This is a genomic window from Ralstonia sp. OTU4908, from assembly GCF_038440115.1.
Classification (GTDB): domain Bacteria; phylum Pseudomonadota; class Gammaproteobacteria; order Burkholderiales; family Burkholderiaceae; genus Ralstonia; species Ralstonia pickettii.
The window spans coordinates 1-55642 of sequence record NZ_JASATD010000025.1; the positions used below are offsets into that span (position 1 = coordinate 1).

Consider the following 55642-nt stretch of genomic DNA (forward strand, 5'->3'; position numbering starts at 1 on the left):
AAGCGGCACATAGTAGCCGCCTAGCACGCGTGTGGGGTATGTTCTCACGTCAGCGAGGCTATCGTCCAGGCGTTGCTTGGCTTGGCGCAACAGCTGTATCCGAATGCCGATTTGGGCGACGACATTGGTGGTAAAAAGATTCTGTGCGGTGGGTTCGCGGGTGCTTGAGTTCAGCGCTGCATAGGCGCGCTGATAGTCCCGTTCTGCTTCAGAGAGATTGGCTGACAATTCTGCTGATTCCGCTTTCATGCGGTTCACTGCAGGAGCGTATACCTTGTCGTGCTGTGTCGCGAGCGCATTGAAAGCGGTCTCCAGTGCTTTGAATGCTTGCTCTCGCGAAGATCCTGATACTTGAATGTTGATCAGGTCAGGGCCTTTGGCCGGTGTAGCGCGCAGCGAATCGAAGATCAATGCAGAGTCTTCGTTCTCTGACTCCGGTGCAGGCAAACCCAGATTCTTGAGTATCTCTGAGCGGAACGTTGGCGTGTTGCAGCGATCGGTCAACGTTGACTGCGACTCAATCAGCTTGCCATCGGCGGCGCCGCTCGGGTTCGCCACTTGGCCGATCTGAACGGTCATCCTGCCAGTCCACTTAGGGTGCTGAAAAGAGAACAGTGCCACCGCAATGACTGCACCCACCGCAGTGGTCAGCAGGATCACCTTGGCAGATTTCGCAACGAATGACTGGAGCGCCATCGATGATAGGCTTGTGGGTGCACTTTCGCGAGGATTCGACATCAGGGAAACTAAGGGGCTAAATGTGTTTCGAGCTGTCAATTGTAACTTGAATTGCAGCCGGTTCCTGGCTTGTGCGTAAAGGACTGGCGAGGGCCGCCAGGATGGTTTTTCGCTGTATCCAGGGGGTGTGGTTGTGTAGGAGCGGGGGCGCTGTGTGGAACTGCCCCCATGATGCGGTCCTTCAACGTTTACAATTTAGGACTGTTCTTTTTTCGTATGGACCGACGCATGCGCAGCATCAACCCCACCATCTTCAAAGCCTACGACATCCGCGGCATCGTCGGAAAAACCGTCGATGCGGAAACCGCACGCCTCATCGGCCGCGCTTTTGGCTCCGCAGCACGCGCCAAGGGCGAATCCGCCGTCGTCATCGGTCGCGATGGCCGCTTGTCTGGCCCGGAACTGCTCGCAGCGCTGGCAGACGGCCTGCGCGCGAGCGGCGTCGATGTGATCGATTTGGGTCTTGTGGCCACGCCGATGGTCTACTTTGGCACAAACATCGAGCTGGCTGGCCGTCGCGCCACGTCGGGCGTGATGGTCACGGGCAGCCACAATCCGCCCGACTACAACGGCTTCAAGATGGTGCTGGCGGGCCAGGCCATCTATGGCGATCAAATCCAGGCGCTGCGCACGCGCATCGAGCAAAGCGATTTCACTGAGGGCTCAGGCGATTACGTCCAGGTGGACATCCGCCAACAGTACATCGACCGAATCGTCTCGGACGTCAAGCTGAGCCGCCCGATGAAGATTGCCGTGGACTGCGGCAACGGTGTGGCAGGCGCCTTTGCGCCGGAGCTGTTCCGCGCGATGGGCTGCGAGGTGACGGAGTTGTTCTGCGAGGTGGATGGCCACTTCCCGAACCACCATCCGGACCCGGCCCACGTCGAGAACCTGCAGGACCTGGTGCGCACGCTGCAGACCACGGATTGCGAACTCGGCCTCGCGTTCGACGGCGACGGCGACCGCCTGGGCGTGGTGACCAAGGACGGCCAGGTCATCTTCCCCGACCGCCAGTTGATGCTGTTCGCGCAGGAAGTTCTGTCGCGCAACCCGGGCGGCGAAATCATCTTCGATGTGAAGTGCACAGGCAAGTTGGCCCCGTTCATTCGTGAGCACGGCGGCAAGGCCACGATGTGGAAGACGGGCCATTCGCTCGTCAAGGCCAAGCTGAAGGAAACGGGCGCTCCGCTGGCCGGCGAGATGAGCGGCCACATTTTCTTCAAGGATCGCTGGTACGGTTTCGATGACGGTCTTTATACGGGCGCCCGCCTGCTGGAGATCGTCTCGCGCCTGACAGATCCGAGCGCCACGCTGAATGCGCTGCCGAACTCGCACTGCACGCCCGAGCTGCAACTGAAGTGTGCGGAGGGCGAATCGTTCCAACTGCTCGACAAGATCAAGGCCAATGCCACGTTTGCCGGCGCGAAGGAAGTGAACCGCATCGACGGCGTACGCGTGGAATACGAAGATGGCTTTGGCCTGGCGCGTCCGTCCAATACCACGCCGGTGGTCGTCATGCGCTTCGAGGCTGACAACGATGCCGCGATGGCGCGCATTCAAGGCGAATTCCGCCGCGTGATCCTGGCCGAGAAGCCGGACGCGCAACTGCCGTTCTGATCGCACGGTCCGCACTCATGAAGTTGGGGGAAGGGGTGGCGGCATGCGCGTGCTGATCGTCAAAGTGTCGTCGCTTGGCGATGTGGTGCATTGCACGCCGGTGGTGGCCGATATCCTGCGTGCGCATCCGGATGCCGAGATTGACTGGGTGGTCGAGGAGGGTTTCGCCGGCATCGTCCGCATCGTGCGTGGCGTGCAGGGCGTGATTCCGTTCGCGCTGCGGCGGTGGCGCAAGTCGCTCGGCTCCGGCAGGACTTGGGGCGAGGTGGCGGCGTTCCGTCGCGCGTTGCGATCCAAGTCGTACGACGCGGTGCTCGATACGCAAGGCCTGATCAAAACGGCGCTCGTGGCTGCGCAGGCCAAGCTGGCGCCGGGTGGTTTCGTGGCGGGCTTCGGCAATCGGACGGAAGGCGCAGGCTATGAGCCGCTTGCGAAGCTGTTCTACCAACGCAAGGTCGAAATGGAACCGCACATCCACGTAGTCGAGCGCTCGCGCCGCATGGTGGCGGAGGCGCTCGGTTATGCGCTGCCTGACGCCATCGACTTCGGTTTGCAGCCGCCCGCCGACTTGCCGTTCAATCTGCCACGTCCGTACGTGGCACTGGTGCACGCGACTTCGCGCGCCGACAAAGGTTGGCCGCTCGAGGCGTGGGTGGATGTTGCACGCGCGCTGCTTGCACGCGACTACGCCATCGCCTTGCCGTGGGGCAGCGAGACCGAGCGACGCACGAGTGAATCCATCCGCGAAGCCATCGTCGCGGCGGTGCCGGGTACGGTCGGACGCGTGGTGATTCCGCCGCGCATGTCGCTTCCCGATGTGACGGCGTTTCTCGATCAAGCGACGGCAGTGGTGGGCGTGGACACGGGACTCGTGCACATTGCCGCCGCGCTGTGCAAGCCGACCGTCGCGCTTTACAACTTCACCACGTCGTGGCGTACCGGCGGCTATTGGACGCCCAATGTGCACGACATCGGCAGCGCCGAAGCGCATCCCACCAGCGCGCAGGCGCTCGATGCGCTGCGTGCGCTGGGTGTGCTCTGATGCTGCGCCTTCTGTATCGCTGGTTGTGGCGCATCGCGCTGCCGTTTGCGTTGGTGCGCCTCTGGTGGCGCGGTCGCAAGGAGCCCGGTTATCGCCAGCACGTCGGCGAGCGGCTGGGTTTCTACCCGCCGCGCCCGAATCCGGATCGTCCATTGCTGTGGGTGCATGCGGTGTCCGTTGGCGAGACACGCGCCGCGCAGCCGCTCATCGATGCGCTGCTTGCGCGCTTTCCGCACCACGCTGTCCTGCTGACGCACATGACGCCGACGGGCCGCCGCACCGGCGCTGAATTCGCGGCGCAGCGCAACGGCCGCGTCATCCAGGCCTATCTTCCGTACGATTTGCCCAGCGCAGTCGATCGGTTTCTGCGCCATTTCCAACCGCGCCTTGGGCTGCTGATGGAGACCGAGATTTGGCCGGTGCTGATTGAGCGCGCCTATGCGGCTGGTGTGCCGATGGTGCTCGTCAACGGGCGCCTGTCTGCGCGCAGTCACCGGCGCACCGCACGCCTCGGTGACGCCGCGCGCCAGACGTACGGGCAACTCGCCGCGGTGCTGGCACAGACGCCCGACGATGCTGATCGCTACCGCTCGCTCGGCGTGCCGCGCGTGCGGGTGACCGGCAACCTGAAGTTCGACATCACGCCGCATGTGGACCAGATCATGGCTGGCCGCGTGCTGCACGATGCATTGCACGGTCGCTCAGCATGGGTGGCGGCCAGCACGCGTGAGGGCGAAGAGGCGTTGCTGCTCGACGCATGGCTGGCACATCGCGCGCAGCATGTCGGGCGCCGGCATGCGTTGCTGATCCTTGTGCCGCGTCATCCTCAGCGCTTTGATGAAGCGGGCCAGGCCGCCGAGCGCGCGGGCCTACGCGTCGTGCGTCGCAGTGCGTTGTCGGTGTCGGCAGCAGGGTTGACGGATTCCGATCGACTTGCTGAGGCCGATGTCTTGCTTGGTGATTCGATGGGCGAGATGGCGCTGTATTACGCAGCTGGCGAAGTGGCCTTCATTGGCGGTAGTCTGCTTCCGCTCGGTGGACAGAACTTGATCGAGGCCTGCGCAGTTGGCACGCCCGTGGTCATCGGCCCGCATACATTCAACTTCGCGCAGGCAACGCGCGATGCAGTGGCCGCAGGCGCGTGCGCGCAGGTGGCCGATGCCGCCGCGGCCGTACGTGTGATCGACGCGTGGCTGTCCGATGCCGATGCGCGCGAAGCCGCATCACGTGCCGCGCTGGCGTTTGCCGCCACACACGGCGGTGCGACGGCCCGTACGGTGGAGGCGGTGGCGTCTCTCGTCTTGCCGACGCTGTAACCAACGCTGTGATGCGGTGCATGTCCGGCACGAAACGTGCGAACTCATTACGAGTCGGGCAGACTAATGGCTCTCGTGTAGTTTGCATTCCGTCATCGTTCACGATCCGCTCATGTCCCAACCGAATCGACCCAAGCCGAGCCTGCTGCAAACGCCGCGCCGCGTGGTGCTGACCGCCGCGGCGCTGGCCGCAATGACCGCCGCCACCATCATCGGTGCCGGCTGCATGACGCCAACGCCTTCGTCCTCGCCCGCCGCGGCAGCCCCCGCCGCTGCAACCAAACAGACTCCTGCCAACGCCGCACCCAATACGGGCCAGGCGTCGCTCGCCCAAGCGCAGGGCGAAGGCCGCTCGCGGTTCGTGCTCGTGCGTTGGCAAGAGTCGGGCGCTGCGCCCAAGGAGTTGCCCTCTGCCGAAGGCGACGACGCTGACCCGGCTACGCAGCCAATTTCCATCGAATTCAGCGCTGGCCTGGAGGCGGCCAACGGCGTGGTGTCGGGCTATTCGGGCTGCAATCGCTTCTCGGGGCCGTATGAGAAGCTCGCCTCGGGCATGCGCTTCGGCAACCTGGTGTCGACGCGCATGGCATGTGACCCGGCGCGCATGGAGTTGGAAACCGCGTTCCTGGAGGCGCTCAAGTCGCCGCTGGCGACCGTCGGTATGCAGCCGTCGTCCAACGGCAAGCAGGGCCGCCAAGTCATCTGGAAAACGAGCGGCGGCGCGCTGCTGCAGTTTGCCGAGCGGCCTCTGCCACCGCGCGGCCAGACTCATTGATCAGCGTTTGGCGGATTTGCCGGCAGGTTTCGCCGATTCGGGTTTGGCGCTTGGCGGCGGCAACGCGGTGATATCGCTCGAGCCGTTGGCCGTGAGCAGCGTGTTCACCTGGATCACGTCTGCCTCGGTCAGCGAGCCGGCGGCGGACTTCAGTCGTAGCCCGTTGACGATGGTGTCGTAACGCGCGCGGGCCAGATCGCGGCGTGCCTGAAAGAGCTGCGCCTGCGAATTCAGCACATCGGTGCCGATGCGTACGCCCACACCGTAGGCGAGCTGATTGGAGTCGTACGCCGTGCGCGCCGACAGCTCGGCCGCTTCCAGCGCTTTCACCTGCGCAAGTCCGGCAATGACGCCGATATAGGCTTGCCGCGCACCTTGTTCGGCAGAACGGCGGGCGAACTCAAGATCGTTTGCGGCCTTGGTTTCCAGCGCGATGTTTTCACGCACGCGCGACTGGATCGCACCGCCCGCAAAGATCGGGATCGACACCTGCACGCCAATCTGTGAACTGTCGAAGCGCGCGCCGCCCGGCAGCGACGGCAGGTATTGGTTGCCGCTGGCATTGGTGTGGCCGGTCTGCGCCACGAGGTCAACCGAAGGCAGGTGGCCCGCAGTGGCCTTCTTCACGTCGCGCTCTGCACTTTGCAGGTTGTATTGCGCCAGTGCCACCTGCAGGTTGCTGCTGCGCGCCTGGTCCACCCAAGGTTCTGCTGAAGCGGGCTCCGGCTGGGGGATCGTGACGCCTGGGCGCACGCCGGCCAGCGTGCCAACGGGTTCGCCGATGATCTGCTTGAGCGCTGATTGCTTGATCTCGAAGTCGCTGCGTGCGGCGATGACGCTGGCGTCGATCGCGTCGCGGCGTGCCTGCGCATCGTTCGCGTCGGTGATGTTGGCGTTGCCGACGTCGAAGTTGCGGCGCGCCTGTTCGTATTGCTGCTGGATCGCATCGCGCTGCGCGGTGGCGAGCTGCAGCGTGTCCTGGGCGTTGAGCACATCAAAGTAGGCCTGCGCCGTGCGCGTGATCAGGTCGAGCTGCGCCTGCGCCAGCGAAGCCTCGGCGGCCTGCGCAGCGATTTCGCCTTGCTTGTAGGTTTCCCACCGGTCCCAGCGGAAGAGCGGCTGCGACAGTGACAGCGTCCAGCCCGTCGAAGAGAACGTCTTATTGAATTCAGCCGGGGCGTTTTGATCGAAGATGATGCGCGTGGAACTCCAGGCGCCGCCAATTTGCGGCAGCAGACCGGCGCGGCCTTGCGTGAGCTTCTCGCGTTGCGCCAGCGACTGGGCGCGCGCCGATGCGAATTGCGGATCGTTCGCCAGCGCAGCGCGGTAGGCGGAGAGGAGGTCGGTTGCAGCGGCCGTGTTCGGTGGGGACTGCGCCCACGCGAACATCGGCATCATCGAACAGCACAGCACAACAAGCGAACCGCGCGCGGCCGTCCGCGTACGGCTACTGCGAGCAACAGTCATAAAGCCCCCGAGCGAGGAGGAAACGTTCGCATTCGGAAGGCAGCGCGGGCGCTTCAGACCCCGATCAGTGGCTGCGGAGCCTGAACAAGGCTTTGCCCGGCGGCGGCTTCCCCAATCAGTACGTCGCCATCTGCGGGTCCACTTGGTGAGCCCAGGCGTGGACGCCGCCTTGCAGGTTGTAGACACGCGCGGCATCAAAGCCGCTCTGCGTGATCAGGTATTGCGCAACCTGCGCGCTGCGTCCGCCATGGTGGCAGATGCAGACGATGTCTTGGTCAGCATTCAGCTCGCTGGCACGTGCCGGGATCTGGTCCATCGGGATGTGCGTGGTGCCGGGAATGGCACAGATTTCCACCTCCTCCGTCCAGCGCACGTCGAGCAGGACGGGCTTAGCGCGCGATGCGTCGGCGAGCCATTGGGCGAGGGCGGTGGGAGCGAGCTGCTGCATGATGATTGGGGGCCGAGAGGGATCAGAAGCGGAAGGACGACGGCGCGGGAACACCCACCAGCGGCGTCACATACGTCTCGAACAGGTTGCGCGTCTGATATTCGGTGTTGGAGATGCGCGTGATGAGCTGCGCTTCCATGACCGGCGCGCCGCCCACGAAGATCGACAGGCGGCCACCCACCTTGAGCTGCTTGAGCAGCGCTTCCGGCACGGCGGGCACCGAGCCCGACACGCAGATGACGTCATACAGGCCGTCGCCCCAGCCTTGCGCGCCGCTGGCCTCGACCACGTCGACGTTAGTGACGCTATTGCGCGAGAGATTGTCACGGGCGAAGGCGACGAGTTCCGGCACGATGTCGAGCGTGGTGACCTGGCGGCCGCGATGGGCCAGCAGGGCGGCCATATAGCCGGAGCCCGCGCCGACTTCCAGCACGTCTTCGTGCTTGCGCACGGCCAGCTCTTGCAGCACGCGGGCTTCGACGCGCGGTGCCAGCATGTTCTGGCCGCCGGCCAGCGGGATCTCCATGTCGACGAAAGCCAGCGCGCGGTAGGCCTCGGGCACGTAGTGTTCGCGCTTGACGACGCTGAGCAGGTCGAGAACGTCGGTATCGAGCACGTCCCAAGGACGGATTTGCTGCTCGATCATGTTGAACCGGGATTTTTCGATGTCCATGGGCATGCCTTCCACGCGGAGCGAGTGATGCAAATGAGGGTTTGACGACAAACCCGGCATTTTAGCAAGTCCGGAGGACATTCCGGCAGACGTTGTCATGACGAGGCGCCTTGATCGGGGTTGTTGCCGCCCTCGGGCAAGGGGCGCCACGGTTGCGCGGTGAGGGCGGGTGGTGGCGGAATCACCGCGCCCGTCGCCGGATTGCGTAGCACGCCGTGCAGCAGCAGTGACACGACGTGGGCGATGAACGCCTTCGGTTCCAGCTCCCGGTGCGAGCAGGGGCCGAACGAATGCTTCCACATCATCAGGAAGATCATCGGCGCGACCATGGTCAGCGTGGTGAGGTCGATGTTGACGTCGCGGAATTCGCCGCGGGCCATGCCGCGTTCAAGGATGCGCGCGAACAGGCGGTCGCAGCGGTCGATGACTTCTTCGTGGTAGTACTGCGCCAGGTCGGGAAAGTTGCCCGACTCGGCCATCAGCAGCTTGGTGAGACCCGAAGCCGGCGATTCGCCGATGAGTTCCCACCAGCCCATCAGGATCTCATGCAGCAGCGCTTCGCAGGTGCCCTCAAAACTGTCGATCAGGGCCTCGCCCTCGGCCAGCGCGGGCACCAGGTTTTCCTGCACCACGGCCTTGAACAGCTCTTCCTTGTTGGCGAAGTACAGGTACACCGTGCCCTTGGACACGCCGGCCGCCGACGCCACGTCTTCCAGCCGCGTGGCCGCATAGCCGCGCGCCACGAACAGGTTCAGCGCGGCGGCGACCAGTTCTTGGGGGCGGGCCTCTTTGCGGCGCGTCCAGCGTTTGGAGGAGGAGTCGGAATCTTGATCGGTCACGGCGGTAGGCGTCAGCCAGCGCACGAGATCACTGACTCACGGATAACTTACTTTTCGGTCATTAATGTACGCATGCCGCAAGGGTGGGTCAAGCGGCTTGGGCATTGTCAATCAGACCGGGCCTCGATTGTGCTGGTGCACAATAGCGCTTTCCGCCCTGATTTCACGCACTCGGACAGCATGGACTGTCGACCTCATTGCGGCGCGTGCTGCATCGCGCCTTCCATTTCCAGCCCCATTCCTGGCATGCCGAACGGCAAGCCGGCCGGCGTGCGCTGTGCGCAACTGGATGAGGCCAACGGCTGTCGTATCTTCGGCCAGCCGGAACGTCCGGCGGTCTGCAGCAGCTTGCAGCCCGAACCCGACATGTGCGGAGGCTCGGCCACGCACGCCATGCAATTTTTGACCCGACTTGAAATCGCTACCGCAGCGCACTGAACTGTCATGACCGATTCCACGAAACCCGCTGTCCGCTCCAACCGCGTCCGCTGGTGGGCGGGTGCGGCCGCTGCTGCAGTGGCGGTTGCCGTCACGCTCGTGGCTTGCATGCCGACCGGCTGGACCGGTGACGGCTACACCTTTTCCCGCGGCCAGATGCAGGACGCGCTTGCGCGCAAGTTTCCGTTCCAGCGGCGCTTTCTCGGCTTCTTTGACGTGACGCTGTCGAACCCGCAGGTGTCGCTCGACCCCGCGCGCAATCGCATCGCCATCCAGGCAGATGCCGTGGTGGAAAGCGGCCTGCTCCGCCAGCCGCTGACAGGGCCGCTGGCCGTCTCCAGCGGCTTGCATTACGACCCGCCCACGCATTCGATCCGACTGAATCAGCCCAGTGTTGATCGCTTCGATCTGCAGAACGTGCCCGGCGGTATCGGTCCGCAGATCAGCTCGATCGGTTCGTTGATTGCGGGCCAGTTGCTCAATGACTACGCCGTCTACACGTTCAAGCCCGACCAGCTGAAAGTGGCCGGCATTGCGGTCGAGCCCGGTACAATCACAGTTTTGCCCGAAGGTGTGCACGTTCAAGCCAAGCGGCCCTGAATCTGCAGCACGCCCAGCGCTTCGTTTTCTTCTTCCTTCTTTGCCTACTGCATGGACATCGCACTCGCCATCAAAGCGCTGATTCTCGGCATCGTCGAAGGCCTGACCGAGTTCCTTCCCATTTCCAGCACCGGCCACCTGATCCTCGCTGGCCAACTGCTCGACTTCAATGACGAAAAAGGCAAGATCTTCGAGATCGTGATCCAGTTCGGCGCCATCCTGGCGGTGTGCTGGGAGTTCCGTCACAAGATCATCGACGTGATCAAGGGGCTGCCGAATGATCCGCGTCAGCAGCGTTTTGCGATCAACGTGATCGTGGCGACGATCCCCGCAATCACGCTTGCGCTGATCTTCGGCAAAGCGATCAAGGCGCATCTGTTCAACCCGATTGTGGTGGCGTCGGCGTTCATCATTGGCGGTTTTGTGATTTTGTGGGCCGAATGGCGCGAACGTCATCGCGGCGAGACACATGACCCGCGCGCCAATGCACTGCTCGAAGCCGCCAAGGCTGGCGCGCCGCGCATTGAAACGCTGGATGACCTGCGCATCTCCGACGCCATCAAGGTGGGTTTCGCGCAGTGCTTCGCGCTGATTCCGGGCACGTCGCGCTCCGGCTCGACCATCATCGGCGGCCTGCTGTTTGGGCTGTCGCGCAAGGTGGCGACGGAGTTCTCATTTTTCCTGGCGATTCCCGTGATTTTCGGTGCGACGGTGTACGAGCTGTACAAGTCGCGTGCGCTGCTGTCGGCCGATGATCTGTCGATCTTCGCCGTGGGGTTTGTGGCCGCATTCATCTCCGCGTTCTTCTGCGTGCGCTGGCTGCTGAAGTTCATTGCCACGCATGATTTCCGCGGTTTTGCATGGTACCGGATCATCTTCGGCATCATCGTGCTGGTGACGGCTTATACGCACCTCATCGCCTGGCAAGCCTGAGCCACACGCAAGCATTTCCCTTCTTCGGTGCGAGGCTTTCGCACCGTCTGCACGATCGGGCAGATTCGGACACACTGGCGGTTTATTTAGCCAGCCGCTGACTGCCGAACCTCCCGATCATGAGAGCTCTCTTCCAGCCATTTTCCCTGCGCGGTCTCACGCTTGAAAACCGCATCGTCATCTCGCCGATGTGCCAGTACTCGGCCGACAACGGCCAAGCCACGGCGTGGCATCACACGCATCTGGGCAGCCTGTCGCTTTCGGGCGCCGGATTGCTGATGATCGAGGCGACCGCGGTGTCGCCAGAAGGCCGCATCACGAACGGCTGCCTGGGTTTGTGGGACGACGCGACCGAAGCCGCGCTTGAGCGCACGCTGGCTGCCATTCGCCAGAATGCGTTGGTGCCGATCGGCATGCAGATCGCGCACGCGGGCCGCAAGGCTTCGAGCGCTCGGCCTTGGGAAGGCGGAGCGTTGCTGGCGCTCGACGCAGGCGGTTGGGAAACGATGGGGCCGTCCGCGTTGCCGCAGCGCCCCGAGGAGCGCGCCCCGCGCGAAATGACCGATGCAGACCTCGCCCGCGTACGCGATCAGTTCGTCGATACCGCTCGCCGCGCTGTGCGGCTGGGGCTAGCGGCCATCGAGCTGCACGCCGCACATGGCTATCTCCTGCACGAATTTCTGTCGCCGATTGCCAATCAGCGCACCGATGCCTATGGCGGTTCGCGTGAGAACCGCATGCGTTATCCGCTGGAGATTTTCGATGCGGTGCGCGCAGTGGTGCCGGACAACATCCCCGTGGGCGTGCGCGTGTCGGCCACCGATTGGGTGGAGGGCGGCTGGACGCCGGAAGATTCGGTGGCGTTTGCGCAGGCGCTGCGTGCCCGCGGCTGCGATTGGATCGATGCGTCGTCGGGCGGTGTGTCGCCGCTGCAGCAGATTCCGCTGTCGACGGGCTATCAGGTGCCGTTTGCCGAGAAGATCCGAAACGAGGCCGACATCCCCACCATCGCCGTCGGCCTCATCAACGAAGCGCATGAGGCTGAGGCCATTGTTGCGCAAGGGCGTGCGGACCTGGTCGCTGTCGGCCGGGCGTTCCTCTACAACCCGCATTGGGCCTGGGCGGCCGCCGCCGAGCTGGGCGCGACGGTCAAGGCACCGCCGCAATACTGGCGCGCCTTCCCGCGCCACGCCAAGAACCTCTTCGGCGATACGCATTTCGGCGCACGCTGACTCGCGCGAGCGTGCGCGGACGTGGCTAGCCGCGCTTGCGGAAGACCACGTCCCACACGCCGTGCCCGAGGCGCAGGCCGCGTTTCTCGAACTTGGTGACAGGGCGGTAGTCGGGGCGCGGTGCAAAGCCGTCGGCGGTGTTTTCCAGCGTCGGCTCGGACGACAGCACTTCCAGCATCTGGTGGGCGTATTCCTCCCAGTCCGTCGCGCAATGCAGGTAGCCGCCGGGCTTGAGGTGCGCCGCCAGACGTGCAACGAACGGGCTCTGAATCAGGCGCCGCTTGTTGTGGCGCTTCTTGTGCCACGGGTCGGGGAAGAACACGTGGATGCCATCCAGCGTACCCTCCGGAATCATCTGCGCCAGCACTTCCACCGCATCGTGTGAAACGATGCGGATGTTGCCGATCTCGCGTTCGCCGATCAGCTTGAGCAGCGCTCCAACGCCCGGCTCATGCACCTCGACGCCCAGAAAATCGTCGTCCGGGCGCAATTGCGCGATGTGCGCGGTGGTTTCACCCATGCCGAAGCCGATCTCGAAGATGCGCCTGGCGCCAGCGCGGCCGAAGGCGGCGTCCCAGTCCAGCGGCTCCGTGGTGTAGGGCAATTGGAAGCGCGGACCGAGTTCATCGATGGCACGCTGCTGGCCGGTCGACGTACGGCCGGCGCGGCGCACGAACGAGCGGATGCGACGCGGGTGGCCGGTTTCCGCACCGCTTTCAGCGCTCTCTGCGGTATGGGTGTCTTGCGATTCCGGCGTGATGTCGTCGGGGCCGGTGCCCGGCTGTTCGATGGGCTGCATGGAGATCCCGTGCCGGTTGCCCGTCAATGGACGAGGGGCGCGCAGGCAACAAAAAAGCCGCCGAGGGCGGCTTCAGACTGTTCGGTGGAGCGGGCGATGGGAATCGAACCCACGGCTCTAGCTTGGGAAGCTAGGGTATTACCATTATACGACGCCCGCGTAGAGTACTATTTTACCCGGCTTTGCCCGAGCTTCGCAAACAGCGCCTGTGGCGGCTTCAGCGCCGCGACGCCATCGCCTGCATGGCCGCATCCACGAACTTCGCGGCGGCGTGTTCGCCCGCCAGGGGGGCGGCAGCCTTCGCGCATGCGGCAACCACGTCGCACAGCGATTGCGGGTCTTCCTTGCAGGCTCGCAGTAGCGGCATGGCCGCACCTGCCGCAGAGCCAAAGTGCTGCACGGCCAAACGCATCAACTCGACCTTGACCACGTTGGGCAACACGTCGGCCAACTCCGGTGGAACGGCCGGCTGTGGCGCAGAAATGACCTGGACCGGCGCCGTGCGCGGCTTGCTGGCGTCATTGGCGGCGGGCTCGTCGATCGGCGCCGCCACCTCTTGCAGACCAAGCGTCATGCCCGTCAACGGCGGCAGCTCGTCGTAGATGTGCGAGAGGGCAGCAGGGCCGGGGCTGCCATGGTCGTCGAACAATGGACGATTGAAGTGCGCGATGGGGTCGAAAGGCGCGGCGGTCGCTGCGTTTTCAGGCGAGATACCGGGAAGCACGTCGACCATGCCGGCCCGTTGCAGCCCCACCAGCAGGTCGTCGAGATCCGGCCAGTCGCTCAGCAGTTGATGCAGTTGCCCGACTGTGCGGGCGCCGTCAATGAGGATCAGCAGATGCCGCTGGCGCATCTGCATGTCATGGCGGCGCTGGGCCAAGGCTTCGCGGCCGTCCTCCGTCTTGATCAGGACGTTCGTCGTTACAAGCATGGTGACTCCCCGTTAAGCAGACTTGCCCGGCATCTTGATGTGCCGGTGCTAGCTGTACGTTAGTCATCACACCCGACCCCTGCCATCGTTCGATTGGCGGAGATTGTGAAACCCGAGACCAACGATCGGTCTAGCTCCGCCACGATTCCAATGCGGGCGCGGGCTCGCCGTGCGCGCTGCTTTGCCGAGCCAGCGACCCGGCGTAGGCCGCGTACCACGCGAGCACCTCCGGGTTTGCCATTGCATCGGGGTGGGCGACGCGCTCGACTGGTGCGCCAAGCAGCAGTTTCTTGATGGGTACTTCCATCTTCTTGCCCGAGAGCGTGCGCGGCACGCCTGGCGCCTGCACGATCACGTTGGGCACATGCCGGGCCGACAGTCCCGCCTTGATGCGCGAGTTGATCGTGCTGCGCAGCGTGTCGTCGAGCGTTGCACCTTCGCGCAGCACGACGAACAGCGGCATGAACGATTCGCGGCCGAGAAATTCGAGATCGACGACGAGGCTGTCGAGCACTTCCGGCAGGTCTTCCACTACGCGGTACAGCTCGGCTGTGCCCATGCGGATACCGTGGCGGTTGATCGTGGCATCCGACCGGCCGTAGATGATGGCGCCGCCGCGCGGGGTGATCTTGATCCAGTCGCCATGGCGCCACCGGCCGGGGTACATGTCGAAGTAGCTGTCGCGGTAGCGGCTGCCATCGGTATCGCCCCAGAAGAACAGCGGCATCGATGGGATTGGTGCCGTGCAGACCAGTTCGCCCACTGCATCGATCAGCGGGTGGCCGGCCTCGTCCAGGGCTTCAACACGCGAGCCGAGGTTGCGGCATTGCATCTCACCTGCATAGACGGGCAGCGTGGCGACGCCGCCCACGAAGCATCCGGCGAAATCGGTGCCGCCGGAAATCGGATTGAGCCAGACATCGGCCTTCACGTGGCGGTAGATCCAGTCATACGCCTCGGCGGAGAGCGGCGAGCCCGTCGACCCAACCGCGCGCAGCTTCGACAAGCCGAAATCGCGACCGGGCTCGATGCCGGCCTTCAGGCAATTGGCGAAGAACGCCGCCCCGGCGCCAAAGAAGGTCACGCCCGCATCCTGCGCGAAACGCCACAGCGTATTGAGATCGGGCGTGCCGGGGTTGCCGTCGTAGATGGCGAGGGTGACGCCGCCGAGCAGGCCGCTCGCCTGCGAATTCCACATGACCCAGCCGGTGCTGCTGTACCAGTGGTAGACGTCGTCGGGGCCAAGGTCGAGATGCAGCGCGCCCATCATCGTCTGCACCAGCAACAGGCCGCCGTGGCCGTGCACGATTGGCTTGGGCATGCCGGTGGTGCCGGACGAATAGAGAATCCACAGCGGGTGGTCGGCGGCGACGGGTGTAACGACGAGCGGTACGTCGTTCGCTGTGAGGTCGCGCCAGTCGAGCGCCTGCGGGAAGCGCGCGCGGTTGACCTCGCCAAGCAACTGCGGCACGACGACGAGATGTTCGACGGTGGGCAGCGCGGCGACCATTTCAGCGACCACGTCGGTGCGGTCGAATGCGCGGCCGCCGTAGTGATAGCCGTCCACCGCCATCAGCACCTTGGGCTCGATCTGGCGGAAGCGGTCGGTCACGGCCACCTGGCCCATGTCGGGCGCACAGACAGACCAGATGGCCCCGACGCTGGCCGTGGCGAGAAACGCCACCATCGCGTCAGGCGTGTTCGACAGATATGCGGCCACGCGGTCGCCCGGCACCACGCCCATCTTGCGCAGCGCATCCGCCAGCGAGGCAACGCGTTGGCGCAGTTCGCGCCATGACAGGTCGGCCAGCGGTTTGGTCTCGCTGGCGTAGCGGATGGCGGTGCGGTCGGGGCTGCCGCCTTCCTCCACATGACGCATGACCTGATCGACGTAGTTCAACTTGGCGCCGACCAGCCACTGCGCGCCTGGCATGGTGCGGTCGCCCAGCATCTGCGTGAACGGTGTCGAGGCGCGCAGGTCGAGATAGTCCCAGACGGATGTCCAGAACGCCTCCAGCTCAGTGGTGGACCAGTCCCAGAGTTGCGCGTAGCCCTCGGGCGTGGTTGCCGAGAAGTGCAGCCCGCGTTCGCGCGCAAGCCAGTCGAGGTAATGCGTCAGGCGCGCGCGTGCGATGAAGTCGGCCGATGGCGTCCAGAGCAGGGCGCCTTCCTGGATGGTGCTCATGTGTCTCCTCCGCCGGTCAGGCAAGGGGAAAGGCCGCCCGCTCTATCGTTGTGGCGGGTCGGCCGAGAGGGGGCGACGGTTCAGATGCCGCCCATGCACAGATACTTGAGTTCGAGATACTCGTCGATGCCGTAGACCGAACCTTCACGGCCGAGGCCCGACTGCTTGATGCCGCCAAACGGCGCGACCTCGTTCGAGATCAGCCCCGTGTTGATGCCGACCATACCGTATTCGAGCTGCTCGGCCACGCGCCAGATGCGGCCGATGTCGCGGCTGAAGAAGTACGAAGCCAAGCCGAATTCGGTGTCGTTGGCCAGGCGCACGACTTCCGCTTCGTGCTGAAACTTGAAGATGGCGGAGACCGGGCCGAAAGTTTCTTCGCGCGCGATCAGCATGTCGGGCGTGGCGTCCGCCAGCACGGTGGGCTCGACAAAACGCTGCGAACCAAAGCCCTGCATCAGCTTGCCGCCGGCGGTCAGGCGTGCGCCTTTCTGCGTCGCATCGTCGATGTGGCGCTGCACTTTCTCCACGGCCTGGTCGTCGATCAGCGGGCCTTGAACAACGCCCGACTCGAAGCCGTTGCCGACCTTGATGCCGCGCACCTTGGCCGAGAGCTTTTCGACAAACGTGTCGTACACCGAGGCATGGACATAGAAACGGTTCGTACACACGCAGGTCTGGCCGGCGTTGCGGTACTTCGACTGCACCGCGCCCTCCACGGCGGCATCGATATCGGCGTCGTCAAACACGATGAACGGCGCATGGCCGCCCAGTTCCAGCGCCACCTTCTTTACCGTCGGTGAGCACTGCTGCATCAGGATGCGGCCCACCGGCGTCGAGCCCGTGAACGACAGATGCCGCACGATCGGCGATTCGCACAAGGCCTTGCCGATGGCGATCGAGCGATCCGCGTCACCCGTCACGACGTTGACGACGCCCTTCGGAATGCCCGCGCGGTGCGCCAGTTCGGCCATCGCCAGCGCGGACAGCGGCGTTTGCTCGGCCGGCTTGATGACGATGGTGCAGCCTGCCGCCATGGCTGGTGCGACCTTCCGGGTGATCATGGCCAGCGGGAAGTTCCACGGCGTGATGGACGCGCACACGCCCACGGGCTGTTTCAACACGACCATGCGCTTGTCGGGCCAGGTGCTGGCCATCACGTCGCCGGAGACGCGCTTGGCCTCTTCGGCAAACCATTCGATGAACGACGCACCGTAGACGATTTCGCCCTTGGCTTCGGCCAGCGGCTTGCCTTGTTCAGCCGTCATCAGCGCGGCGAGGTCGTCGGCGTTGGCGATCAGCAGGTCGAACCAGCGGCGCATCAGGCCAGCGCGCTCCTTGCCGGTCAGCTCGCGCCACGCGGGCCACGCCGCATTGGCCGCGTCGATGGCGCGCAGCGTTTCTGCGTGCCCGAGATTGGCGACGTCGGCCAGGTGTGCGTTGGTGGCAGGGTCGTAGACGGGAAACGTCGCGCCGTCTGCCGCGCCTACCCAGGCGCCGTCGACATAGGACTGCGTCTTGACGAGGGTGCGGTCTGTGATGCGCTCCAGCGCGTTGGAGGCAGTGCGGGATGAGTCGAGTGCTTCGGCCATGGCGTTCTCCATAAGGAAGGCGGACCCGGTAGACAAAAGGGCCCGCCTTTTAGATGCAGCAGTCGCTTAACTCGCTAAGAATAACCGAACGGTCGTTCGCTCGCAGACCGGACCGCCGAGCCTTGTGGTTATTGGAAGAGCGTGTCCCACATGGCGTCGACGCGGGCCTTGACAGCGGTATCCATGACGATGGGCTGGCCCCATTCTCGCGTGGTCTCGCCGGGCCATTTGTTGGTGGCATCGATGCCCATTTTGGAGCCCAGGCCCGACACCGGGGAGGCGAAATCGAGGTAGTCGATCGGCGTGTTTTCCACCATCACCGTATCGCGCGCCGGATCCACGCGGGTGGTGATCGCCCAGATCACTTCCTTCCAGTCGCGCAGGTTCACATCGTCGTCCACGACCACGATGAACTTCGTATACATGAACTGCCGCAGGAAGCTCCACACGCCAAACATCACGCGCTTGGCGTGGCCGGCGTATTGCTTCTTCATGCTGACCAGCGCCATGCGATAGCTGCAGCCCTCGGGCGGCAGATAGAAATCGGTAATCTCCGGAAACTGCTTCTGCAGCAGCGGCACGAACACTTCATTGAGCGCCACGCCGAGCACGGCCGGCTCATCGGGCGGCTTGCCTGTATATGTGGAGTGATAGATCGGGTCGCGGCGCATCGTGATGCGCTCGACCGTGAACACGGGGAACCAGTCCTGCTCGTTGTAATAGCCGGTGTGATCGCCGAAGGGGCCTTCGAGCGCATGCTGATAGCCACTTGGGTGCGTCGGGTCCGGCTGGATATGGCCTTCGAGGATGATTTCGGCGCCGGCCGGCACTTGCAGTTGCGCCTGCGCCAAGGACGGCGTCAGGCATGTCGCAAGTTCGGTCCGGCTGCCGCGTAGCAGCCCCGCAAACTGGTACTCCGACAACGTGTCCGGCACCGGCGTCACCGCGCCAAGAATGGTGGCCGGGTCGGCGCCCAGTGCCACCACAATCGGAAACGGCTGACCCGGATTGGCGATGGCGTGCTCGCGGAAATCCAGCGCGCCGCCGCGGTGCGCCAGCCAACGCATGATGAGCTGGTTGCGACTGATGACCTGCTGCCGGTAGATCCCCAGGTTCTGCCGCTTCTTGTGCGGCCCGCGCGTGATGACCAGCCCCCAGGTGACGAGCGGCGCCGCATCGCCGGGCCAGCACGTCTGTACGGGGATGCGCGAGAGATCAACGTCATTCCCTTCCCACACGATCTCCTGGCATGCCGGCGACGACACCTTGCGCGGCGCCATATCCCACACGGCCTTGGCCATTGTCCACAGCTTGCCGGCTTCACGCAGGCCGCGCGGCGGTTCGGGCTCTTTCAACGCCGAGAGCAGGCGACCGACGTCCCGCAGTTCATCGAGCGACTCCGCGCCCATGCCCAGCGCCACTCGACGCGTGGTGCCAAACAGGTTCGCCAGCACCGGCATGTCGTACTTCTGTGCGCCGTCCACTGGTTGCTCAAAGACGACCGCTGGGCCTTCGGCGCGCAGCAGACGGTCACAGACTTCGGTCATTTCCAGGCGCGGCGACACCGGCCGGTGTACGCGGCGCAGTTCGCCCGTGCGCTCGAGCTGGGCGAGAAAGTCACGTAAGTCTCTGTATTGCATGGAGATTTTGTAACCAAAGGTAAGGTCGATCGCCTATCACGCGGACGGGCCGCCCCCCGAACGGTCGTCCGGGCGACATTTTTTTGGTGTAGGCAGGGTGGCCGCGATTGTACGACCAAAACCGCATGGCCCCCTGATGACAGAACGCGTCGCAGGTCAGCTAGTCCCAACAACGGGACGCCTATCATAACTTTTGGATATGAAAAATCATTTCTTTATGATTGACTTGGCATAACGCGCTTCCTACAATCCAATCCGATCTGGTAATTGTTGCAACGCAACATGTTTTCGGCTAATGCCTTCGCCCTGTTCTCAACCATGTGAGGGGCGACACCAGAGCACATCAGCATCGCTGCGGGACGTGACCTCCCCAAGGACACGGCCCGCATTTCTCTGGGCACTAGGGGAGTGCCCCCAACAGATGCCGGCTGACTGCAACAGCGCGGCATCCTTACTAAAAACCGTTGCGACCTGAAACGCACGGCGCCATGCAAAAGAAAGGCGTCTACCGGATCTGAGCAGCGGACGGAGGTAAGTATGAACGGTTGGAAAACCCTTCATTCTTCCGGGATCGGATCGGCGCTGCAACGCCGGCTCGTCGCCCCGGTTGGCCGCCGCCTCGCGCGTGCCGGTCAAGTTGCGCTGCCTCGTAAGCTGCGCATGGAGTTGAACGCAGGGGGCGCCGCCGCGTCCCGCAATGAGTTGCATCCTGGCGTACTGCTGGTGTTCCGCAGCGGGCATGTCGTGCTCAATAGCATCGGCTTGCTGGCGGTCGCGGCCGCAGTTGCACTCTCGCTGAACAGCGAGTGGCGTGCCACGGTCGCTCAACGCGTGCTGCATTTCACGCCGGGTGTCGACACCAGTGTCGCCTCGGCAAATCCGTCACCCGCAATTGCGGCTGGCGTGCAGCCGGTGGCTTTTGCACCGACAGCGCCGTCCGCCGGCACGGGCGCCGCTCAAGCTGTCGCTCCGGCGACGGCCCAGGGTGGCACGGTCGCGGCGGCAGGTTGGGACGCGCTTTCGAAGGTGCCGTCCGTGGCCGAGTTGGCTGCGCAGATTCCGAACACGCAAGTCGTCCGCGACGCGCGTGAGTCGGCAACCGCCGGTACCCCGCGAGAGCAGGCTGCCGTGGCGGAATACATTGCCCGCAAGTATCGCGTGGCGGCTACAGCCACCGGCCAGCTGGTGAAGGCTGCGTATCAGACCGGCAAGGAAGTCGGCCTGGATCCATTGCTCATCCTTGGCGTGATGGCGATCGAGTCCAGCTTCAACCCGTTCGCCGAGAGCGGTATGGGTGCGCAGGGCCTGATGCAGGTCATGACGAAGGTCCACCAGGACAAGTACGAAGTGATGGGCGGCGTCGGTGCAGCGCTCAACCCGTACGCCAACATCAAGGTCGGTGCGCTGGTACTGAAGGATTGCATCGCACGCGCAGGATCGATCGAGGGCGGCCTGAAGCTGTATGTCGGGGCCGTGACCCAGGGCGATGGCGGCTACGGCGGCAAGGTGTTGCAGGAGCGTTCGCGCCTGCGCATGGTCGCGACGGGCCATCGTTCGCCGATGACTGCGGCATCCGAACGTGAACCGGTGAAGCCGGTGGCGACAGCCGCGCCCGTGGCGCAGGCTGACGTGAAGACGCAAGCCGCCAAGCCGACCGACAAACCGGCCCCACGCCAACAGGAAGAGGCGCGTCTGGACAGTAAGTCGCAGGGCCAAGCCTGATCAGCTTGATTCGCTGCACTAAATAGAAAGGCCGTCCTCCGGGATGGCCTTTTTGTTTTGGCGATACGAAGCGTGCTTTATCGACCGAATAGCTTGCCGAGCCGTGCGACCGCTTCTTCCAGATGTGCCATCGACGTGGCGTAGGACAGCCGGATGTAGTGCCGCGCTGTATGCGGTCCAAAATCGAGTCCCGGCACGAGCACCACGCCCGCGTCGTGCAGCATCGACTGGGTGAGGGCATCGGCATCGTCGGCACGCGGATGGTTCACGCCTCGGCAATCGGCGTAAACATAGAACGCTCCGTCCGGCTTGACCGGTACCTTGAAGCCGAGCGATTCCAGGGCCGGCACAATGAAATCCCGGCGGCGGCGGAATTCGGCCTTGCGCTCTTCGTAAATCGCCAACGCTTCCGGCTCGAAGCACGCGAGCGCCGCGTACTGCGCCACCGCCGACGCGCAGATGAACAGGTTCTGCGCGACCTTTTCGAACTCGGGCACCAGTTCGGCGGGCGCCACCAGCCAGCCGAGTCGCCAGCCGGTCATGTTGAAATACTTGGAGAAGCTGTTGATCGTGACGACATCGTCGCCGAACGACAGTGCCGAGACGGGGGCTTGGTCGTACGAAAGGCCTTGGTAAATCTCGTCGACGATCGAAAATCCGCCTCGCGCGCGTACCGTCTGCACAATACGCTGCAGCTCATCCGGCAGGATCGACGTGCCCGTCGGATTGGAAGGAGAGGCCAGCAGCACGCCCTGCGTGCGGTCGCCCCAGTGAGCGTCGACCTGCGCAGCCGTCAACTGGAAGCGTTCGTCCGGCCCCGACGGCACCAGCTTTGCCTCGCCATTGAAGGCAGCCACGAAGTGACGGTTGCACGGATAGCTCGGATCGGGCATCAGGACTTCGCCGCCGATCTCCACCAGCACCGCACACGCCAGCAGCAATGCCGCCGACGCGCCCGCCGTCACAATGATGCGCTCGGGTGCAATCTCGAGGCCGTAGACGGTGTGATAGTAGCGGGCGATAGCCTGGCGCAGCGGGCGAATGCCCAAGGCCCCGGTGTACTGCGTGACGCCGCGCCGCATGGCGTCCGCCGCGGCTTGCACGACGGGCTCGGCGGCGGTGAAGTCCGGCTCGCCGATGCCCATGTGAATGATGCTGCGTCCCGCCAGTTCCAGCTCGCGGGCCTGCTTGGCCAGCTCCATCACGTGAAAGGCGCGAATATTGGCCAGCCGGGCGGCTGTCTGCAGGCGGTGGGCGTCCATCTTCAAGCGAGGCAAAAGGTAAAGCGAACGGCAGACGCCGAATTACCGGCGGGCAGCGACCTCGACAGCGCGGACCTGAGCGGCCAGTTTGTCCAGCACGCCGTTGACGTACTTGTAGCCTTCCACACCGCCGAAGGTCTTGGTCAGTTCAACGGCCTCGTTGATCACGACCTTGTACGGGATGTCCACGCAGTGCACCAACTCGTACGCGCCGACCAGCAGGGCGGCACGCTCGACCGGCGACAGCTCGGCAACCGGACGATCCAGGTACGGCGTGAACGCCTCGGTCAGCGTGGTTTCTTCGCGGATCGCACCGTGCAGCAGCGCGTCGAAGTGCGCGCGGTCGGCCTTGTTGAAGCCTTGCGCGTCCTGCAGATGCGCCTCGACCACGCCCGGGTCGTTGCGATTGAGCAGCCATTGATACAGACCCTGCAGCGCCAGTTCGCGTGCACGGCGGCGCGCGCTCTTGGCGGGGGCCTTGGTCTTGGCTTGGGAATTGTCTTGCGTCATGGGAAAAGCCTTTGCGCGAGGAAGCGCTTATTCATTCTCGCCGTCGTCGTCCTGGCCGTGATCCTGCAGACCGTCGAGGTCGTTGGTCAGGTTGGCCATTTCGACGGCGGTGCGGGCGCAGTCGCGACCTTTTTCGCGGGTGCGGGCATGGGCCTGTGCGTCGGTGTCGGTGGTCAGGATGCCGTTGGCGATGGCGATGTTGAAGTCCAGGCCCACGCGCGTGATGCCGGCGCCCGATTCGTTGGATACCAGCTCGAAGTGGTACGTCTCTCCGCGGATGACTGCGCCCAGCGCGATCAGCGCGTCGAACTGGCCCGATTCGGCCATCTTCTGCAGGGCCAGCGGGACTTCCAGCGCACCCGGCACAGTCACGAGCAGCACGTCTTCGCCGGCCACGCCGAGTTGTTCGAGTTCAGCGACGCAAGCTTCTCGCAGTGCTTCGCACACGGGCTCGTTGAAACGCGCCTGGACGATGCCGATGCGCAGGCCTTCGCCGTTGAGATTGGTCGGGTAGAAGCCGTGGTCCATGGTGTATTCCGGTTGGGGTTGCCTGAGGTTGTCTATCTGGCAACGTCAAAAAAAAGAGGGCCTGCGCGGCAGCTTTGCTACCGCGCAACATTCAATGCGTGGCGGTGGAGGAAGCAGAAGTGACGCCTGGCGCATCCGCCATCGACTGATACGCCGTCACTTCCAGATCGTAGCCGACCATGCTCGGCAGCTTGAGTGGCGAGGCCAGCACCCGCATCTTGCCCACGCCAACCTCCTTGAGAATCTGTGCGCCGATTCCATAGATGCGCGGATCGGGTTTGGTACGTGGGCGCTCGTGCGGTGCATCCAGCGCGGTGAACTGGGTGAACAGGCGGTCCGCCGAATCGCCGCAATTGAGCAGTACGACGACGCCCGTCGGGGCCGCTTGCACGGCGCGCAGCGCGGCGGGCACGCTCCACGAGTGCGTCGTGCGCTGGCATTCCAGTAGATCAAGCACCGACAGGGGCTCATGCACGCGCACCAGCGTTTCGGTGTCCGGCGTCGGCGTGCCCTTGACCAGCGCCAGATGGGCGCGGCCGGCCGCGCGGTCGCGGAAGGCAACGGCATGGAACGTGCCGAACTGCGTCTCCATCGTGCGCTCGCCGACGCGCTCGACGATGCTCTCGGTGCGGCTGCGGTATTGGATCATGTCGGCAATCGTGCCGATCTTCAGGCCGTGTTTCTTGGCGAATTCCACGAGGTCCGGCAAGCGCGCCATGGTGCCGTCGTCCTTCAGGATCTCGCAGATTACGGCGGCGGGTGTCAGGCCCGCCATGGCGGTCAGGTCGCAACCGGCTTCGGTGTGGCCGGCGCGCATCAGCACGCCGCCCTTCTGGGCCCGCAGCGGGAAGATGTGGCCCGGGTTCACCAGGTCAGACGGTTTGGCGTTCTTGGCGGCCGCCACCTGAATGGTGCGTGCGCGGTCGGCCGCGGAAATACCGGTGGTCACGCCTTCGGCCGCTTCGATCGATACGGTGAAATTGGTGCCGAACTGCGTACCGTTGCGGCTTGCCATCATCGGCAGGTCGAGCTGGTCGCAGTGCTCTTCGGTGAGCGTCAGGCACACCAGGCCGCGCGCGTGCGTGACCATGAAGTTGATGGCTTCTGGCGTGACGAAATCGCTCGCCAGGATCAGGTCGCCTTCGTTCTCACGGTCTTCCTCGTCGACCAGGATGACCATGCGGCCGGCGCGGATTTCGGCAATGATTTCTTCGACTGTGGCGATCGACATGGCGTAGCAGGGGTGCGCGCCGCCGGTCAACTCCCGCCAATCGGTGATTTCGGGGGCCGTGCGACTGCGTAAATGGGAAGCCCGCTATTGTACGCCAAGGCGGCCCCAAGCCAGTGGGGCCAATGGTTCAAACGGCTGCCAGGGGTTGGGTGCCCACGGGCAGGCCAATAGCGGCGTGGGTCAACATGCGTTCCACGTAGCGGGCGATCAGGTCGATCTCCAGGTTGACCTGGCTGCCGGCCTTCAAGTGCTTGAGCGTGGTGACTGCCACGGTGTGCGGGATCAGATTGATCGAGAACTCGCAGCCGTCGGCATCGTCCCGGACGGAATTGACCGTAAGCGACACGCCGTTCACCACCACGGAGCCCTTGTAGGCCAGATACTTGCCCAGCTCTACCGGAGCCCGCACGCGCAGTTCGTGCGATTCGTTGACCGGCGCGAAGTATGTGACCGTGCCCAGGCCGTCCACATGGCCGGATACGAGGTGCCCGCCGATGTGGTCAGCCAGGCGCAGAGCCTTCTCCAGATTGACCTCGCCGGGGCGTTCCAGCCCGACCGTCTTGGACAGCGATTCGCGCGATACATCCACGTCGAAGCGGGTCTCGGTTTTGGCGACGACCGTCATGCATGCGCCCTGGATGGCAATCGAATCGCCCAAGGCCACGTCGGCTAGCGGCAGGCCGCCGGCGTCGATGGACAAGCGCACGCCGGCATCGGCGTTGTCGCCAAGCGGCGAGACGGTTTCAATACGGCCAACTGCGGCGACGATTCCGGTGAACATAAGCAATCAATCCGTCGGGTTGCGGCGCGCCAGGATGCGGAGATCGCCCCCGATGCGCGAGATATCGTGAAAGAAGAATTCGGCCGCGCCTTCCAGCGTCTGCAGCGGCCCCATATTGAACATGCCCTGGCCCGAGCCGAGCACCTTGGGCGCCAGATAGACTAGGATCTCGTCAACCAGCCCTTCGCGCAGCAGCGAGCCGTTGAGTTTGAAGCCGGCTTCGACGTGCAGCTCGTTGATTTCGCGGCGACCCAGTTCGCGCAGGACTGCGGCCAGATCGACTTTTCCTGCGGCGTTCGGCAGCAGGATGACCTCCGCGCCGCGCTCGCTCAACGCACGCATGCGGCCAGCTTCGGGTTGAGCGGCAAAAATGAGCGTCGGCTCGTGGTGCCCATCTGCGGTGAGGATGTGGGCGTCGAGTGGCACGTCCAGCGCCGAGTCGATCAGCACGCGGCGAGGCTGGCGCGGAGTGTTGATGGCGCGCACGGTCAGTCGCGGATTATCTTCGCGTACGGTGCCGATGCCGGTCAGGATGGCACAGGCACGCGCGCGCCAGCGGTGCCCGTCGTTGCGCGCTTCGGCTTCGGTAATCCATTGGCTGACGCCGTTGTCCAGCGCGGTGCGGCCGTCCAGCGATGCGCCGACCTTTACGCGCACCCAGGGCGTGCCGCGCGTCATGCGCGAAACGAAACCGATGTTCAGCTCACGCGCCTCGCGCTCCAGCAGACCGCAACGCACGTCCACGCCGGCATCGCGCAGCTTCTGCAGACCACGCCCGGAGACGGCAGGATTTGGATCTTCCATGGCCGCCACCACGCGTGCAATGCCTGCTTCGACCAGTCGATCTGCGCAGGGCGGGGTGCGGCCAAAGTGGCTGCAGGGCTCCAGCGTCACATAAGCGGTGGCGCCGCGCACGTCCTGGCCGCGCGACTGGGCATCCTTGATGGCTTGGACTTCAGCGTGGTCCTGGCCGGCGGGTTGTGTGTAGCCCTCGCCGATAACGGTGTCGTCTCGCACGATCACGCACCCGACGCGCGGGTTGGGCGTGGTGGTGAACAAGCCCTTCTCGGCCAGCGCCAGGGCGCGCTGCATCATGGCGTGGTCGAAGTCGGAGAACATGAGCAAGAAAACGGGAGTTTGGGTTAATCGTTGTTAGCCGAGGCGCCAGTGCCGCACGTTTTGGTGTCCTTGGCCGGATCGCAGATGCGGGCGCGGCCTGCGGAACTGATACGGACCCGCCGCTCATGTGCTCCAGATCGGATTGTCAGCGTGCCGTAGAGCTGGCTGCCGTTGCGCTGTCGCGAGTATCCCACAGGTGCAAAAGAGAGGGTGTCGACATCCTGCTGTGACGCCGTGAACGCAAATTCGACGGGCGGCATCACAGGCGGCGACACGCGCATCAAGATATCTTGGGTGCCGGGTTCAAGGGGCGTCGCCTGCGTTTGCGGCGAGGGCGTCATATACATCGCCCATCCCGACGACCAGCCTTGCCCAGCGTTGGACGGGCCGAGGTGGACCCACGCACGCTGATCGCGCGACATGGTCTGCGCCAGCGAGATCGCGCTGACAAAGCGGTCGGCCAGAACGACGACGGTCTCGCGTTGCCACCAATTCAACGCTGCGGGCGCGGCGAACACCGCAAGGATCGATATCACGCTCAGGACGACGACGAGCTCAGTCAGCGTGAAGCCGGCCCGCAGACGAGACGCGTTCATGGCCAGCATGCGGGCGATGCCGGTTGGCGCGTATTGCCGATCTGCGTGAACCGTTCGCCGGTGTTGCGCAGGATAAGCGCGCCGCAGTCGGTGCCCGCGTGCACCGGCTGGGCGACGACTTCAATGCAATGTGCGGCAGCACGCCCATCGCACGGGCCAGCAAGCAAGTGATAGCCGGAGATGTATTCCGGAATGTTGGCCGGTGAGGAGCTATTGCCTGTGTGCGCATACTGGCGTTCCAATTCCACCATGGTTGAGACCAGCGCCGCATGCGCCGCAGTCCGCCGCGCGCGCTCATGGTGTCTCGACCAGGTTTGTATGGCGGCGCCGGTCAACAACGCAGCGATAACCAATGCGATCGTAAGCTCGACAAGCGTGAATGCGGCATAGCGATACTTCATCGTAGGCCCTCCTCGATCAGCTCACGCCAGTTCAGGCGGCCGAGCATGAAGGTTTGCGAATGGGGGGCGGTTGCGTCGTGCTGGTCGCTTGTGGTGTAGACGCGTTGTGTCACCGTGCCACTGGGTCGAATGGTGGGCAGTGCAGCTTCGGTGGTGGTCTGAGGCGTGGATGTATGGCGCGGCACTCGGGGGCGGAAGACTGTTTGCAGCACGACACTGACCGCGGGGTCGGCGCCAAATCCTGCTGCCGTGATGCGATACAACCAAAGCGGTGGCGTGTCATCGCTATGCCGAGTTTGGCCGTGCCATCGATCGGGAATCGGCTCAATGACGTACCGCGCAGTGCGGCCAGCAGTGCGCAGGGTGCCTGGGAGGCGTGCGTCGATCTCTACGGCGAGGGTGGTTGCATCGAGCAGTCGCGCCAACATCCAGAGCGACTGGTCGGGTTGCGGCTGACATAGCCCGAGCGAGACGTCGCTGCCGCACGCTCCCATGAGGAAGCCTCGTCGCGAACCCGGTTCCAGGGCGGCGATACGTTCCCGGGGCAAGGCCGCCATACATTCGAGGTTCGTGGGCGTTTCGGTGGCGACGGACAGTTCGCACTCCGCCGCATTCAGCGCCATTTCGGCGCCGTATTTGGCCAAGGCACGATCGGCCGTGAGAGACGTGCGGTGTCGTTGATCCAACACCAGATGGAAGGTCGCCGTGGTCAGTAGGCCGAGCAACACCACCGCAGGCATCACGACCATCATCGAGAAACCACGCGCTTTGGCGCTAACGCTCAACATACGTCCACATCGCAGGCGAGTGGATTGCGCAAGCGTACCGTTGCCGTGAAAACGGCACGACGGCGTTGGGGTTCGGTTGGCGTGAAGTGCAAGTCCTGTGCGTCGGCGCCTTCAACTCGCTTGAGGTCGGGAAATAGCGCGAGTGTGGACGTGGCCTTGTTGGCTGACCTGGGCGTGTTGTATTCGCCGCGAACGACCAGCGCGATGTGCACGGCTTGAACCTGGCGCCATTGCTCGGTAGTGAGCGACCGCGCGGACAGTGTCGTGCTCGAGGTGCCGCCGGGGGAGCGAACCACATACAGAAGCTGCATTGTTTCGACGCCGCGGACCATGCTATTAGATGTCCAACGGCCCCCCACAGTCTGACCGGCTTGATGCCTTCGCGAGCGGCACATGAGCTGCGGTTCTTGATCCGTCGATCGGGCGAGATAAAGCAGCATGTATCCCGCGCGCTGGTCGTCGCCGCCGTTTTGAACCGGCTCAGCGACCCCGTAGCCGGAGCAATCGATGATGCTGTCGTCAGCTCGCTGCGGGTTGGCATGCATGCTGCGGCCAGCAAAGCGGACCAGCACGGCATCGCTGTTTCGGATGCCACTGCCGTTGCAGCCAAGGACTTCCGTTTCGGGAGGGGTGCAACTGTCCGCACCTTGAATCGATAGCGTCGCCTTCGCGTCTGGCCATCGGCGCTCTGGCGATGCTGCTGGCGTATCGGTTGCCCACCCTGCATGCTGCAGTGCCATTGTCAGCAATTCCAGCGCTTGCGTGCCGCGGCTTTCGATCAGGGCATCGTCGGCAACGCGCTGATAGCTTGCACGGGCCAGGAGTGTCAGTTGCAGCGCGATGCCAAGCACGATCAGCCCGACCAGCGTGCCGATCAGCAACTCCGCAAGCGTCGCGCCCCGCCGAGCATGAGAGAGCCGGCACATGTCAGTGCACGTTTGCGGATTCGGCCCGGTTGTTTTGCGTTCGGACGTTGGTCGATAGCTGTCGCAGGCTTTGGCTGGTGATCTCCATCCGTTCAAGTGCGGTCAAGGTGCCCGCCGCACATAGGGACAATACGGCAAGTGCGACAAGGGATTCGAGCAAGATGGCGCCGTGTTGGCGCTTGACGTGATGGCAGGCAGGCATGAGTCGACGGACACTTCGAAAGTCGCTCAAGTTAGTGTGAATTTGGCCGTATAACTGTCATATCTGGTCAATACCCTCCCCGGGAGTCGGGCGCGCGGCGTCCATGTTGCGACGGATCGTTGGTTTTTCACCAACACTGGCTTTCCCGAATCTCGCGGTTGAAGGAGGGGGTTGTTGACACTTTTTGACTAATTCCCCACTATTCCGGGGATGCAATCTGCCTGGGCTTTTTTGTCGCGCAGATGATCACGTTCACGGGGGTCGGACGTGAGCCATCGTAGAAGAACTCAAATTAGTTCCAAATTGGCAGCGCGCGAACTCGATTGCGTCGTGACTGCCGCATAAAACAATAGTCGGGGGTTCGAGTCATGCTTAACGGGATCTCGCCCATTGGGCGATGTGGGTTTCTAGCCAGTCGTTTTTTGCACTGATATGGCGGCAGCGGTCCGCAATCACCTTACCGCGCATCAACTTCAATCGTCACGCAACCGTTGGTCTGGGTACCAGGGAGAATGGCGTGGCGAAGCTGTCGGCGTTCGCGCCGACAAAGTGTCGTGTCACAGCCAAATTGATACAGATATGTCGCACCCGAATGGGCGAAGCGGCGTGCGGGGGCGCGCCGATTGCATTCGCTCGAAACGCATTCAGGGCGTCTCGCTGGTTGAGTTGATGGTGACGTTGGCGATCGTGGCGGTTCTGGCGGTAATAGCGACACCATCGTATGTCGGGCTTACACAGCGGACGCGGTTGCAGGCCGAAGCCAATTCTTTGGTCAACGATCTGCAATTTGCTCGTAGTGAGGCGATCAAGCGCGGACAGCCGGTTAGTCTTTGTCCATCGTCCAACGGTACCGCATGCAATACGACCAACACGAGTAATTGGGAAGCCGGCTGGATCGTCTTCAATGACATCAATGGCTCGGGTACGACAGATTCCACCAGCGATGTACCGCTGCGCGTGCGTGGCCCCCTTCCGAGCGGCGATACGTTCAGGCCCAGTCCCGCGGCTTCTGCGGTGACGTATAACCGCGATGGGTTCGCGACCAATTTGATCAATGGCACCGTCACGATGACGTTACATACCGCGGCGCCAGTCAATGACAGTGCAACGCGGTGCGTTGCGATCAACATGGTCGGCCGGCAAATCGTACAGACGAAGGGGACCGGCGCATGCAACTGATTATGCGGCGCCGTGCTGCGGCTGGATTCTCGCTGATCGAGGCGCTGATCACCATGGTGGTGGTTGGCGTGGGTCTGCTGGGTTTGGCAAAAATTCAGGCGGCAGCAGTGGGCAATACGCAGATCTCGCGCATACGTTCGCTGGTTGCGCTGCAGACCGAAAGCCTAGCAGCCGCCATGCACGGAAATAGCGCTTTCTGGGCTGCGGGAGGCACAGCTCCCGCAACGTTTAGCGTGACGGGCACGACTATCACAGACAGCTCGAATGTGTTGAATCAGACACTGACCGCCGGCGCGTGCCTTTCTGGGAAGTCCTGTACGCCGGCTCAATTGGCTGCATACGATGTTCAGCAATGGGCCAGCACGATGAACGCGAACTTCCCGGGCTATTCCGCTACCGTCAATTGCACAACGGCAACGGGTGTGCCGGTGAGCTGCAACATCACGGTGAGCTGGAATGAAAAGTACGTCGCGATCAACAGCACAACGTCAGCGTCCGGGGTGGTCACGGCGTCCACCCAGAGCTTTACGGTTTACGTCCAGCCATGAGCGCCAATTCGATGACGCACCGGATGCAATCGGCACGCAGCCAAGGCGGTACGAGCCTAGTCGAGATACTGATCGCTATGGTGATTGCGCTGTTCATCATGACTGGCGTGGTCGTTGTATTCGTGAACATGCAGAAGAGCTTCACGAGCCAGGATCAGCTTGCGCAGTTGCAAGACAATGAGCGACTGGCGCTGACCATCTTGACCAATGTTGTACAGCAGGCGGGGTATTTCCCCAACCCGACAGTCAACACGGCCCTATCGGCATTCCCGGCGAATGGCTCGCTGGCTGCCGGCCAGGTGATTTCCGGTACTTCGGGTGCCACCGCAGGTACGGATACGGTAACAACTCGGTTTGCGACTGCCAGTGGGGACGGCACCATGAACTGTCTGGGCCAGACAAACACGACCGGCGCTCAGCAGGTCTACATCAACACATTGTCTGTCAATGCCAATAACGAACTGCAATGCGCGATGACGCTTATCTCCAGCGGTGTAACTACCACGGTACCGCTGGTGAGTGGCGTCACCAGATTGAGCGTGCTGTATGGCACTGATACCAACAGCAACGGCTATGACGACTCTTATCTGACCGCCGCGCAGGTGGCGGCGTCGGGTTATTGGTCGCAAGTCCATACCGTTCAGGTCACGCTCACCTTTACGACACAGTTTGGTAACCAAGTTGGGCAGGCGCAGAGCACAACGTGGGTGCAGAACATCGGCCTGAAGAATCAGTCATGAGCATCACCATGCGTTTTTCCAAGCTGCCAAATCGCGCTGACCGTGGGTACACCCTCGTTGTTGGATTGCTTCTGCTGGTTGTTCTCACGCTGTTTGCTATTGGCATGTTCCGTAGCTTTGGCTTGCAAGAGAAGATTGCGGCCAACACGCGAGATAAGCAGCGTGCGCTTGAGGCTGCACAGAGCGCCCTTCAGTACGGCGAATGGTGGCTGGGGCAGGGCAACGGCTCGCCCGGCATCGCGTGCTCAGGTGTAAACAATGGCAACACGCTCGCAAATATGCGGGTGTGCAACACCGCTCTGGCGACCCCCTCTACTTTGCCGTGGGGCGTTGGGTCAACCTATCTGCCGCCTTCCATGACGGCGAACGGCGGTGGGGGCATGGCCGGTGCGAGCTCTCCAGCGGGGGATATCAACTACGCAGGTGTCCCAGGCTTATACATCAACTACATGGGTATGAGCCCGAACGGGCTTGCTCAGCTTTTCCAAGTCACCGCCTATGGTTTTGGCGGTGATGCAACGACAGCAGCAGTGGTGCAGAGCACCTATCGCATTAGTTCTGGCGCCAAAGATCTGGGGCAACAGTGATGAAAACAATTCAACGGGTGGGTTTGCTGGCAACCGCTGCGCTACTGCCAGGTGTTGCCAGGGCGCAGTTGGTGATCAGCGACACGCTGACGGGTGCCTCGTCTTCATATAACTGGAAGGCCCTCAATGGTGCTTGCCTGACCGCGGGCAATGGCAGCGGCACAATTCCGGCGTGTTCGGGGCTCAGCTACTACAGTGGTACGACCCTGGTGGGGGGCGTCACTGGTACGCTTCCCGATGCGGTGGGCTCGGGGGCTCTGCGTCTGACCAATGGTGATACAACCACGGGTAGCAACGGCAATAACCAGACGGGCGCTGTCGTTTCCAACTTCACCTTCCCGACCAATCAGGGCATACAGGTAACGTTCACGACGGTGACGTACGGTGGTAATGCCTATAAGAATGCCGCTGGCCAAGCGTCCGGCGCTGACGGCATCAGTTTCTTCTTGGCCGACGGAAAGTACCCGGCTACGGTCGGGGCGCTGGGGGGCAGTCTGGGTTACAGCTGTTCTAACGGCAACCCTACGTACGATGGCGTGCAGGGTGGTTATATCGGCCTCGGTATCGATGAGTTCGGAAACTTCTCGAACGCCGGCGACAACACCAGCTCCGGAGCCAGCGGTGGCGCAATTCCCGGTCGCATTAGCTTGCGCGGTGCGGGCAACACCAACTGGGCGAACTTGTCCACTAAGTACGCGAAGTATTATCCGTCGGCCTTGAGCACGACGCAGATGAACGCTGTGCAGAGCACGTGTGCAGCAGGCTATCTATACAACTTTAGCGGTACGGGGCAGCAGGACGCGAACGGTTACTACATCGACGACGGCAGCCAGACGACCGAGCAGATTCCATATAACTACAACTATCTTGGCGGCGATACGTTAAGTAGTACCGTCAAGCTCTATAGCCAGGAAGCTGCTGGAAAGAATTCGGCAGGTGGCAGCAAGGCGGTTCGGGGGAACGCGACCCCCATCACCTACGCACTTAGTATCACACAAGACGGTCTGCTGAGCCTCTCATATAGCGTGAATGGCGGCACAGCGCAGCCTGTGATCACAAACCAAAGTATCACCGCGTCGAACGGGCCGCTGCCTGCGTCATTCCGCTTTGGTTTCTCAGCCGGTACCGGCGGTGGCAGCAACGTGCACGAAATCACCTGCTTCAAGGCGGCTCCGGTGGGGCAAGCCAACAGTTCAGCAGGTACCAACGTGCAGCAGTCGGCTCGCGTGGAAGCCGGGACGCAGGTGTATCTCGCCTACTATCATCCGACCAACTGGTGGGGGGAGTTGACCGCGCAGAACCTGGTGATGGACCCGACCACGGGCATTGTCTCCATCGCAACCAATGCCAACTGGAATGCCAGTTGCACCTTGACCGGCGGGGCATGCCCGGCCATCAGTTCTACGTCCACTGTGACAGCGCAAGCCCCTTCAGCGCGAAGCATTTTGACGTGGAATGGCACCAGCGGCATTCCGTTCCAGTGGTCGAACCTCACATCAGCGCAGAAGAATGTTTTGGACAGTAGTTCCGCGAGCAGCACCAGCAGCCCGCGTCAACTCTATCTGCGTGGAGATCGCAGCAAAGAGGTCGCCAGTGGCGGCGCCTTCCGCACCCGTACTGGCGTGATGGGCGACATCATGAACTCCAGCCCGACCTGGGTCGGAGCGCCATCGGCACCGTATACCGGACCTTGGGTGGATTCTCTTTATTCCTCGGCAACTCCGTCCGAGCCTGCCGGTAGCTATGCCCTCTTCAAGACCAATAATGCACAGCGGGCGAACGTTGTGTACGTTGGCGCAAATGACGGCATGCTGCATGGTTTCCGTGCAGGTGGTTACGATGCCAATGGCAATTTCACTACGGCGACGACGCCGAACGACGGGAAGGAAGTTCTTGCCTACATGCCGGCAGCGGCCCTGAACACCATCTACAACACCAACGGCAAACTGGATTTCAGCTCCCCTTCGTATGCGCACAATCTGTATGTGGATGCGACTCCCGGGACAGGCGAGCTCTACTACAAAAATGCCTGGCATACGTGGCTGGTCGGTGGGCTGGGTGGTGGTGGCAACGCCTCCGGCGCGATTGCGGACAACACGAGCGTAGGCACGGGCGCTCTTTATGCCCTCGATATCACTAATCCCGCCAACTTCAGTGAGGGCAACGCCAGCTCGCTAGTTATCGGCGAATGGTCGTCCGCCAATCTCAAGTGCACCAACGTCGCCGGTTGTGCCAGCTATCTTGGTAACACCTACGGTACCCCAGTGATCCGCCGTCTTCACAATGGCAATTGGGCGGTGCTATTCGGAAATGGACTGAATAGCTCAAGCGGTGGTGCAGGTCTGTACATCATGCTGGTGGCAAGCGATGGAACCACATCCTTCTACTACCTCGACACGGGCTACGGCCCGAGCAAGGATCCTCTGAAAGCCAACAATAAGAACGGTATCGCCTATGTAACGCCAGCGGATCTTGATGGCGATCACATTACCGACTATGTGTACGCAGGCGATGCGTTCGGCAACGTCTGGCGTTTCGATCTGACGTCGCAGAATCCAGCATCCTGGAGCGTTTCCAGCGCGCCAATGTTCTCAACGCCGGCTGGTCAACCGATCACCAGCAAGGTGGCGGTTGCAGCCATCCCGGGTAGCGGCACAGGAGCGCCGCGTGTGCTCGTCAGCTTCGGCACCGGTCAGGCGTTCCCCGTAACGCAGACCAGCGCAGCCGCCTATTCCAGCAACACTGCACAGTCCCTGTATGGTGTCTGGGACTGGAACATGAACGCTTGGAACGCGATCGCACCGGCGGCTGCGGTCTATGCAACCCTGACCGGCCCGCAGACGGTGACTGCGTCGACCCTGCAGACGCAGAGCATTACCAACACGTCCGTCAGTTCGGGCACGATGCCGTCCTACCGGACTGTGAGCAACAACAAGGTGTGTTGGGTGGGTTCGACAGCGTGTGGCACTAGCAGTACTGCCAATACCCAGTTCGGCTGGAAGCTCGCGCTGCCCAGCACCACCACGGGCTCTGGTTCGAGTGCGGTTACCAACTATGAACAGGTGGTCTATAACCCAACGCTCGCCTATGGCATGTTCATTGTCAACACGACGGTGCCTGGCACGCAACAGGTTTTGTCCTGTACCTCGACGCCTGCGTCTGGCTACACCATGGCCATCTCTGTCGCATCGGGTGGGGCGGGCACCGCGTCGTTCTTCGGTGACAACAACAATAACTTCCCGACACTCAACGGCGGCATTGTCAGCGGTATCGGTTTGAGTGGTACCGGCACACCGTCTATCGTGACCGCCAACAAGCTGCCGTATCTGGTGCAGCAGACAGTGAACGGCACGGGTACGGTCAACCAGATCAACCCGAGCGCCGCCGGTGTTGGCTCGCGCATGACTTGGACCAAGCTGCGCTGATCATGAGTCGAAATACAACTTCTACCCTGTCACGTGGCGAAAGCGGTTTCTCGTTGATGGAGCTGATGATCACGGTAGCGATCATCGCCATCCTGGCCCGCATCGCCTATCCGTCGTACCAGCAATACATCCTCAAATCGCACCGGGCAGATGCGAAGACCGCACTGCTGGATTTGGCAGTGCGCCAAGAGCGGTTTTTTACACTGCAGAATAACTATGCAGCGTCGCCCGCTTCGCTGGGCTATGCGGCGGCGAGCTTTCCGTTCGCCATTCAGTCTGGCACGCAGTCGTACTATCAGCTGAATGTTGCGGTAACGGGCACGGCCGGCGCGAGTGGTGCTGCAGCGCCTGGCTATTCCGCTTCCGCTGTGCCGGTCAGTCCGCAGACGGCCGATGCATGTGGGACATACACCATCAACCAACTCGGCGTACAAAGCAACGCAAACATGGCTGCGGGTACCACGTCAGCGCAGTGTTGGTAACAGGAAACAAGAAAGGGCCCGTCGGGGCCCTTTTTCATTTCCGCACATTCGTCGCCGCAACCTCATCCAGCACGTCCCGAAACTCAGCCAGATCCTCAAAACTCCGATACACCGACGCAAACCGGATGTACCCGATCTTGTCCAGCCGCTTGAGTTCGCGCATCACCAGCTCGCCCACGCGATCGCTGCCGATTTCCTTCTCGCCGTGGCTGAGGAGTTTTTCTTCGATGCGGGCGATGGCCTCGTCGATGGCCTCGGCGGAAACGGGGCGCTTGCGCAGCGCCAGGCGCATGGAATCCTTGACCTTGTTGCGGTCGTAGTCGACACGGCTGCCGTTCTTTTTGACGACGGCGGGGAAGAACAGCTCGATGCGTTCGTAGGTGGTGAAGCGGCGGTCGCAGGATTCGCAACGACGGCGGCGGCGCACGGTGTCGCCTTCTTCCGACATGCGGGTATCAATGACCTGGGTGGCCGCGTGGCCGCAAAAGGGGCATTTCATGCCGGTGGTCTCCTCGGCAACCTCAAAGAACGCACTGCGCTAAAAGAACAACGCCGCGATGGCCCCTCATTCAATTCGGGGCGCATCGCGGCAGGGTACTACGTGGCCGGAAGATCCGGCCATCGGCGGATGCCTCAGCCGTAGACCGGGAACTGCTTGGTCAGCTCAGCCACCTTGGCGCGCACGGCGGCGATGTTGGCCTCGTCGTGCGGGTTGTCCAGCACATCGGCGATCAGGTGGGCGACCTTCACGGCCTCGGCTTCCTTGAAGCCACGCGTGGTCATGGCGGGCGAACCCAGGCGCACGCCCGACGTCACGAACGGCTTTTCCGGGTCATTCGGAATGGCGTTCTTGTTGACCGTGATGTGTGCATCACCCAGTACCTTTTCGGCTTCCTTGCCGGTGATCTTCTTGGCGCGCAGGTCGACCAGCATCACGTGGCTTTCGGTGCGGCCGGAGACGATACGCAGGCCGCGGGCCATCAGCGTTTCGGCCATGGCTGCCGCGTTCTTCACCACCTGTTGCTGGTAAGCCTTGAACTCGGGCGACAGTGCTTCCTTGAACGCCACCGCCTTGCCAGCAATCACGTGCATCAGCGGGCCGCCCTGGATACCCGGGAAGATCGCCGAGTTGATGGCCTTCTCGTGTTCGGCCTTCATCAGGATCACGCCGCCGCGCGGGCCGCGCAGGCTCTTGTGCGTGGTGGTCGTTACAAAGTCAGCGTGCGGCACCGGGTTCGGGTACACACCGGCGGCGATCAGGCCGGCGTAGTGGGCCATGTCCACCATAAAGTACGCACCAATCGACTTGGCGATCTTGCCGATGCGCTCGAAATCGATGCGCAGCGCAAATGCCGATGCGCCGGCGATGATCAGCTTCGGCTTCTTCTCTTGTGCCAGGGCTTCCAGCGCGTCGTAATCGATGTCTTCCTGAGCGTTCAGGCCGTAGCTGACCACGTTGAACCACTTGCCGCTCATGTTGAGCGCCATGCCGTGCGTCAGATGGCCGCCTTCAGCCAGGCTCATGCCCATGATCGTGTCACCCGGCTTGAGCACGGCGAAGAACACGCCCTGGTTGGCCTGCGAGCCCGAGTTCGGCTGCACGTTAGCGGCTTCGGCCCCAAAGAGCTGCTTCACGCGGTCGATGGCGAGCTGTTCCACCACGTCCACGTATTCGCAACCGCCGTAGTAACGCTTGCCGGGGTAGCCCTCGGCGTACTTGTTGGTCAGTTGCGAGCCCTGCGCGGCCATCACGGCCGGGGACGTGTAGTTCTCGGAGGCAATCAACTCGATGTGGTCTTCCTGACGCTGATTTTCCTTCTGGATGGCGGCAAAGATTTCGGGATCGATCTGGTCGATCGTATAGCGGCTGCGTTCGAACATGGCGAGTGTCTGGTCTGAAACGAAACGGAAATGGCAGAGATCGGGCGAGGCGTGGGGAAACATGCGCGCGGCTTGAACGACTGCGCTCGGCGTTGGCCGATTGCAGAGGTGTCCGAGTCACCCTGTGCTTCCCATTCGCTGCCCAGGCGAGCGGCAGGCGCCGTTGTGCATGACGCCAGAAACCTTGCGCTTCCTCGTGGTCGCTGCCCACATGTCGAAGCCGCTCAAAGCAGCTTCAGGATTCGCCAGTCGCGCAAGGTGGAATGGTTGTTCGCGAGTGTACGACAGCCCCATGGCCGCCGCAAGAAGCGGGCGTGCAGACACGCACATTGCGGTGCAATAGGGCACAAGGCTTCAGGTAAACTCTGACCTTTCGCATTTTCAGGTCCGGAGACACTTCCATGATCGTATTCGTGACCGGCGCAACGGCCGGGTTCGGCGCTGCCATCGCGCGGCGTTTCGTGCGAGAAGGCCATCGTGTGATCGCGGCAGGCCGCCGCCAGGACCGCCTCGACGCGCTCAAGGCCGAATTGGGCGACGCCGTGCTGCCGTTCGTGCTGGACGTGCTGGATGCCGACGCCGTTGCGGCCTTGCCGGGCTCCCTGCCCGAGGGTTGGCGCGAAGTCGATGTCCTGGTGAACAACGCCGGCCTGGCACTGGGCCTGGAACCCGCCCAGCGTGCCGACCTGACCGATTGGGACCGCATGATCGGCACCAACTGCTCCGGGCTCGTGCATATGACGCGTGCGCTACTTCCCGCCATGGTGGAGCGCAATCGTGGTCACATCATCAACATTGGCTCGATCGCGGGGACATATCCGTATCCGGGCGGCAACGTGTATGGCGCCACCAAGGCGTTCGTCCGCCAGTTTTCGTTGAACTTGCGGGCAGACCTGACCGGCACGCGCGTACGCGTATCGAACGTCGAGCCAGGGCTGTGCTCCGGCACGGAGTTTTCCAACGTGCGTTTCAAGGGCGACGATGCCCGTGTGGAGAAGGTTTACGAAGGCACGGAAGCCCTCACCGCCGACGACATCGCCGAAGCGGTCTACTGGATGGCGGCGCTGCCGGCGCACTTCAATGTCAACGCGATGGAGCTGATGCCCGTTTGCCAGTCATTCTCGGCCACCAGCGTGACGCGAGGCATGGCCTGAATTCGAGCGCAAGCCCTCGGCCAGTCGGTGGATGTCTGGCCGTCATTTGCGTCTTGGTAAAATTACCCAATGTCTTCTTTTGACTGGAACCTGCGCGTGTATTGGGAAGATACCGACGCAGGCGGCGTCGTGTTTTACGCCAACTATTTGAAATTTTTCGAGCGCGCCCGCACCGAGTGGCTGCGCGCGCTTGGGGTCGATCAGCAGGTGCTGGCCGACACGACCGGAGCCATTTTCGTGGTGCGTAGCACTGCCGTGGATTACCGCGCGCCGGCACGCCTGGACGACCTGCTTCAGATCCGTTCGCGTATGGAACGGGTCGGCCCCGCGTCGGTCCAATTCGCCCAAGAAGGCTGGCGCGGCGACGTTTTGCTCGCATCAGGCACGATTCGTGTTGGATGTGTCGACCGGCTCACTTTCCGGCCGACCCCGATTCCCGCTCCCGTACTCGCAACCATCAAAGCCGCCGCATGAATCCCGTCGAGGTCACACAAGATCTGTCGATCGTGTCGCTGGTGCTGCATGCCAGCCTCCTGGTCCAATTCGTCATGGGCCTCTTGCTGGTGATGTCGCTGTTCTCATGGACGTACATCTTCCGCAAAGCCTTTGCACTACGCGCAGCGCGCAGCCAGACCGAATCGTTCGAGCGCGATTTCTGGGCCGGCGGCGACTTGCAGGCGCTGTATCAGAGCGCTGCCAACAACCGCCACACCACCGGCGCGCTGGAACGTATCTTCGAAGCCGGCATGCGCGAATATTTGAAAGCGCGTGAGCTGCAGCGCGGCGGCGGCGATCCGAGTGCCATCCTCGATGCTTCCCGCCGTGCCATGCGTGCGGCTTACCAGCGTGAGATGGACTCGCTCGAATCGCACCTGCCATTCCTGGCGTCGGTCGGCTCGGTCAGTCCGTATATCGGCCTGTTCGGCACGGTCTGGGGGATCATGAACGCCTTTCGCGGCCTGTCCAACGTACAACAGGCGACCCTCTCGGCCGTAGCGCCCGGTATTGCCGAAGCGCTGGTCGCCACGGCCATCGGTCTGTTTGCGGCCATTCCGGCGGTGATTGCCTACAACCGCTATGCCACCGAGATCGACCGCCTGGCCAACCGCTTCGAGAGCTTCATGGAAGAGTTCTCGAACATCCTCCAGCGCCAGACGCGCTAAGGAGTCGCGCTCATGGCTACCATCCAGCGAACGCGCCGCGCCCGACGGGCCAAGGCCGACATCAACGTCGTTCCGTACATCGACGTGATGCTGGTGCTGCTGGTCATCTTCATGGTGGCGGCGCCCGTGGTGAACCCGGGCGTGGTCAATCTGCCATCGGTGGCAAACGCGACGCCGCAGCAGACGCAGCCGCCCATTGTGGTGACCATCAAGAGCGACGGCACGATCCTTGCTCGCATCAAGACCGGTTCCGGCGCCACCGAGCAGAAGCTCGCCAACAACAACGAGCTGCGCGCATTCGTGAAGCAGCGCACCGACGAAAACCCCGACCAGCCCGTCGTGATTGCAGCCGACAAGTCGGTCCAGTACGACCGCGTGCTGACCGTGATGAGCGTGCTCAAGGGCGATGGCGTGAAGCGCGTCGGCCTGATGGTGAAATCGTCATGAGCACGCTGAAGAATCCGGGCGAGGCAACCTGAACGTCATGGCTACGACGTCGTTGCACCGTTACGAGCCTGTTCGCGAGCGCGGCACGCTGCGCGCGTTCGGGCTGGCGGTCCTGACACACGTTCTGCTGATCATCTTTCTGTACTTTGGCGTGCAGTGGCAGAGCAGTACCCCGCGCGGCGAGGAGGCTGAACTGTGGGACGAGGCGGCGGTTCAGCAGGCCGTGCAGCAGGCCGCGCCGGTGCCCGAGGTCAAGCCCGAACCGGTGATCAAGGCGCCGCCGGCCAAGGTGGAAGAGGAAGCGGATATCGCGCTGGAGCAGCAAAAGCGCAAGCGCGAACAGGAGGCTGCTGCCGCCCGTGAGGCCGAACTCGCTCGGCGCGCCGCAGAAGAACGGGCAGAAGCCCAGCGTCAAGCCCGTCTGAAGGAAGAGCAACAGGCGCGTCAGGCGGAACTCCAACGCAAGGCCCTGGCCGAACAGCGGGCCAAGGAAAAGGCCGCTGAGAAGGCTGCCGCGGACGCAGCGCAGGCCCGCAAGAATGCACAGCTTCAAGCCCAGGCCGAAGCGAAGGCGAAGGCGGAAGCCGAGGCGAAGCAGAAGGAATTGAAGGCCAAGGCCGCCGCAGAAGCCAAGGCCAAGGCCGATGCCGAGCGTAAGGCAAGTGAATCGCGCGCCAACGCACAACGCCAGGCGCAGCTGGAACGGCTGCGTGCGATGGCCGGTGCGGGTGCGACGGGCACGGTGGCGGGTTCCGGTGGCGGTGTCGGCAATGCCCAGGGCACGGGCGGTACGGCGTCGGCCGGATACGCCGAGCGTGTGCGGGCCAAGGTCAAGCCGAACATCCTGTTCGATCCGTCGGCCGTCAATGGCAACCCGTCTGCCGTCGTGTCGGTGCAGATGGCGCCGGACGGTTCGATCCTGTCCAAGCGCCTGACGAAATCGAGTGGCAACGGCGCCTATGACGAAGCCGTGATGCGCGCAGTTGAGCGCTCCGACCCGCTGCCGCGCGATATCAACGGCAAAGCGCCGTCGAGCGTCATCCTGACGTTCCGGCCGAAGGAATAACGGGTTGGCGCTCCTCAAAGTTGCGTCGGCCAGCGTACTCAGATGCCGGATTTGATAGTAGGGAAGATGAACATGATGCGAACGATGTGGATCCCGATGTTTCGACGCGCGGCGCAGGCGCTGCTGCTGACTGCGGCAAGCGTCGGCGTGGCCCATGCCCAGCTCAACGTGGAGATCTCGGGTGTCGGCGCCAGCCAGTACCCGATCGCGATCGCCAACTTCCAGGGCGAGGCGCAGGCTCCGCAAAACCTCTCGGCGATTGTCCGGGCGGACCTGGCGCGCAGCGGCCGTTTCTCGAACGTCGATGTGGCCGGGGCAGTCGTCCCGGAAAGCCCGGCGCCTGACCTGGGTGCGTGGAAGTCCAAGGGCGCCGCAGCCTTCGTGGGCGGCACCGTGACGCGCAACGGCGACCGCTACGAAATTCGTTTCCGCCTGTACGACACCGCCAAGGGCGAAAGCCTGGGCGGCCTGTCGCTTACGCGTGGCCCTGGCCAACTGCGCCTGGCCGCGCATGAAATTGCCGATTACATCTACCAGAAGCTGATTGGCGAGCGCGGTGTTTTTGCAACGCGTCTGTCGTACGTGTCCAAGGTTGGCCGTCGCTTCCAACTGCAGATATCTGACTCGGATGGCGCCAACCCGCAGATCGCGTTGACGAGCAATGAGCCGATCATCTCGCCGTCGTGGTCGCCGGATGGCACCAAAGTCGCGTATGTGTCGTTCGAGAGCAAGAAGCCGGTGGTGTACGTGCATGACCTGGTGGCAGGCCGCCGTACGGTGATCTCGAACCAGAAGGGCAACAACTCTGCGCCGGCCTGGTCGCCGGACGGCCGTCATGTGGCGGTGTCGCTCTCGCGCGATGGCAATACGCAGGTCTACCTGGTCAACGCCGATGGCTCGGGCCTGCGCCGCCTGAGCCGCAGCAGCGCGATCGATACCGAACCGTCGTTTTCGCCGGATGGCCGGTACATCTATTTCACCAGCGACCGCGGCGGTGCGCCGCAGATCTATCGCATGTCGGTTGACGGCGAAGAGGCGGGCGCTGCGCAACGCGTGACGTTCAAGGGCAACTACAACACGAGCCCGCGCGTGTCGCCGGATGGCAAGCTGCTGGCGTACATTTCGCGCGTGGGCGGTGCCTTCCGCCTGTACACGCAGGATTTGTCGAATGGCGATGTGAACGCGTTGACGGACACCTCTAACGATGAATCGCCGAGCTTTGCGGCCAACGGCAAGTTCATCCTGTATGCCACGCGCGTTGGCGGCAAATCGGTGTTGGCCGCGGTGTCCACCGATGGCCGCACGCGTCAGGTTCTTTCCCTCCAGGCCGGCGAAGTTCGTGAGCCGGCGTGGGGTCCTTTCATGCAATAACGAAGCTGTTCCACTAGGAGAAATCGGACATGTCGAAGTCCCAAACCATGATCAAACTCGCAGCCATTGCCGCGCTGCTGGCCCTGGGCGCTTGCAGCTCGGGCGTGAAGCTGGACGATACGGCCAAGAACGGTACGGGCGGTGCCGCCGGCACGGGTGCGGATGCCCGCACGGTGACCCCGGTGGACGTGGGCCGCGACGAGCTGACCGACCCGAACAGCCCGCTGGCCAAACGCAGCATCTACTTCGATTTCGACAGCTACTCGGTCAAGCCGGAGTACCAAGGCCTGCTGGGTCAGCACTCGCGCTACCTGCAATCGCACAATCAGCGCAAGGTCCTGATCCAGGGCAACACCGACGAGCGCGGCACGAGCGAATACAACCTCGCACTGGGCCAGAAGCGTGCCGAGGCCGTGCGTCGCGCCCTGTCGTCGATGGGCGTGCCTGACAGCCAGATGGAAGCCGTGAGCCTGGGTAAGGAAAAGCCGCAAGCGACCGGCCACGACGAAGACTCGTGGGCACAGAACCGCCGCGCCGACATCGTCTATTAATCGGTACGGTTTGAAGTGGAACGCGCCGGCTGCGAGGTTGCGGCCGGCGTTCTTACGTTGGCAATCACATGAATACGATGATGAAACAGCGCGCTTATGGGGCCATGCGTCGGGCCGTCCTGCTGGCGACGCTCGTCGCGGGTGGCGCCCTCACCATGGCCGGCCCGGCGGCAGCGGGGGTGTTTGACGACGATGAGGCGCGCCGCGCCATCATCGACATGCGCGACAAGTTCAACAACTTCCAGTCGACGGCTGCCCAGCGCATCGATCAGAACAGCAAGAACCTGATCGACGCGCAAAACCAGATCGAGACACTCAAATCGGAAGTGGCGCGCCTGCGCGGGCAGAACGAAGTCCTGCAGAACAGCGTCGATACGTTGACCAAGCAGCAAAAGGATTACTACGCCGACCTCGATGCGCGCCTGAAGAAGTTCGAGCCGCAGCAAGCCACGGTGGATGGCCGCGAAGGCATGGTCCAGCCGAACGAGAAGCCGGAATACGACGCTGCGCTCAAGGCGTTCCAGGGCGGGGACTTCAAGGGCGCAGGCAATCAGTTCTCGGCGTTCGTGAAGAAGTATCCCCAAAGCCCGTATCTGCCGCTCGCGCAGTTCTGGCTAGGTAACGCGCTCTATGCGCAGCGCGACTACAAGGGCTCGAGCTACGTGCTCGAGAACATGGCGCGCAGCAACCCGCAGCATCCGAAGGCGCCCGATGCGCTGCTGCAGGTGGCGACCAACCAGGGCGAGTCTGGCCAGAAGGCGGCCGCACGCAAGACGCTGGAATCGGTGGTCTCTCAGTATCCCGGCACCGAGCAGGCCAAGACGGCGCAAAGCCGTCTGAAGTCGATGCGCTGATCGGCAGGCCGCTCGGCATGTAAACAAACGCCCGCCCGTGGCTGCACCGGCGGGCGTTTTTTCATGGACCGCTGAATAGCGGGCATATGCCCGGTTGGGCGCGGGCAGGGCGGCGGCACGCTAAAATGCGGGCCTTCCCGATTTGCTTTGCAAGGCTTTACCCATGAAAAAACGCGCCATCGTCCTGCTCTCCGGCGGGCTGGACTCTGCCACCGTGCTCGCCATGGCCAATGCGGACGGTTTTGAGACTTACGCGCTGTCGATGCGCTACGGCCAGCGCCATTCGTCCGAGTTGGAAGCAGCCAAGAAAGTGGCGGCGGCGCTCGGCGCAGTGCGACATGAAATCGTCGATCTGGACTTGCGCAAGTTCGGGGGCTCCGCGTTGACGGACGATGCGCTCGACGTGCCGACTGACGGCGCGCAGACGGGAATCCCGATCACGTATGTGCCGGCGCGCAACACGATCATGCTGTCGCTGGCGCTTGGCTGGGCCGAGGCGGTCGGCGCACGCGACCTGTTCTTTGGCGCGAATGCCGTGGACTACTCCGGCTATCCGGATTGCCGCCCCGAATACGTTGCCGCTTACGAAACGCTCGCCAACCTGGCGACAAAGGCCGGTGTGGAAGGCGAGCGCATCCGAGTGAACGCACCCATCATCGACATGACCAAGGCGGAAATCATCCAGGCCGGTGTGCGGCTGGGCGTGGACTACGGCCTGACCGTGTCGTGCTACAAGGCCGACGACGCCGGCCGCGCTTGCGGCGTGTGCGATTCGTGCCGCATCCGCAAGGCCGGCTTTGAAGCCGCGGGCGTGCCCGACCCCACCCGCTACGTCTGAGGCACCATGCCCGATATCGATCTCAACGTGTTGTCCCACACAGTGCTGTGGGGCACGTTTGCGCTGACGTTCGTGTTTGGCGCGATCCTTCAGCGCACGCACTTCTGCACCATGGGCGCGGTGTCCGATGTCGTCAACATCGGCGACTGGAATCGGCTGCGCATGTGGGCGCTGGCCATCGGCGTGGCCATGATCGGCACGGGATGCCTGAGCTGGCTTGGCCTGATCGATACGAGCAAGACGATCTACACGGCGAGCAAGCTGCTGTGGCTGTCGTCGCTGGTGGGCGGGCTGTTGTTCGGCTTCGGCATGGTGCTGGGCTCGGGGTGCGGCAGCAAGACGCTGGTGCGCATCGGCGGCGGCAATCTCAAGTCGGTCGTGGTGTTCGTGTTCCTGGGGCTTGCGGCGTACATGACGCTCAAGGGCGTGTTTGGCGTGGTGCGTGTGGCAACGGTGGACAGCGTAGCCGTTGCGTTGCCGACGTCGCAGGATCTGCCGAGCGTGCTGGGCCACGCGTTCTCCGGCGATGTGCGCATGCTGCGTCTGGTGCTGGCGCTGGGGATCGGCGGGGCGCTGTCGCTGTGGGCGCTGCTGGGGCGCGATTTCCGCACGGGCGACAACCTGCTGGGCGGCATCGGCGTCGGGCTTATCATCGTCGGCATGTGGTACGTATCGGGGCATCTCGGTTACGTGCAGGAAGATCCGAACACGCTGCAGGAAGCGTTTGTGGCGACCAACAGCGGGCGCATGGAAGCGCTGAGCTTCGTGGCTCCGGTGTCGTACACGCTGGAGTGGCTGATGTTCTTCAGTGATACATCGAAGGTACTGACGGTCGGCATTGTGAGCGTGCTTGGCGTGATTGCAGGATCGGCAGCGGTGGCGCTGGCCACGCGCACGTTCCGCTGGGAGGGCTTTGCCAATGCCGAGGACACGGGCAACCACATCATCGGCGGTATCCTCATGGGCATCGGCGGTGTCACGGCGCTCGGTTGCACGATCGGGCAAGGGCTGTCCGGTGTGTCGACGCTGGCGATCGGTTCGTTCATCGCGCTGGCCGGCATCGTGATCGGTGCGGTGCTGGCGTTCCGCTACCAGATGTGGCGAATGGAGCAGCTCGTTTGATCTGGTGAGCGTTGACAGAATCGCAGATATCTTCCTATAATCGCGGTCTTTGGGGTCTTTAGCTCAGTCGGTAGAGCAGTAGACTTTTAACCTGTTGGGTGCGCGAGACGCACAAGCCTAAGAGTAAGCGCCTACAAGGGTTTCCGACCAATTGGCGGTTCTTCTCAAGGCCCTAAAATTCGTTAAGCTACGTATAGGCTACAGATTTTAGGTGGCTGTACCCGGTAGTTTGTTGTACTTCGAAGTCGAAAGTTTTTCGGGATGGTAACTCAGTTGGTTAGAGTATCTGACTTTTAATCAGAGAGTCGAGGGTTCGAGTCCCTCCCATCCCACCATAAAATCAAGGGCTTAGCGCATGCTAAGCCCTTGTTCATTTGGGCTGCGTTTCTGTTAAGCTACAAAAACTACTCATTAGGCTACAGCCCCGCCCAGTTAATGTTCTCTGGGTAGTGCACACTGCTGTCCCAAGGCTGTTCTTGCACGGGGGCTCCATTTTTCGATTGAGTACGCAAGCATCTGGCATCCTTCCCAACCTGCCAGATGACCATGCATCCATCCGAGCTTCTCTTCAGACTTAGGCAGTTGCCTCAGGACGCTGCCGCTACCATTGGGCAGCTCGCTGTCGCGGTGGAGTGTCTCTCCGCTCAATCTCAGCAGATTCAACCTTCCGCTCCTGTTGCATTTACTCCCGATCAATTGATCACGGAGGAGGAGCTGGCAGACTGGATCAGGGAAAGCCTGAGCACCCTAAGGAAATGGCGGGTTTCAGGCAAGGGACCAAAATTCGTTCGCAAGCCAAGGCGTGTCGCCTACCTTGTCAGGGACGTTCAAGATTGGCTGGACGGTCAGAAGGTATCGTCCACGGCAGAGGCTGATGCTCGCCGCGATCAAAGGACGAAGAAGTAGCCTGTAACGAAAATCTCGCTCCTACCGATAGACGTGCGATCGCTGTCCTTGACTACAGTGGCGCGGAAAGTCCCTACCGCATGGCGAAATAGTTAAATTGTGATAGCCGTCAGTATTATCGGCGGTAGTCGACGCGCCCACTCAATAGGTTATGCCTCGCGGCATTCTGTTTCGATATAGAAAAGTAAACGACATTGACCTCGAAAGTTGAGCAAAGTCCCGAACTGAATTTTCTTGCACAATAAAATTAAGGCTTTACCAACACCAGTCAATATGATTTACGAGAAAATAGAACAAGCCCAGTCAGCTAGATATTCATACAAAAAACATAAAAATATGCAACCTCCCCAGGAAATATACCCCACAAATAAATATAGCCAAACGACGGCAATTAAAGCTCATCATTAAGCCGATTTCTTATCTAAAATAGGCGCAATGCGATATAATCAAGTTTATCGCTCAACAGCCCCTCCCACCAATGACAAAGTTCGTCAAACACTTTGGTCCCAATTCAATCGGGCGAGATTTTGCCGTGGGCGACATTCATGGTTGCTTCTCTCGCTTGAATAGTGCATTGAATACTATAGAGTTTGACCCATCCAAAGATAGGCTGTTCTCAGTTGGTGACTTGGTTGATCGAGGCCCCGAATGCCATTTGATTCTTGAATGGCTTGAAATGTGCTATAGTCTATTTCAGACTATTTTGCGATCCACGGTAACTCTGTTGGAGCATTGACAAGCACCGCTCAGTTTCATACATCTATTCAATTGGTTGGGGATTGAATATGGATGAATTTGAGAAGATAGTAGATTGGTTGTGGGACTTCTTAGTAAAGTGGTTTAAGATTGGAATCACAGTTGCCTGTCTTGCCACAATCCTAGTTGGCTCCATGATGTTTGGGATAGGTGGAGTGGTTTTACTAAAGACACTAAGTTTTGATGTAAAGGCGGTAGAATATGTCTTGGTGGGACTTCTCTTCATGATTGTCTGTCCTATCTTCATTCATAGAACATGGTCTGGTAGGTGGTTGTTCTTCACCAGATGGGTTGCAAAAAGAAAGCTCTCTCAGAAAACTTTATTCAAGATAGACAGTAATCGCTTGAAAACTCAATAAAATTTGCTTTTTCTTAATTTGTACGGTAGTGTACAATTAGTGCTTGACAAATTTAACGATTTGTGGATCTAAAAGGAATAAGAAAATGAGCGACTTTTTGAATACTATCGGTACTTTGCATACCTTGGAAAAGATGGGCGAACAAGGCCGCACCATTGATCGTCAAGGCCGTGCTCTTGATAACATGGGGGACGCATTGCGCCGCTCCCAAGAAGATGCGGGGATGGCTGAGGCTGGTGCAGCATTCCAACGCAATCGTGCTAACGAATTGGAAGCACTTCTGTCCAAGCCCATGGCTGAGATTGCTGCAAAGAATGGTCGTTTCCGCGAAACCTACGATAAGCAGCAAGAGATGTTGGCTTCATGGATCGTCTCTCAGCGTGCCTTCAAAGAACTTGCCATGAAGTATGGTGCTTTGGCTGGCAAGACTCGTGAAGAGATCAATGCTGAAAGCGATGCTGCTGAAAAAGCTATTCTTGATGACCAATCCCAGTTTGGCAACAAGGTGAACGAAGAAACAAAAGTAGCTGTCAAACGCAAGAAGGCTCGTGAAGAAAAGCAGGCTCAAGCAGCACAAAACAAAGCCAGTCATTCCGCCTGAAAAGAATAAGTTTTTTGGGAACACTATGGGTATGACCACCCTCATAAAAGCACCTTCGGGTGCTTTTGTCGTATGTTCGTCTAGATATTGACATTCATATAGGACTTTGTATGTTGCTTTTAAACAGGAGCAACATATGTCACTATCATATACACTACCAAGCGGAATATTTTCCTCAATCGCCTTCGTCATTAAGGATGTCTTCGTGACCCAAACCATCACCCTTGTAGGTCAGAAGCCAACAACACCTATTGAGTGTCAGCAGCTCACGCACCCGCTTATAGGGAACGGCATTGGAATAGAGAACTCCTCGGAATCGACTAATGTTCTCAGCACCTACCAACTCACCTAATTCACGAGCGGTAGTTTCTGATAGATCTACTCCACACTCTTTGATCGCTTCCACCTTTTCCATGATGGTCTCATGATAGGGAATCTAAGCTATGAGTTGCCTTGTCGTAGGACACATAGAATAGGAGGTTGATGAGCAGGAAGACGTGTGAGGCGTAATAGAAAATTTTGTCGCCTAAGTCCAGAGAGGCTATGTCGGAGAACACGTTCCCACCTTCACGAAGGTACAGCATGGAATTGGGCATGAGAAGAAAGCTCAGCCCGAGCATCAACCAGCAGGGAGGGAAGATTCGGAAGAACCTGGAGATGCTGAACCTTTTGTAGTCTGTATAGACACCGTGATACAACTGCTTGCCTGCTATAAAGCCTGTCTCGTATAAAGCAAAAAGCAGCAACATTTGGGTTGCGCAGTGAATGTATGGCTCAGTGGGGGAGACCTTGAATGCGGTTGCTCTATGTTCGATCTCTTCGGCACAATGCCAAATTGTCACTTTGTAGATTCTTTCGTCAGCACTTTGGAATTGATGTCTGTTGTTGATCAACCAGTTTGCCAATAGGCAAGTAGTATGTTCAGATGCCATCGTTAGTCCAACTCGCCCTTTGATATAGTCGTCTTTATGCTCTTCAATCTTTTTGTTAATCCATTCGCCAATCTTGTTCTTGGTCTTTCTCTCGAAGACGGCATTCATTGAATCATGCAGGTCCTTGTGGAAGGATTCCTGGTGAATGAAGACTTTGATTTCCTTGATGAGCTCGCTATCCTTATCCTTGTCCAGATGCTTAATTGCTCCACCCAGCGAAGACATGATGTACTTCTCACCTACAGGTAGATAGAAAGACATTGTTATGAGAAAGGCGGATAGGAATGGGTTGTCTTTTACGATGCAAGAAGGTAAATCATCCCCAAATTCCACCTTCAGTTTTCTTGCTATTAACATGGCACTCCTTCACATTAGGCTCCTCATTCTCTTTTATGAAAAAACTTTATTCTTGTCAAATTTGAGGCGGGTGCTGACGGGCAGAGTTGGGACGGTGAGACAATCCCATCCTAAAGTTGGGTGTTGCTAAGTGCTTGACAAATTTGCATTTTTCAAAGTTGTACGATAGTGTACTAATTTTCAACGGGGGCGAGAGATGAGTGAGAACCAACAGCAAGAATTAAGTAATGTGAATTTCGATGTTAAGAAGGAGGGTGGGCAGAACAAGACATGGATTTTTGTTCGTGACCATATTGGTCTCCCTAATGCTTTCTATAATTTCCCAATCGCAGTATCAGCAATTGGAAGTGGTGCCATTGATATCATTGGTCGCCATAGCGAATATTTGTTGGCTGGTGCCGTTGCAACGGGTGTTGGTTCCGTTATCTTGTACCTAGGCAAAAAGAACAAACAGTCCACCGAGCAGATCAAAAAACGCCTTCGTTTGTGCCTGACCGCTTTCGGCTTCACCAGTGTTGCAGCTTGTGCCAGCTATGCCATGGGTAGCCCCAATGGAGTGATTGCCCACTTTGTGCCAGTCATCAAGACTTGGCAGGACAAGTATCTGGTCGATATCAAGCAGGATACCGAGATCATCAAGAAGCAGAACGATGAAACCAATGCCAAGCTAGATAAGGTCAATGCGATGTTGGCTCAGCTACTTGTCAACCGTCCTGAACTTGAAAAGCCTCTGGTCGACCAGATCAAGGGATTCAAGACCTTGCCTGAACACCAACAGAATGCCTTGTTGTTGTTCACTTCCAAGGTTGGGGCGAAGGGGGTTGCTCGTTACAAAGGCTTGATCAAGGCAGTCAACACTTATGCTGACAATCAGACTGCTGAGAATGCCAAAGCAGTCACCGAACACATCAACTACATTGTTCGTGTCAATGGAAAGGATATCGAGGACACCAAGACCAAGAGCTTGATCATCAGCTTGTTCCTTGATCCCGCTACCTTTGACTACCTTGTTGGTGCTGGTGCATTGCCTCAGGATCAAAGCTTGTTGACCCAGTTGGGAGTCGATCTGACCAAGCCTACTGGTGAGCAGTTGGCAGACCCTCTTGGGGATCTCATCAAGCAACTGACTGCACAAGGCAAACCTATTGCACAACAGATTGTCATTCCAAGCAGTGAGAGTCTTCCCGAAGCTCAGATAAATGTTCAGAGCCAAGAGCAGGTTCAGCCTCAAAAGCCAAAGAAAATTCACCATAGCAACAATCAAGGTGGTTTCCACCCTGGTATCTAAATACATGCGATAAAAAGAGAAGGGAGCTATAAGGCTCCCTTTTTACATGTACTAAATATCTACTAAAATTATATTCCGGGATGGAATCCTCCTGAAGCAGGAGCATGATGAGCTTTAGCTCTCATGTTCTTGATGCTGTTCTGAATATCTGTTTTTGTTGATAAGCTATCTGCATCTGGTGTAGAAAGCTCCATATCGAATGGCTTGCCGTCAGCTTCCAGTTTGGCTTTCTCCTCACCAACAGGATCGGGAATCTTTAGCTCGCCTGGTGTAGCACTTTCGCCCAAGTTCGCTCTCTTGATAGCAGAGGTGAGATCGCTGAAATTTCTTGGGGCTACATTCTGCCCAATCACATAACCGAATCCATCTTTGGAGGCGAACATGGTGCCTATAAGGATCGAGGCTCTTTCATCGCTGAAGGTCTGACCGTTCATGGTGTATTTGTAGGTGAACTTGTCAGCAACCTCTTTGGCCATATCTGGTGTTCGGTTCTTGCTCAAGCCGTAGTGGATCAATGCCTTGTGGAGCTCGCCATACTTCGCGGAACCGCCTTCTCCCACCTTGTAGGTGTGGTAGAGCATTGCAGCACGCTCGTTGGGTGCCAAGCTGGCCTCCATCTCCTGTGCCAACTGCTGGTAGGGCTTGTGGGTCTGGTTGTGAAGCTGGATTGCTTCTGGGTTCTTCGCCATGTGCTTGGCTATGTTGTTGATGACCCCTTCCTCAAACTTCTCCCCCATGAGCTGGGAGATCTGCATGGAACGCTGAGGAACGATTCCTAGGCCCTTGTAGGCACCGGCTGTGGCAGGATCGAAGTGCTTGCCTGCTAGAGAACTCAACTGACCCACGAGATTTTTATCCTTGGAGATCGCCTTTAATAGGTTCTCGTTGTAGTGCTTGCTCTGCACTGAGAGGTTGTAGCCGTTGCCAGTCGCATATAAGCCCACATCGTTGTAGACGGTAGAGCGGTAGCCCTCAGCCTCACTGGTCAACGCCAGATAGTAATTCTCGTCAGAGAACTGGATCTGAGACACCTTGCGTGCAACCTGGTTGTTTGCCAATCCGCTGGGCAGCTCAAAGTTCCCGGCTTGGTTCAAGACCTCCTTGTTTTTGCTGTTGACCAAGGGGGATGCCTCGTAGATGGGGAACTTTGTCTCTGCCTTGTGAGCGGCAGGAGCGATCTTGTCCTTGAGCGCAGCCAAGACACCCTGATCCTTGACGGTGGTTGTCGGTTGTTGGGCAGTAGGTGTGTTTGGAGCTTCTGGTTGGGCTGAGTGATTGTGAATGTATAGTCCAGCTCCACCAATAGCGAAAGCAGCAGTCAAACCAACGATCATCTTGTTGATGACGCCACCATTCTTTGGTTGGCCAACGGTCTTTACTGTTACCTCACCACCTTCCAATAATTGTTCAAATTTTGACATGGCATGTCCTTATTTTGTTCTTGTTATGCCATCAATTATAACGAGGATTTTCTAAAGGCCAAGTGCTTGGGTTTTGTTTGCCTAGTAGAATTGACTTTGATGATTTCTGGGCTAAGATGAAAGATATAACTAAATGGTGTTAATATGAAAATGAATAGATTTGCAGCGAGTGCATTCAAAACATTAGGGGCAACGGCTGTTGTTGCAGGAGTCGCTTTGGCTGGTGTTCAAGTTCTGGCTGACAGTGGAATTTCAAACGAGATTGATAGTTATGCTTTCAATCACCTCAACACAACCGTTTTCCAGCCTGCACATGACTATATGAAGGGAGAGTACACCGCCTTTGCATATAATGGGAAAAATAGGGATGTTCTTGCTGTGAAGTTGCCTATTGTTGAGGAGCAAATTGCTCAGGCAGAAAACAAGGGGCTGTTTGATAATCCCAAGCAGTTTAAGGACACTATGGCAGAGCTTCAGTTGGATAGAAAGGTCTCCGGCGAATACCTTGCTGCCAAATGGAAGAGTGGTGGTAGGTTAGATCCTGAGGCTGACAGTGCAGCGATTGAAAAAATCAAGAGCAATATTAGGAATATGAGAGACACCTCATGGGATCTGCATATGCCTAAACAAATCGGAAGCACTGGCACTCCTGGTTGAAACATAGTGGATGAGAGAAGATAAGAAGCACCGAAAGGTGCTTTCTTTTATTCGTCTGAGAAAAATGTGCATCCTTCTCTGCTGTCAACTGATTGGGAGAAAGCAGCATAAAGGCTCTTTTTTGAGGGGAGCAGTGGGGTAGGGTTGCGGGACCCCAATACTGTCAGTTTTGCCTCACCCTGTCACTTCTTACAGGTATCTCGACAATGCACCTGGTGCCATGCTTCGTTGGCTGGGAAGCACATGTGCTATAGTCTATTTCAGACTATTTTGCGATCCACGGTAACGCTGTTAGAGCATTGACAAGGACTACTCAGTTTCATACATCTATTCAATTGGTTGGGGATTGAATATGGATGAACTGGACAGGTTAGTAGATTGGTTGTGTGAGTTCATAGTAAGGTGGTTGAAGATTGGAGTAACAGTTATCTGCCTTGCAACAATTCTAGTTGGCTCCATGATGTTTGGGATAGGTGGAGTGGTTTTACTAAAGACACTAAGTTTTGATGTAAAGGCGGTAAAATATGTCTTGGCGGGACTTCTCTTCATGATTGTCTGTCCTATCTTCATTCATAGAACGTGGTCTGGGAGGTGGTTGTTTTTCACTAGATGGGTTGCAAAAAGAAAGCTCTCTCAGCAAAACTTTATTCAAGATAGGCAGTAATCGCTTGAAAACTCAATAAAATTTGCTTTTTCTTAATTTGTACGGTAGTGTACAGATAATGCTTGACAAATTTAACGATTTGTGGATCTAAAAGGAATAAGAAAATGAGCGACTTTTTGAATACTATCGGTACTTTACATACCTTGGAAAAGATGGGCGAACAAGGCCGCACCATTGATCGTCAAGGCCGTGCTCTTGATAGCATGGGGGACGCATTGCGCCGCTCCCAAGAAGATGCGGGGATGGCGGAGGCTGGTGCAGCATTCCAACGCAATCGTGCTAACGAATTGGAAGCACTTCTGTCCAAGCCTATGGCTGAGATTGCTGCTAAGAATGGGCGTTTCCGCGAAACCTATGAAAAGCAACAAGAGTTGTTGTCTAACTGGGTGCTTTCCCAACGTGCCTTTAAAGAATTGGCTATGAAGTATGGCGCCCTTGCTGGTAAAACCCCTGAAGAAATTCAGGCGGAAGGCATGGCAGCCAAGGAAATCATTCTTAATGGCCAATCGCAGTTCGGTAACGATTTACCTGATGGTGATAAAAAGAATTTGAATCGCAAGAAGGCTCGTGAAGAAAAAGCAGCCAAAGCCACTCATTCCGCCTGAAAAGAATAAGTTTTTTGGGAACACTATGGGTATAACCACCCTCATAAAAGCACCTTCGGGTGCTTTTGTCGTATGTTCCTATATATATTGACATCCATATAGGAGTTTGTATGATTCTCAGATAGAGAGGAGACATACATGAGCATAAGAAGAATAAAGAAGGCCATTTATCGTAGATTCAAACTAGTTCTTGCAAAGAGAAAAAAACCTATGCTTCCTCGTAAAGGCGGTCAGTTGGATGCATCAAAGATTGAGCGCATTGTAGTTTTGACTTGGAACGGAAAGCCTTTCTTGGTAATCGCCTATCCAAGTGGTGAAGGTGCTCCATCCCATGAGCCATACTCTGCTGAACTCAAT

At 60.4% G+C, this 55642-nt stretch carries 56 protein-coding genes, 3 tRNA genes, 1 pseudogene and 1 riboswitch; of the genes and pseudogenes, 33 read left to right on the top strand and 27 right to left on the bottom strand.

Annotated elements, in window-relative coordinates; all coding sequences use genetic code 11:
• Positions 1 to 696: hypothetical protein (locus AAHM38_RS18535; RefSeq protein WP_165835807.1), on the bottom strand; the 696-nt coding region annotated here is incomplete at its 3' end.
• A gap of 270 nt (positions 697 to 966) precedes the next feature.
• Between AAHM38_RS18535 and AAHM38_RS18540 the strand changes: the two genes are divergently transcribed.
• The 4 genes from AAHM38_RS18540 (at position 967) to AAHM38_RS18555 (ending at position 5488) form a co-directional block, all read left to right on the top strand.
• Positions 967 to 2355: a phosphomannomutase/phosphoglucomutase gene (locus AAHM38_RS18540; protein ID WP_012761361.1), complete on the top strand. Its 1389-nt coding sequence runs from the start codon at positions 967 to 969 to the stop codon at positions 2353 to 2355.
• Positions 2356 to 2398: 43 nt separating this feature from the next.
• Entirely contained in the window at positions 2399 to 3397 is a 999-nt protein-coding gene (gene waaC, locus AAHM38_RS18545; protein WP_116576818.1) for a lipopolysaccharide heptosyltransferase I, read from the top strand.
• Positions 3397 to 4713, top strand: coding sequence for a lipid IV(A) 3-deoxy-D-manno-octulosonic acid transferase (gene waaA / locus AAHM38_RS18550; protein WP_012761363.1), 1317 nt, complete (start codon positions 3397 to 3399; stop codon positions 4711 to 4713). The genes waaC and waaA overlap by 1 nt, the downstream gene beginning before the upstream one ends.
• Before the next feature lie 112 nt (positions 4714 to 4825).
• Positions 4826 to 5488 (top strand): META domain-containing protein, encoded by a 663-nt coding sequence (locus AAHM38_RS18555; protein ID WP_012761364.1) that lies wholly within the window; start codon positions 4826 to 4828, stop codon positions 5486 to 5488.
• Here the strand turns inward: AAHM38_RS18555 and AAHM38_RS18560 are convergent, their stop codons facing one another.
• The 4 genes from AAHM38_RS18560 to AAHM38_RS18575 form a co-directional block, all read right to left on the bottom strand.
• The gene (locus tag AAHM38_RS18560) at positions 5489 to 6955 is read right to left on the bottom strand and encodes a TolC family outer membrane protein (RefSeq protein WP_116576819.1); all 1467 of its coding nucleotides are present in this window, start codon (positions 6953 to 6955) and stop codon (positions 5489 to 5491) included.
• A 115-nt stretch (positions 6956 to 7070) separates the two neighbouring features.
• On the bottom strand, positions 7071 to 7403 hold the full coding sequence (locus AAHM38_RS18565) for a rhodanese-like domain-containing protein (protein ID WP_116576820.1): 333 nt from the start codon (positions 7401 to 7403) through the stop codon (positions 7071 to 7073).
• Between the two features lie 22 nt (positions 7404 to 7425).
• The gene (locus AAHM38_RS18570; RefSeq protein ID WP_012435048.1) at positions 7426 to 8076 is read right to left on the bottom strand and encodes a protein-L-isoaspartate O-methyltransferase family protein; all 651 of its coding nucleotides are present in this window, start codon (positions 8074 to 8076) and stop codon (positions 7426 to 7428) included.
• A 95-nt stretch (positions 8077 to 8171) separates the two neighbouring features.
• Positions 8172 to 8939, bottom strand: a complete 768-nt coding sequence (locus AAHM38_RS18575) for a TetR/AcrR family transcriptional regulator (protein WP_116576822.1) — start codon at positions 8937 to 8939, stop codon at positions 8172 to 8174.
• A gap of 156 nt (positions 8940 to 9095) precedes the next feature.
• Here AAHM38_RS18575 and AAHM38_RS18580 point away from each other — a divergent pair, with 156 nt between their 5' ends.
• From AAHM38_RS18580 to AAHM38_RS18595, 4 genes are all read left to right on the top strand, one after another.
• Positions 9096 to 9353: a YkgJ family cysteine cluster protein gene (locus AAHM38_RS18580; RefSeq protein ID WP_012435050.1), complete on the top strand. Its 258-nt coding sequence runs from the start codon at positions 9096 to 9098 to the stop codon at positions 9351 to 9353.
• 6 nt (positions 9354 to 9359) lie between these two features.
• Positions 9360 to 9953, top strand: a complete 594-nt coding sequence (locus AAHM38_RS18585; protein ID WP_012761369.1) for a DUF1439 domain-containing protein — start codon at positions 9360 to 9362, stop codon at positions 9951 to 9953.
• Between the two features lie 51 nt (positions 9954 to 10004).
• On the top strand, positions 10005 to 10886 hold the full coding sequence (locus tag AAHM38_RS18590) for an undecaprenyl-diphosphate phosphatase (protein ID WP_009238869.1): 882 nt from the start codon (positions 10005 to 10007) through the stop codon (positions 10884 to 10886).
• 119 nt (positions 10887 to 11005) lie between these two features.
• Positions 11006 to 12118: an NADH:flavin oxidoreductase/NADH oxidase gene (locus tag AAHM38_RS18595; protein ID WP_116576823.1), complete on the top strand. Its 1113-nt coding sequence runs from the start codon at positions 11006 to 11008 to the stop codon at positions 12116 to 12118.
• Between the two features lie 25 nt (positions 12119 to 12143).
• Here AAHM38_RS18595 and trmB read toward each other — a convergent pair whose 3' ends face one another.
• The 6 genes from trmB to ubiD form a co-directional block, all read right to left on the bottom strand.
• Positions 12144 to 12917, bottom strand: a complete 774-nt coding sequence (gene trmB / locus AAHM38_RS18600) for a tRNA (guanosine(46)-N7)-methyltransferase TrmB (protein WP_116576824.1) — start codon at positions 12915 to 12917, stop codon at positions 12144 to 12146.
• 85 nt (positions 12918 to 13002) lie between these two features.
• Positions 13003 to 13076 (bottom strand) — tRNA-Gly (locus AAHM38_RS18605).
• A gap of 58 nt (positions 13077 to 13134) precedes the next feature.
• Positions 13135 to 13848 (bottom strand): hypothetical protein, encoded by a 714-nt coding sequence (locus tag AAHM38_RS18610; RefSeq protein ID WP_116576825.1) that lies wholly within the window; start codon positions 13846 to 13848, stop codon positions 13135 to 13137.
• Positions 13849 to 13978: 130 nt separating this feature from the next.
• Positions 13979 to 16033, bottom strand: coding sequence for an acetoacetate--CoA ligase (locus AAHM38_RS18615; RefSeq protein ID WP_116576826.1), 2055 nt, complete (start codon positions 16031 to 16033; stop codon positions 13979 to 13981).
• A gap of 80 nt (positions 16034 to 16113) precedes the next feature.
• A complete protein-coding gene (locus tag AAHM38_RS18620; RefSeq protein WP_116576827.1) occupies positions 16114 to 17625 on the bottom strand; it encodes an NAD-dependent succinate-semialdehyde dehydrogenase in 1512 nt (503 codons plus the stop codon).
• A 128-nt stretch (positions 17626 to 17753) separates the two neighbouring features.
• Positions 17754 to 19265, bottom strand: coding sequence for a 4-hydroxy-3-polyprenylbenzoate decarboxylase (ubiD, locus tag AAHM38_RS18625; RefSeq protein ID WP_116576828.1), 1512 nt, complete (start codon positions 19263 to 19265; stop codon positions 17754 to 17756).
• Positions 19266 to 19802: 537 nt separating this feature from the next.
• Between ubiD and AAHM38_RS18630 the strand changes: the two genes are divergently transcribed.
• On the top strand, positions 19803 to 20987 hold the full coding sequence (locus AAHM38_RS18630; protein ID WP_009238862.1) for a lytic transglycosylase domain-containing protein: 1185 nt from the start codon (positions 19803 to 19805) through the stop codon (positions 20985 to 20987).
• Positions 20988 to 21064: 77 nt separating this feature from the next.
• Here AAHM38_RS18630 and AAHM38_RS18635 read toward each other — a convergent pair whose 3' ends face one another.
• From AAHM38_RS18635 to AAHM38_RS18685, 11 genes are all read right to left on the bottom strand, one after another.
• Positions 21065 to 22249, bottom strand: coding sequence for a pyridoxal phosphate-dependent aminotransferase (locus AAHM38_RS18635; RefSeq protein ID WP_012761448.1), 1185 nt, complete (start codon positions 22247 to 22249; stop codon positions 21065 to 21067).
• A gap of 42 nt (positions 22250 to 22291) precedes the next feature.
• Positions 22292 to 22759, bottom strand: a complete 468-nt coding sequence (gene nusB / locus AAHM38_RS18640) for a transcription antitermination factor NusB (RefSeq protein ID WP_012761449.1) — start codon at positions 22757 to 22759, stop codon at positions 22292 to 22294.
• Between the two features lie 27 nt (positions 22760 to 22786).
• Positions 22787 to 23287, bottom strand: a complete 501-nt coding sequence (ribH, locus tag AAHM38_RS18645; RefSeq protein WP_004629552.1) for a 6,7-dimethyl-8-ribityllumazine synthase — start codon at positions 23285 to 23287, stop codon at positions 22787 to 22789.
• A 91-nt stretch (positions 23288 to 23378) separates the two neighbouring features.
• Entirely contained in the window at positions 23379 to 24518 is a 1140-nt protein-coding gene (ribBA, locus tag AAHM38_RS18650; RefSeq protein WP_116576829.1) for a bifunctional 3,4-dihydroxy-2-butanone-4-phosphate synthase/GTP cyclohydrolase II, read from the bottom strand.
• Between the two features lie 127 nt (positions 24519 to 24645).
• Positions 24646 to 25299 (bottom strand): riboflavin synthase, encoded by a 654-nt coding sequence (locus AAHM38_RS18655; RefSeq protein WP_004629548.1) that lies wholly within the window; start codon positions 25297 to 25299, stop codon positions 24646 to 24648.
• Positions 25300 to 25305: 6 nt separating this feature from the next.
• Positions 25306 to 26418, bottom strand: a complete 1113-nt coding sequence (ribD, locus tag AAHM38_RS18660) for a bifunctional diaminohydroxyphosphoribosylaminopyrimidine deaminase/5-amino-6-(5-phosphoribosylamino)uracil reductase RibD (RefSeq protein WP_012761451.1) — start codon at positions 26416 to 26418, stop codon at positions 25306 to 25308.
• Positions 26419 to 26441: 23 nt separating this feature from the next.
• Positions 26442 to 27023, bottom strand: coding sequence for a GspH/FimT family pseudopilin (locus tag AAHM38_RS18665; RefSeq protein WP_080517509.1), 582 nt, complete (start codon positions 27021 to 27023; stop codon positions 26442 to 26444).
• Positions 27011 to 27415: a type IV pilin protein gene (locus AAHM38_RS18670; RefSeq protein ID WP_009238855.1), complete on the bottom strand. Its 405-nt coding sequence runs from the start codon at positions 27413 to 27415 to the stop codon at positions 27011 to 27013. Before AAHM38_RS18670 ends, AAHM38_RS18665 begins: the two co-directional genes overlap by 13 nt.
• Positions 27412 to 28167 (bottom strand): pilus assembly PilX family protein, encoded by a 756-nt coding sequence (locus AAHM38_RS18675; RefSeq protein ID WP_009238854.1) that lies wholly within the window; start codon positions 28165 to 28167, stop codon positions 27412 to 27414. The genes AAHM38_RS18670 and AAHM38_RS18675 overlap by 4 nt, the downstream gene beginning before the upstream one ends.
• 29 nt (positions 28168 to 28196) lie before the next feature.
• Positions 28197 to 29129 carry a PilW family protein gene (locus AAHM38_RS18680; RefSeq protein WP_009238853.1) on the bottom strand — a complete coding sequence of 311 codons (933 nt, stop codon included), beginning with the start codon at positions 29127 to 29129 and terminating at the stop codon, positions 28197 to 28199.
• Between the two features lies 1 nt (position 29130).
• A complete protein-coding gene (locus AAHM38_RS18685; RefSeq protein ID WP_080517510.1) occupies positions 29131 to 29331 on the bottom strand; it encodes a type IV pilus modification PilV family protein in 201 nt (66 codons plus the stop codon).
• 579 nt (positions 29332 to 29910) lie between these two features.
• Between AAHM38_RS18685 and AAHM38_RS18690 the strand changes: the two genes are divergently transcribed.
• Genes AAHM38_RS18690 through AAHM38_RS18715 form a run of 6 tightly spaced genes read left to right on the top strand, consistent with a single transcriptional unit; the run spans position 29911 to position 36292 of the window.
• The gene (locus AAHM38_RS18690; RefSeq protein WP_108912248.1) at positions 29911 to 30510 is read left to right on the top strand and encodes a GspH/FimT family pseudopilin; all 600 of its coding nucleotides are present in this window, start codon (positions 29911 to 29913) and stop codon (positions 30508 to 30510) included.
• Positions 30501 to 31058: a type IV pilus modification protein PilV gene (gene pilV, locus AAHM38_RS18695; protein WP_009238850.1), complete on the top strand. Its 558-nt coding sequence runs from the start codon at positions 30501 to 30503 to the stop codon at positions 31056 to 31058. Before AAHM38_RS18690 ends, pilV begins: the two co-directional genes overlap by 10 nt.
• The gene (locus AAHM38_RS18700; protein WP_009238849.1) at positions 31055 to 31798 is read left to right on the top strand and encodes a PilW family protein; all 744 of its coding nucleotides are present in this window, start codon (positions 31055 to 31057) and stop codon (positions 31796 to 31798) included. Before pilV ends, AAHM38_RS18700 begins: the two co-directional genes overlap by 4 nt.
• Positions 31795 to 32385: a pilus assembly PilX family protein gene (locus AAHM38_RS18705; RefSeq protein WP_009277301.1), complete on the top strand. Its 591-nt coding sequence runs from the start codon at positions 31795 to 31797 to the stop codon at positions 32383 to 32385. Before AAHM38_RS18700 ends, AAHM38_RS18705 begins: the two co-directional genes overlap by 4 nt.
• The gene (locus tag AAHM38_RS18710; RefSeq protein ID WP_009238847.1) at positions 32385 to 35810 is read left to right on the top strand and encodes a pilus assembly protein; all 3426 of its coding nucleotides are present in this window, start codon (positions 32385 to 32387) and stop codon (positions 35808 to 35810) included. Before AAHM38_RS18705 ends, AAHM38_RS18710 begins: the two co-directional genes overlap by 1 nt.
• Positions 35792 to 36292, top strand: coding sequence for a type IV pilin protein (locus AAHM38_RS18715; RefSeq protein WP_425328657.1), 501 nt, complete (start codon positions 35792 to 35794; stop codon positions 36290 to 36292). The genes AAHM38_RS18710 and AAHM38_RS18715 overlap by 19 nt, the downstream gene beginning before the upstream one ends.
• 34 nt (positions 36293 to 36326) lie before the next feature.
• Here the strand turns inward: AAHM38_RS18715 and nrdR are convergent, their stop codons facing one another.
• Positions 36327 to 36791, bottom strand: coding sequence for a transcriptional regulator NrdR (nrdR, locus tag AAHM38_RS18720; protein WP_004629525.1), 465 nt, complete (start codon positions 36789 to 36791; stop codon positions 36327 to 36329).
• Positions 36792 to 36925: 134 nt separating this feature from the next.
• Positions 36926 to 38173 carry a serine hydroxymethyltransferase gene (gene glyA / locus AAHM38_RS18725; protein ID WP_037027468.1) on the bottom strand — a complete coding sequence of 416 codons (1248 nt, stop codon included), beginning with the start codon at positions 38171 to 38173 and terminating at the stop codon, positions 36926 to 36928.
• A gap of 133 nt (positions 38174 to 38306) precedes the next feature.
• A riboswitch (ZMP/ZTP riboswitch) is annotated at positions 38307 to 38436 on the bottom strand.
• A gap of 138 nt (positions 38437 to 38574) precedes the next feature.
• Here glyA and ydfG point away from each other — a divergent pair.
• From ydfG to AAHM38_RS18795, 14 genes and pseudogenes are all read left to right on the top strand, one after another.
• Positions 38575 to 39327, top strand: coding sequence for a bifunctional NADP-dependent 3-hydroxy acid dehydrogenase/3-hydroxypropionate dehydrogenase YdfG (gene ydfG / locus AAHM38_RS18730; RefSeq protein ID WP_012761460.1), 753 nt, complete (start codon positions 38575 to 38577; stop codon positions 39325 to 39327).
• A 69-nt stretch (positions 39328 to 39396) separates the two neighbouring features.
• Positions 39397 to 39801 carry a tol-pal system-associated acyl-CoA thioesterase gene (gene ybgC / locus AAHM38_RS18735; RefSeq protein WP_009238843.1) on the top strand — a complete coding sequence of 135 codons (405 nt, stop codon included), beginning with the start codon at positions 39397 to 39399 and terminating at the stop codon, positions 39799 to 39801.
• Positions 39798 to 40490: a protein TolQ gene (gene tolQ / locus AAHM38_RS18740; protein WP_012761461.1), complete on the top strand. Its 693-nt coding sequence runs from the start codon at positions 39798 to 39800 to the stop codon at positions 40488 to 40490. The genes ybgC and tolQ overlap by 4 nt, the downstream gene beginning before the upstream one ends.
• 12 nt (positions 40491 to 40502) lie before the next feature.
• Positions 40503 to 40937, top strand: coding sequence for a protein TolR (gene tolR / locus AAHM38_RS18745; RefSeq protein ID WP_009238841.1), 435 nt, complete (start codon positions 40503 to 40505; stop codon positions 40935 to 40937).
• A gap of 37 nt (positions 40938 to 40974) precedes the next feature.
• Positions 40975 to 42003 (top strand): cell envelope integrity protein TolA, encoded by a 1029-nt coding sequence (gene tolA, locus AAHM38_RS18750; RefSeq protein WP_116576830.1) that lies wholly within the window; start codon positions 40975 to 40977, stop codon positions 42001 to 42003.
• Between the two features lie 66 nt (positions 42004 to 42069).
• Positions 42070 to 43374 (top strand): Tol-Pal system beta propeller repeat protein TolB, encoded by a 1305-nt coding sequence (gene tolB, locus AAHM38_RS18755; protein WP_012761463.1) that lies wholly within the window; start codon positions 42070 to 42072, stop codon positions 43372 to 43374.
• 29 nt (positions 43375 to 43403) lie between these two features.
• Positions 43404 to 43925 (top strand): peptidoglycan-associated lipoprotein Pal, encoded by a 522-nt coding sequence (gene pal / locus AAHM38_RS18760; protein ID WP_009238838.1) that lies wholly within the window; start codon positions 43404 to 43406, stop codon positions 43923 to 43925.
• Between the two features lie 68 nt (positions 43926 to 43993).
• Positions 43994 to 44779 (top strand): tol-pal system protein YbgF, encoded by a 786-nt coding sequence (ybgF, locus tag AAHM38_RS18765; protein WP_009238837.1) that lies wholly within the window; start codon positions 43994 to 43996, stop codon positions 44777 to 44779.
• A 163-nt stretch (positions 44780 to 44942) separates the two neighbouring features.
• A complete protein-coding gene (gene queC / locus AAHM38_RS18770; RefSeq protein ID WP_009238836.1) occupies positions 44943 to 45617 on the top strand; it encodes a 7-cyano-7-deazaguanine synthase QueC in 675 nt (224 codons plus the stop codon).
• A gap of 6 nt (positions 45618 to 45623) precedes the next feature.
• A complete protein-coding gene (locus tag AAHM38_RS18775; protein ID WP_116576831.1) occupies positions 45624 to 46739 on the top strand; it encodes a YeeE/YedE family protein in 1116 nt (371 codons plus the stop codon).
• Between the two features lie 52 nt (positions 46740 to 46791).
• Positions 46792 to 46858: transfer RNA gene (locus tag AAHM38_RS18780), tRNA-Lys, on the top strand.
• Positions 46859 to 46997: 139 nt separating this feature from the next.
• Positions 46998 to 47074, top strand: a tRNA-Lys gene (locus AAHM38_RS18785).
• Between the two features lie 1049 nt (positions 47075 to 48123).
• Positions 48124 to 48318 (top strand): annotated as a pseudogene (locus AAHM38_RS18790) (metallophosphoesterase); the annotation flags it as partial.
• Positions 48319 to 48845: 527 nt separating this feature from the next.
• Positions 48846 to 49361: a hypothetical protein gene (locus AAHM38_RS18795; protein WP_009238834.1), complete on the top strand. Its 516-nt coding sequence runs from the start codon at positions 48846 to 48848 to the stop codon at positions 49359 to 49361.
• A 175-nt stretch (positions 49362 to 49536) separates the two neighbouring features.
• On the opposite strand, the gene AAHM38_RS18800 is transcribed toward AAHM38_RS18795, so the two are convergent.
• Positions 49537 to 49776: a hypothetical protein gene (locus tag AAHM38_RS18800; RefSeq protein WP_157174168.1), complete on the bottom strand. Its 240-nt coding sequence runs from the start codon at positions 49774 to 49776 to the stop codon at positions 49537 to 49539.
• 7 nt (positions 49777 to 49783) lie between these two features.
• Complete coding sequence (locus AAHM38_RS18805) at positions 49784 to 50650, bottom strand: metal-dependent hydrolase (RefSeq protein WP_009238832.1); 867 nt, start codon at positions 50648 to 50650, stop codon at positions 49784 to 49786.
• A gap of 196 nt (positions 50651 to 50846) precedes the next feature.
• Here AAHM38_RS18805 and AAHM38_RS18810 point away from each other — a divergent pair, with 196 nt between their 5' ends.
• Positions 50847 to 51938, top strand: coding sequence for a hypothetical protein (locus AAHM38_RS18810; RefSeq protein WP_089460480.1), 1092 nt, complete (start codon positions 50847 to 50849; stop codon positions 51936 to 51938).
• Between the two features lie 68 nt (positions 51939 to 52006).
• On the opposite strand, the gene AAHM38_RS18815 is transcribed toward AAHM38_RS18810, so the two are convergent.
• Entirely contained in the window at positions 52007 to 53359 is a 1353-nt protein-coding gene (locus AAHM38_RS18815) for a hypothetical protein (RefSeq protein ID WP_089460479.1), read from the bottom strand.
• Between the two features lie 144 nt (positions 53360 to 53503).
• On the opposite strand from AAHM38_RS18815, the gene AAHM38_RS18820 reads away from it, so the two are divergent.
• The 3 genes from AAHM38_RS18820 to AAHM38_RS18830 all read left to right on the top strand — a co-directional run.
• A complete protein-coding gene (locus tag AAHM38_RS18820; protein ID WP_143330792.1) occupies positions 53504 to 54016 on the top strand; it encodes a hypothetical protein in 513 nt (170 codons plus the stop codon).
• A 768-nt stretch (positions 54017 to 54784) separates the two neighbouring features.
• Complete coding sequence (locus AAHM38_RS18825) at positions 54785 to 55285, top strand: hypothetical protein (protein WP_089460478.1); 501 nt, start codon at positions 54785 to 54787, stop codon at positions 55283 to 55285.
• Between the two features lie 138 nt (positions 55286 to 55423).
• On the top strand, positions 55424 to 55642 hold a 219-nt coding region (locus tag AAHM38_RS18830), incomplete at its 3' end, for a hypothetical protein (protein ID WP_342234310.1).

Coding starts and splice junctions, on each gene's coding strand:
- AAHM38_RS18540 (WP_012761361.1), top strand. CDS start 967: ATGCGCAGCATCAACCCCACCATCTTCAAAGCCTACGACATCCGCGGC.
- waaC (WP_116576818.1), top strand. CDS start 2,399: ATGCGCGTGCTGATCGTCAAAGTGTCGTCGCTTGGCGATGTGGTGCAT.
- waaA (WP_012761363.1), top strand. CDS start 3,397: ATGCTGCGCCTTCTGTATCGCTGGTTGTGGCGCATCGCGCTGCCGTTT.
- AAHM38_RS18555 (WP_012761364.1), top strand. CDS start 4,826: ATGTCCCAACCGAATCGACCCAAGCCGAGCCTGCTGCAAACGCCGCGC.
- AAHM38_RS18560 (WP_116576819.1), bottom strand. CDS start 6,955: ATGACTGTTGCTCGCAGTAGCCGTACGCGGACGGCCGCGCGCGGTTCG.
- AAHM38_RS18565 (WP_116576820.1), bottom strand. CDS start 7,403: ATGCAGCAGCTCGCTCCCACCGCCCTCGCCCAATGGCTCGCCGACGCA.
- AAHM38_RS18570 (WP_012435048.1), bottom strand. CDS start 8,076: ATGGACATCGAAAAATCCCGGTTCAACATGATCGAGCAGCAAATCCGT.
- AAHM38_RS18580 (WP_012435050.1), top strand. CDS start 9,096: ATGGACTGTCGACCTCATTGCGGCGCGTGCTGCATCGCGCCTTCCATT.
- AAHM38_RS18585 (WP_012761369.1), top strand. CDS start 9,360: ATGACCGATTCCACGAAACCCGCTGTCCGCTCCAACCGCGTCCGCTGG.
- AAHM38_RS18590 (WP_009238869.1), top strand. CDS start 10,005: ATGGACATCGCACTCGCCATCAAAGCGCTGATTCTCGGCATCGTCGAA.
- AAHM38_RS18595 (WP_116576823.1), top strand. CDS start 11,006: ATGAGAGCTCTCTTCCAGCCATTTTCCCTGCGCGGTCTCACGCTTGAA.
- trmB (WP_116576824.1), bottom strand. CDS start 12,917: ATGCAGCCCATCGAACAGCCGGGCACCGGCCCCGACGACATCACGCCG.
- AAHM38_RS18610 (WP_116576825.1), bottom strand. CDS start 13,848: ATGCTTGTAACGACGAACGTCCTGATCAAGACGGAGGACGGCCGCGAA.
- AAHM38_RS18615 (WP_116576826.1), bottom strand. CDS start 16,033: ATGAGCACCATCCAGGAAGGCGCCCTGCTCTGGACGCCATCGGCCGAC.
- AAHM38_RS18620 (WP_116576827.1), bottom strand. CDS start 17,625: ATGGCCGAAGCACTCGACTCATCCCGCACTGCCTCCAACGCGCTGGAG.
- ubiD (WP_116576828.1), bottom strand. CDS start 19,265: ATGCAATACAGAGACTTACGTGACTTTCTCGCCCAGCTCGAGCGCACG.
- AAHM38_RS18630 (WP_009238862.1), top strand. CDS start 19,803: ATGAACGGTTGGAAAACCCTTCATTCTTCCGGGATCGGATCGGCGCTG.
- AAHM38_RS18635 (WP_012761448.1), bottom strand. CDS start 22,249: ATGGACGCCCACCGCCTGCAGACAGCCGCCCGGCTGGCCAATATTCGC.
- nusB (WP_012761449.1), bottom strand. CDS start 22,759: ATGACGCAAGACAATTCCCAAGCCAAGACCAAGGCCCCCGCCAAGAGC.
- ribH (WP_004629552.1), bottom strand. CDS start 23,287: ATGGACCACGGCTTCTACCCGACCAATCTCAACGGCGAAGGCCTGCGC.
- ribBA (WP_116576829.1), bottom strand. CDS start 24,518: ATGTCGATCGCCACAGTCGAAGAAATCATTGCCGAAATCCGCGCCGGC.
- AAHM38_RS18655 (WP_004629548.1), bottom strand. CDS start 25,299: ATGTTCACCGGAATCGTCGCCGCAGTTGGCCGTATTGAAACCGTCTCG.
- ribD (WP_012761451.1), bottom strand. CDS start 26,418: ATGTTCTCCGACTTCGACCACGCCATGATGCAGCGCGCCCTGGCGCTG.
- AAHM38_RS18665 (WP_080517509.1), bottom strand. CDS start 27,023: ATGCTGGCCATGAACGCGTCTCGTCTGCGGGCCGGCTTCACGCTGACT.
- AAHM38_RS18670 (WP_009238855.1), bottom strand. CDS start 27,415: ATGAAGTATCGCTATGCCGCATTCACGCTTGTCGAGCTTACGATCGCA.
- AAHM38_RS18675 (WP_009238854.1), bottom strand. CDS start 28,167: ATGATGGTCGTGATGCCTGCGGTGGTGTTGCTCGGCCTACTGACCACG.
- AAHM38_RS18680 (WP_009238853.1), bottom strand. CDS start 29,129: ATGTGCCGGCTCTCTCATGCTCGGCGGGGCGCGACGCTTGCGGAGTTG.
- AAHM38_RS18685 (WP_080517510.1), bottom strand. CDS start 29,331: ATGCCTGCCTGCCATCACGTCAAGCGCCAACACGGCGCCATCTTGCTC.
- AAHM38_RS18690 (WP_108912248.1), top strand. CDS start 29,911: ATGTCGCACCCGAATGGGCGAAGCGGCGTGCGGGGGCGCGCCGATTGC.
- pilV (WP_009238850.1), top strand. CDS start 30,501: ATGCAACTGATTATGCGGCGCCGTGCTGCGGCTGGATTCTCGCTGATC.
- AAHM38_RS18700 (WP_009238849.1), top strand. CDS start 31,055: ATGAGCGCCAATTCGATGACGCACCGGATGCAATCGGCACGCAGCCAA.
- AAHM38_RS18705 (WP_009277301.1), top strand. CDS start 31,795: ATGAGCATCACCATGCGTTTTTCCAAGCTGCCAAATCGCGCTGACCGT.
- AAHM38_RS18710 (WP_009238847.1), top strand. CDS start 32,385: ATGAAAACAATTCAACGGGTGGGTTTGCTGGCAACCGCTGCGCTACTG.
- nrdR (WP_004629525.1), bottom strand. CDS start 36,791: ATGAAATGCCCCTTTTGCGGCCACGCGGCCACCCAGGTCATTGATACC.
- glyA (WP_037027468.1), bottom strand. CDS start 38,173: ATGTTCGAACGCAGCCGCTATACGATCGACCAGATCGATCCCGAAATC.
- ydfG (WP_012761460.1), top strand. CDS start 38,575: ATGATCGTATTCGTGACCGGCGCAACGGCCGGGTTCGGCGCTGCCATC.
- ybgC (WP_009238843.1), top strand. CDS start 39,397: ATGTCTTCTTTTGACTGGAACCTGCGCGTGTATTGGGAAGATACCGAC.
- tolQ (WP_012761461.1), top strand. CDS start 39,798: ATGAATCCCGTCGAGGTCACACAAGATCTGTCGATCGTGTCGCTGGTG.
- tolR (WP_009238841.1), top strand. CDS start 40,503: ATGGCTACCATCCAGCGAACGCGCCGCGCCCGACGGGCCAAGGCCGAC.
- tolA (WP_116576830.1), top strand. CDS start 40,975: ATGGCTACGACGTCGTTGCACCGTTACGAGCCTGTTCGCGAGCGCGGC.
- tolB (WP_012761463.1), top strand. CDS start 42,070: ATGAACATGATGCGAACGATGTGGATCCCGATGTTTCGACGCGCGGCG.
- pal (WP_009238838.1), top strand. CDS start 43,404: ATGTCGAAGTCCCAAACCATGATCAAACTCGCAGCCATTGCCGCGCTG.
- ybgF (WP_009238837.1), top strand. CDS start 43,994: ATGAATACGATGATGAAACAGCGCGCTTATGGGGCCATGCGTCGGGCC.
- queC (WP_009238836.1), top strand. CDS start 44,943: ATGAAAAAACGCGCCATCGTCCTGCTCTCCGGCGGGCTGGACTCTGCC.
- AAHM38_RS18775 (WP_116576831.1), top strand. CDS start 45,624: ATGCCCGATATCGATCTCAACGTGTTGTCCCACACAGTGCTGTGGGGC.
- AAHM38_RS18795 (WP_009238834.1), top strand. CDS start 48,846: ATGAGCGACTTTTTGAATACTATCGGTACTTTGCATACCTTGGAAAAG.
- AAHM38_RS18800 (WP_157174168.1), bottom strand. CDS start 49,776: ATGGAAAAGGTGGAAGCGATCAAAGAGTGTGGAGTAGATCTATCAGAA.
- AAHM38_RS18805 (WP_009238832.1), bottom strand. CDS start 50,650: ATGTTAATAGCAAGAAAACTGAAGGTGGAATTTGGGGATGATTTACCT.
- AAHM38_RS18810 (WP_089460480.1), top strand. CDS start 50,847: ATGAGTGAGAACCAACAGCAAGAATTAAGTAATGTGAATTTCGATGTT.
- AAHM38_RS18815 (WP_089460479.1), bottom strand. CDS start 53,359: ATGTCAAAATTTGAACAATTATTGGAAGGTGGTGAGGTAACAGTAAAG.
- AAHM38_RS18820 (WP_143330792.1), top strand. CDS start 53,504: ATGAAAATGAATAGATTTGCAGCGAGTGCATTCAAAACATTAGGGGCA.
- AAHM38_RS18825 (WP_089460478.1), top strand. CDS start 54,785: ATGAGCGACTTTTTGAATACTATCGGTACTTTACATACCTTGGAAAAG.